Genomic DNA, 57,671 nt, shown 5'->3' with positions numbered 1-57,671 from the left:
GCATCGTGGAGTTCGACGAGGTCGACGAGTCGAACCTGCAGCGCCAGATCATCCACAGCCAGGCCGACATCGGCCGGTCCAAGGCCCAGTCCGCCAAGGACTCGGTCCTGGGCATCAACCCGTATGTGAATGTCGTCCTTCACGAAGAGCGGCTCGAAGCCGAGAACGTGATGGAGATCTTCGCCCAGTACGACCTGATCGTGGACGGCACGGACAACTTCGCCACCCGCTATCTCGTCAACGACGCCGCGGTGCTGCTGAACAAGCCGTACGTATGGGGTTCGATCTACCGCTTCGACGGACAGGCGTCCGTCTTCTGGTCGGAGCACGGTCCCTGCTACCGCTGCCTCTACCCGGAGCCGCCGCCCCCCGGCATGGTTCCGTCCTGCGCCGAGGGCGGCGTGCTGGGCGTGCTCTGCGCGTCCATCGGCTCCATCCAGGTCAACGAGGCCATCAAGCTGCTCGCCGGCATCGGTGACCCGCTGGTCGGCCGACTGATGATCTACGACGCCCTGGAGATGCAGTACCGCCAGGTCAAGGTCCGCAAGGACCCGGACTGCGCGGTCTGCGGCGAGAACCCGACCGTCACCGAGCTCATCGACTACGAGGCCTTCTGCGGCGTCGTGTCCGAGGAGGCCCAGGAGGCGGCGCTCGGCTCCACGATCACTCCGAAGCAGCTCAAGGAGTGGATCGACGCCGACGAGAAGATCGAGATCATCGACGTCCGCGAGCCGAACGAGTACGAGATCGTCTCGATCCCCGGTGCGAAGCTGATCCCGAAGAACGAGTTCCTGATGGGCAACGCCCTGCAGGACCTCCCGCAGGACAAGCGCATCGTCCTGCACTGCAAGACCGGTGTCCGCAGCGCCGAGGTCCTCGCGGTCCTCAAGTCGGCGGGCTTCGCCGACGCGGTGCATGTCGGCGGCGGCGTGATCGGCTGGGTCAACCAGATCGAGCCCGAGAAGCCGGTGTACTGAGCCGTTGTGCCGAGCCTCCGTGCGGGGGCTGAACGCTTCGAAGGGGCCGGTCCGCATTGCGCGGGCCGGCCCCTTCGCCCTGTCCGTCGACCTGTTCTACGAGCAGGTCCTGCCGTTCGCCGGAACCTTCCCGTCCAGGAAGTACGCGTCCACGGTCGACGTCACACACGCGCTCTCGCCGTAGGCGCCGTGTCCCTCGCCCTTGTTGGTGAGCATGATGCCGACGCCCTTGCCCAGCTCGTCCGCCATCTTCTGTGCACCCTCGTAGGGCGTCGCCGGGTCACCGGTCGTCCCGACGACCAGGATCGGACCGGCGCCCGGGGCACTCGCCTCCGGGGTGTCGTGCTCACCCTTCACCGGCCAGTCGGCACACCAGCCGGCCGTGTCCCACGCCAGGAACGGGCCGAAGACCGGGGACAGCTTCCGGAATTCGGGCAGCAGCGCCTTCGCGTCGCCCGCCGTCGGCCGGAGCTTGCTGTCCGCGCAGGAGATGGCGCGCTGCGAGTGGCTCTGGGTGTCGTAGTGCCCGTTCTCGTCACGGCCGTTGTACGAGTCGGCGAGCTGGAGGAGGAGATTGCCGGTGCCCTGGTTCTCGGCCTCGTCCAGCGCCTGCGTCAGAACGGGCCAACTGCTCTTGGAGTAGAGCGGCGTCACGATGCCGGTGATCGCCAGTGTCTCGTTGAGCGGGCGGCCCGAGCCGGTCGGCAGCGGCTTCCCGTCGATCCGCTCCAGCAGCCGGGCGATGCGCCGGGTGCCCGCCTTCGGGTCCTGGCCACGGTCCTTGAGGTAGTTCTCCAGCGCCCGCTGGAAGCCGGTCGCCTGGTTGCGGGCGTGCCCGATCGTGTCGGCGGTCGGGTCGACGACCGCGTCGAGGACCGTGCGTCCCACGTTCTTCGGGTAGAGATGCGCGTACGTACCGCCGAGCTCCGTACCGTACGAGATGCCGAAGTACGTGAGCTTCTTGTCGCCGAGCACCTCGCGGATCAGATCCATGTCCCGCGCGGCGTTCGTCGTACCGACGTACGGGAGGACCTTGCCCGAGCTGCGCTCGCAGCCGGCACCGAAGTCCGCGCCGTCCTTGATGAACGCCGCCTCCTCCGCCGCCGTGTCCGGAGTCAGATCGATCTCCCGGTTGGCGTCCTCCTGCTCCCGGTCGGTGCGGCACTTCACCCCGGAGCTCCCCGCGACCCCGCGCGGATCGAAACTCACCAGGTCGTAGCGGGTGTTGAGTTTCCCGTACGACCCGGCGGCGCGCGGCAGCATCGAGACGCCCGAGCCGCCAGGGCCGCCGAAGTTGAACAGCATCGAGCCGAGCCGACGGCCCTTGTCCCGGGCCTCCTTGCGGATCAGCGCGATCCCGATCGTGTCGCCTGCCGGTTCGGCGTAGTTCAACGGCACCTTGACCGTCGCGCATCTCCAGCCGGACGCCGGCGCGCTCTCGCCCCCGACTGCCTTGCAGCGGTTCCAGACCGGCCGCTGGGAGGTGAGGACCGTGGGCAGGGCGGGCAGCGCGCCCGGCTTCCCGTCCGAACCGTCGGACGCGGCCCCGGACGCCCCGGTGGACGAGGAGGCCGCACCGCGGCCCGCCTTGCCGTCCGCCTTCGCGTCCGTGCCCCCGTCACAACCCGCGAGCACTCCCGTCAGCAGCAGTGCGGCAGCGGCCAGCGCCCCGGCGCGAGCATGGTGAACCACCTGTACGTCCCTCCCCCTTGTGCCTGTGCGACGGCGCGCGACGCGTGCTACTTGTCGCCGCCGTCAGCCTCTAAGCGACAGACAGTACCGGCCACCGGAACCTTGCCGTCCAACAGATAGTCGCCCACGGCCTTCTGCACACAGGCGTCGCCGGTGTTGTACGCGCCGTGTCCCTGACCCTCGTACGTCAGCTCCACCCCGACACCCTTGCCCAGTGCGTCGACCATCGCCTTCGCGCCCTCGTACGGGGTCGCCGGGTCTCCGGTGTTGCCGATGACGAGGATGGGGGGCGCGCCGGGAGCGCTGACGTCCGGGGTGTCCCAGGCGCCCTTCGCCGGCCAGCCGGTGCATGCCAGCAGACCCCAGCCCAGATAGTCACCGAAGATCGGCGAGGCCTTCTGGAACGCCGGGAGCTTCGCCTTCGTCTCGTCGACGCTGAACCGCTGCTTGGAGTCGACGCAGTTGATGGCCGTGTTGGCGGCCGTGGAGTTGTCGTAACGACCGTCGTCGGCGCGGCCGTTCAGCGAGTCGGCGAGGGCCAGGAGCAGCGCGCCGTTGCCGCCGTCCGCCTCGTCGAGCCCCTCCTCCAGCAACGGCCAGGTCTGCCGTGAGTAGAGGGAGGCCGCGATCCCGGTGATGGCCTGGGACTGTGTCAGCTTCCGCGTGCCGAGCCCTGTGATCGGCGTCTTCTCCAACCGCTGGAGTAGTTCGGCGATCCACAGCTCGACCTCCTTCCCGGTGGAGCCGGGGAGCTTGCAGGCGGCGCCGCGTTTCACGCAGTCCTTGGCGAAGTTGTCCAGAGCCAGCTGGAAGCCCTGCGCCTGGCCGAGGGAGGACTGTTCGGTGTCCTCGGTGGGGTCGACGACCGCGTCGAGCACCATTCTGCCGACGCTCTTCGGGAACAAGTGGGCGTAGACGCCGCCCAGTTCGGTGCCGTAGGAGAAGCCGAGGTAGTGCAGCTTCTCGTCACCGAGCACCTGGTGCATCAGATTGATGTCGCGTGCGGCGTTGGTGGTGCCGACGTAGGGGAGTTCGGAACCGGAGTTCTTCTTGCATGACGCCACATACTTCTTCTGCTCGTTGACGTAGGCCTGCACCTCGGCGGCGTCGTCCGGGGTGAGGTCGCTCTCGAAGCGCGCGTCGAGCTGCTTGTCGTTCTCGCACTTCACGCCCTCGCTGCGGCCGACCCCGCGTGGATCGAAGCTCACCAGGTCGTAGCGGGCCCGGAGCTTGTCGTACGTGGTGCCGAACTGAGGCAGCGTGGCGACGCCGGAAGCGCCGGGTCCGCCGAAGTTGAGGATGAGTGAGCCGATTCGTTTGCTCTGGTCGATGGCCTTGGCGCGGATGAGCGCCAGTTCGATCGTGTCGCCGTCCGGCTTCGCGTAGTCGAGCGGGACCTTCATGGAGGAGCACTGCCAGGCGGTGTCACCGGGGAGCGGGGTGGGGGCGGCGCCGCCACCCTGTGCCGCGGATGGGGCGGGGCAGGGCTTCCACTCCAGTTTCTGGGAAGTCAGGTCGGCCGGCATCGACGTGTCGGCGGCGTTCGCCGCGTGCGGAGAGTTCCGGGTGCGGTCCGTGTCGGCCGCACCGTCGCCGCCGTCCGAACAGGCGGCGAGGGGTAGCAGAGCGGTCACGGTTGCGGCGAGGGCCGCGGCGCGCAGGGAAGGGGGGGTCCTCATTGCTCCATCGTGCGATGGGGTGCGGGACCGCGCGCGGGACGCCGGTCCAAGCGGGTGGCGGCAGCGTCCGCAGACCGGATCCGTGAGCCGGGACAGCCCCTAGAGAGCACCCTTTCGGGTGAGGTGATTGAAGCAGAGCCAGCCGGGAAGGACCGGCAGCCACAGCGTCATCAGCCGGAACAGCAGCACGGCAGGCGCCGCGACCTCCTTCGGCAGCCCGACCGCGATCAGCCCCAGCGTCAGCGCACCCTCGACCGCCCCCATGCCGCCGGGCGTCGGCGCCGCCGAACCCAGCGCGTTGCCGGCGAGGAAGACCACCGCGATGCTCGCGTAGCTGAGCTGCGGTACGTCGGGGCCGCTGAACGCCCGGATCGACGCATCCAGACACATCACGAACAGGCCGGTCAGCAGCAGCATGCCGCCGATGCCGGTGAGCAGCTTCTGCGGCCGCTGCACGACGTCCAGCATGCGCGGTACGACTCCGGCGAACAGCGACCGTACCCGCGTCACCACGAACTTCCGCAGGAACGGGATCGCGGTGACCACCAGCACCAGCACCGCGACGGTCAGCAGTCCGGCGATCACCGTCCTGGACGGGGTGAGCGACGACGGGGTCTTCTCGGTACCGGTCAGATAGCCGAAGGCGCCCAGCAGCAGCACATGGCAGCCGAGCCCGAACAGCTGCGAGGCGCCGACACTCGCGACGGCCAGCCCCGGGCGCACCCCGGAACGCTGCAGGAAGCGCGTGTTCAGCGCCACCCCACCGACCGCGGGCGGCGCGACGATCTTCACGAACGAGCCGGCCACCTGCGCCAGCACGGTCTTGCCGAACGGCACCCGCTCGGGGACGAACCCCAGCAGGCTCATCGCGGCCGCGATGTAACTCAGCGCCGAGAACCCGAGCGCCGCCGCCACCCAGCCCCACTCCGCCTGCTCGACGACCGCACCGAAGTCGGCCTCCGTGACCTGGGAGATCAGGAAGTACGCGGCGATGGCACCGGCGATGAAGCTGAGCAGGGTGCGCGGCTTGATCCGCTCCAGCCGAACCGGCTCGACGGGCGCCTGCGGTCGGATCAGCAGCACCTGACGGCGGATCTGGGTCAGCAGATCCTCCTCGCGGGCCTCGTCCAGCGCATCGTCTATCGCCCGCTTCTCGGCGCGCTTCTCCGCCTGCTTCTCATTACGGAGCGCCTTGCGGTCGGCGGGGACCGAGGGGGCCCCTTCCGCCTCCGAGACCTCGGACTCCTGGGCCTTGGCACGCTTGGCGGCGTCCGACGCCTCGAGCACCGCCTCCCGCTCGCGCTGCGACCGCTCCCGGGCGAGCCTGCGCAGCGCCGCCCGGGTGGAGCGGCTGAGCGCGATCGGCTGGAGCAGCGGCAGACAGTTGGCGACGGCGTCGGGACCGAGTACGTCGAGCGCGACCGCGACGGCCCGCTCGGCGCCCACCCGCAGACCGGTGGTGGTGAGCAGTTGGGCGATGTCCATCCGCAGCACCAGGTCACCGGCCGCGATCTCCCCGCCGCGCAGATCGGTGACGAACACCGTGCCGGAAGGCTCCACCAGGATGGCGTCGCCGGTGAGCCGGCGGTGCGCGATCCGCCGCGACTGGAGCGCCTTCACCTGCCGCCAGGCACCGCGCACCAGATCGTCGGTGATCTCCACGTCCTCGAGCGCGTCGAGGGAGCGTCCGCCGATGTGCTCGTAGACCAGCATCACGGCGTCGGGACCGAGCTCGGAGGTGGCGATCAGTTTGGGGGCGTTGGCCCCGGCGGCGATCGCCGCGTAGGCGAGAAGCGCCTCCTGCTCCAGGGCCTGGCGCAGCGACTGGATGGAGCGGCGCTGGGTGAAGGCCCGCAGGGTGAGTCTGCGCCATACCCGGTAGAAGAAGCCCTGGGCCTGCTGTTCCCGGTCGACGACCGTCACGTCCAGCGGTGGACCGTCCTCGAGGGAGACCAGATAGCGGCGTCCCCGGTCGCTCTGGTCGCCGGAGTCGCAGGCGTCGTCGGCGCGCATCGCGGTGACCGGGCGGAAGCCGACGTGGCGCAGACCGGCCATCAGATGCTGGCCGGTCGGCCGGACGTTCGGCGAGCCGACCGCGTACAGCGTGCCGTAGGCCACGGTCCAGCCGATCAGCACGGTCAGGATGATCGAGAACGGTGTCGTATAGCCGCCGACCAGCATGGCGAAGGCGTCGAGCAGCAGTACCACCCACAGCACGACCCGCCAGCGCGGCCGTCTCGCCATGCCGACCGCCGTCATGTAGGCGATGACCGGCGCGAGATAGCCGTGGACGGGATCGGTGAGCGCAGCACCGGGCTGCGGCTGGGTGAGGGCGTCCTGGATGGTGCCGGAGGCGGACTTGGCGACCCACAGGTCGGTGGCGAGCGTCACCCCGTGCGCGAGCACGGCGGCAAGGACCCCGTCCGCGATCCGCAGCCCGTCGCGTTTGATCAGTCGCTCGATGGCGAAGGCGACGGGTACGAGGAGCACGGCGATGCTGGAGACGAGACCGGCGATCTTGATCAGGACGTCGGGCGCCTGGTCCGTGCCCTTGTTGATGTCGTTCTCGAGACCGGTGGTCGTGCCGTGGGCGAACGCGGCGATGGAGAACAGGACGGCGATCGCCAGAACGCCGATGAGGACCCGCATGAGGTCGGAGGGGCGGTGCACACGCGCCGGGAGCAACGGTTCGTCCCCCGAGACACGGTCGGCCTCTTCGGCCGCGCGGACGGTGGAGAGGGTGGAGCCGACCAGATGGTGCGGGCGGGCCCGCAGAGCAGGCTCCTGGTCGCGCGCCTGCTTCCGCTCGCGCTCCGTCCCGGATGACGGCTTCTGCTCCGGTTCCGGCTTCTGCGCCGGCGCCTGAGCCCGGTCCTGGCCTTCGTCCGGGCGTGGCTCGGCATCAGAGGCGTCCGCCGCCTTCGGTGGCTGCACGCCCTGCTCCTTCGCCTCTGATTGGTCTTCGTGTTCTCGTATCACCGGTCACCGCCCGCATGATGGTGGCACGGCCTGGAGACAGAGGGGGGCATCAGGGTGCATTGCACGGTCGCGCGATGGGCAAGATACGCTCCTTTGCTCCTTCGTGCACACTCGGTGAGCGGGTGTGTACGCAGCGGTCGTTCGCGATCCGGGCCGGGCTGTCGGTGGCGTACGGCACCATGGGTCGGATGAGCGAACACCGGACGGGCGACGACGGAGCGAGGGACGAACGTGCGCCCGACGAGCTGCCCGAGTACGCGGAGCGCGTGCTCGATGTAGCCGACCTGATCCCACCCGGCCGTGTCATGACGTACGGGGACATCGCGGAATGGCTGGGCGAGGGCGGGCCGCGCCAGGTCGGCCGGGTCATGGCGCTGTACGGCGGTGCTGCGCCGTGGTGGCGTGTGGTGCGCTCCGACGGGGCGCTGCTGCCCGGCCACGAACTGCGGGCGCTGGACCACTACCGCGAGGAGAGCACCCCGCTGCGCGAGGCGTCGCGCAGCGCGGAGGGTCACATACCGCGCCTCGACATGAAGCGCGCACGGTGGGACGGCGTGACCGGTGGTCACGGCGGGGCCGAGGGCGTCGACGGAGAAGCTCACACCTGACAGCTTCCGCCATTCGATCCCACGACGGGAGCAGCCGGGACCGCAGGACGTGCGAGAAGTGCGGTGCGATCTGCTGCCCGACCTGCTCCGGGACTCACCGCGTACGTGTCCGGGCGGCCTGCGGTACGAGGCGGAACGTGACGATCGCCGCAACGAACTCGCCGCATCGGACCCCTTCGCTGGCGTAGCGTCGACAGTTCGCGGCGCGTACCCCCGCCCCCTCACCACCAGCACTCCCACCAGGACCGGCGATCCACGTGAGCTCCTCCTCCTTCACCCGGAACACTCCGGGCCGTCAGGCACGGCAGGGGGTTCCGCCACGCCCGCTCGGGCATAGGGGGACGACCACGGGCGCGTACCGACTGGTGCGAACCCGGCCGGGTTCCGTGGACCCCCCTCTCCTGGACGCGGCGCAGCAGGCGGTGGTTGATCACCCCGGCGGTCCGCTGCTGGTTCTCGCCGGGCCGGGCACCGGCAAGACCACCACGCTCGTCGAGGCGGTCGCCGCCCGCGTCGCCCGGGGCGGCGACCCGGCCCGCATCCTCGTGCTCACCTTCAGCCGCAAGGCCGCGGTGGAGCTGCGCGACCGGATGGCCGCCCGGCTGGGCGCCGCCCGCGGCCCGCAGGCCACCACGTTCCACTCCTTCTGTTACGCACTGGTCCGCGCCCACCAGGACGCCGATCTCTTCGCCGAGCCGCTGCGACTGCTCTCCGGACCGGAGCAGGACGTCACCGTCCGCGATCTGCTGGCCGGCCAGCTCGAACTGGAGCAGGAGGGCCTCGCGCACATCCGCTGGCCGGACGAGCTGCGGGCCTGCCTGACCACCCGAGGCTTCGCCGACGAGGTACGCGCGGTGCTCGCCCGGAGCCGCGAGCTGGGCCTGGGCCCGAACGCCCTCGCCGACTTCGCGCGCCGCACCGGCCGCCCGGACTGGGGTGCGGCCGCCGAATTCCTCGCCGAGTACCTGGACGTGCTGGACGCGCAGGGGGTACTGGACTACGCGGAGCTGGTCCACCGGGCGGTGCTCCTCGCCGAGCGCCCCGACGTGTCGGCGCTGCTGGCCGGCGAGTACGACGCGGTCTTCGTCGACGAGTACCAGGACACCGACCCGGCGCAGGTGCGGCTGCTCCACGCGCTGGCCGGCAACCGGGGTGGTGCGCCGGGGGCCGGCGGCGGACGGGACCTGATCGCGTTCGGCGACCCGGACCAGTCGATCTACGCCTTCCGGGGCGCCGATGTGAACGGCATCCTCGACTTCCCGGAGACGTTCCGGCGCACGGACGGCGCCCCGGCCCCGGTCGGCGTCCTCACCACCTCGCGTCGCTCCGGCGAACAGCTGCTGGCCGCCACCCGGCTGCTCACCCGCCGGATGCCGCTGACCCGCCTGCCGTCGGCGAAGGTCCGCGCCCACCGCGAGCTCGCCGCGGTACGCGAGGGCGGCCGGGTGGAGGCGTACACCTACCCGACCGCGTCGACCGAACTCGACAACATCGCCGACCTGCTGCGCCGCGCCCATCTGGAGGACGGCGTGCCGTGGAACGAGATGGCGGTGCTGGTACGCGCCGGCGGCCGCACGATCCCGGCGGTGCGCCGCGCACTCACCTCGGCGGGCGTGCCCCTGGAGGTCGACGGCGACGACCTCCCGCTGCGCCACGAACCGGCGGTGGCCCCGCTCCTCACGGCGCTGCGCACGGTCGCCACGGCGGCGCTGCACCGCACGACGACTGCGAAGCAGACACCGGGAGCGGACGCGGTCGCAGATCCCGCCCCGGACCTCGCCCCGGACCCCGCGCCGGATCCCACCCCGGATCCTGTCTCCGACGAGCCCCCTGCGCCCTGGCTCGACACCGAGACCGCTCTCAGCCTCCTCGCCTCGCCTCTCGGCTCGATGGACGCCGCCGATCTGCGCCGGCTCGGACGGGCGCTGCGCGACGAGGAGCGGGCCGCCGGGAATCGCGTACCGGCGCCCTCCGGGGAACTGCTGGCCCGCGCACTCGCCGAGCCCGAGCGCCTCGTCGCGCACGACCCCGCGTACGCCCGTGGTGCCCAGCGTCTCGGCACGCTCCTGCGCAAGGCCCGTGAACTCCTCGAAGGTGGCGGCACCGCCGAAGAGGCCCTGTGGGAGCTGTGGGCCGGTACCCCGTGGCCGGGACGGCTCGAGAGGGCCGCGCTGCGCGGCGGCGCCGGCGGCCGCAACGCCGACCGTGACCTCGACGCCGTCTGCGCGCTCTTCGACACCGCGGCCCGCGCCGAGGAACGCACCGGCGGCCGCGGCGCGCTCAACTTCCTCGAAGAGGTCGACGCCCAGGACATCGCGGCCGACACCCTCTCCAAGCGCGTCGTACGCCCCGACGCCGTACGCCTGATGACCGCGCACCGGTCGAAGGGGCTGGAGTGGCGGCTGGTCGTCGTCGCAGGGGTGCAGGAGGGCCTCTGGCCGGACCTGCGCCGCCGCGGTTCGCTCCTCGAGGCGGACCGGATCGGCCGCGACGGACTCGCCGAACCGCTCACCCCGGGCGCGCTGCTCGCCGAGGAACGCCGCCTCTTCTACGTCGCGGCGACCCGTGCCCGAGAACGCCTGATCGTCACCGCGGTGAAGGCCCCCGCCGACGACGGCGACCAGCCGTCCCGCTTCCTCGCCGAGCTGGGTGTCGAACCGCGCGACGTCACCGGCCGTCCCCGCCGCCCCCTCGCCGTCGCCGCGCTCGTCGCCGAGCTGCGCGCCACCACCGTCGACCCGGACGCCTCCGACGCCCTGCGCGACGAGGCGGCCCACCGGCTGGCCCGGCTGGCCGCACTAGCGGACGACGAGGGCCAGCCGCTCGTACCGTCGGCCCATCCGTACCGCTGGTGGGGCCTGTACGAACCGACCCGCTCGGCCGTCCCGCTCCGCGACCGGGAGCACCCCGTGGCGCTGTCCGGCAGCGCACTCGACCAGCTCGCCAACACCTGCGCCCTGCAGTGGTTCCTCGGCCGTGAGGTGAAGGCGGACGCCCCGGCGACGGCCGCGCAGGGCTTCGGTAACGTCGTGCACGTACTCGCCGACGAGGTCGCCTCCGGCCGTACCCCCGCCGATCTGGCGGTCCTGATGGAACGCCTCGACTCCGTCTGGGACGGGCTGGTCTTCGACGCCCCCTGGAAGTCGCAGCAGGAGAAGGAGCAGGCGCGGGTCGCCCTCGAACGCTTCCTTCGCTGGCACGTCATGGACCGCACCGGCCGCACCCCTGCCGCGAGCGAGCACGACTTCGACGTGACGCTCGAAGCGGGGGAGTACGAGGTACGGATCCGCGGCTCCATGGACCGCGTCGAACGGGACGCCGACGGCCGGGCGTACGTCGTCGACTTCAAGACCGGGAAGCAGGCGCCGACGAAGGACGAGGTGGCCCGTCACCCCCAGCTCGCCGTGTATCAGCTGGCCGTCCGGGAAGGGGCCGTCGACGAGATCTTCGACGGCCACCGTCCCGCCCCCGGTGGCGCCGAACTCGTACAGCTGAGGCAGCCCGCCCCCAAGAAGGAGGGCGGCGACACCCTGCCCAAGGTGCAGGCCCAGGAGCCGCCCACCACGGAGTGGGTCTCCGACCTGCTGGCCACGGCCGCGGGCCGCGTCCTGGACGAACGCTTCACCCCCACGACCGGCCAGCACTGCACCCACTGCACGTTCCGGGCGTCCTGCAGCGCGCAGCCGGAGGGCCGTCACATCCTGGAGTGACGCGGGTATCGGCTGTGGACGGTCAACGCTTGCGGGCCACGGTCACGTAGACGTTGATGTCGTGTCGCCTCGCCGATGCTCATGTACCGGGTCCGGCCGATGGCGTCGAGACCGGCCAGGTGCTCCGCGGAGGGCGCCGTTTCCGGTGCCTCGGCCGCGTCGGCCGCATCGTCCGGGCGCCAGTGGTGCGCGGGGACGATGCCGGGCTCCAGTTGCTCCAGGCCGTTCTCGGTCAGGAAGCGCTCGATGCCGGCACGCGAACGCAGCACGAAGGAGAACCCCCGCTCCCGGAACGTCTCCGCCACCTTGTTGATCGCCACCGGGTTCATGTCCTCGCTGAGGTGGCTCAGGACGAGATGGCTGCCGGAGGGCAGAGCGTCGAGCAGGTTCCGGACGATGTCGTACGCCTCGTCGTCCTCGATGAAGTGCAGTACGGCGGCGAGAACGAGGGCGACCGGCTTGTCGAGGTCGAGTGTCCGGCGTGCTTCCAGGAGGATCTTCGCCGGGTCGCGCAGGTCGGCTTCGACGTAGTCCGTCCTGCCGTCGGCGCTGCTGGTGAGCAGGGCCTGCGCATGGACCAGCACGACCGGGTCGTGGTCGACGTAGACGATCCGGGACTCCGGGGCGATGTCCTGGACGATCTGGTGCACGTTCTGCCGGGTCGGCAGTCCCGCCCCCACGTCCAGGAACTGCCGGATGCCCGCGCGCGTGGTGAGCTCGGTCACGGCCCGCCGTACGAAGTCCCGGTTGTGCCGGACGTCGAGGTGCCCCCGCGGATTGGCCGCCAGCGCCATGGCCGCGGCCTCCCGGTCGACGGGAAAGTTGTCCGTGCCGCCGAGGAAGACGTCATACACCCGGGCCGGATGCGCCTTCGTCGTATCGATGCGCCTCATGAGCCCGGCGGAGTCCGGCCCGAAGTCGGGAGCGGGTGCGTGGGTGCTCATATGACCCTCCTCGTAAGGTCGTTGATGCGATCACACACGATCGGGACCGGTCGGACCTCAACCTGGACCGGTCAGCGACCCCGGACGAGGCACTTCCCGGCCACCGCCCGGTCCGGTTCATCGCGCCGCACGCTGTCGGTCCGCCCGGTTAGCCTCTGTGGAGTGTCCTCACGTATCACCGATCCCGAGCAGCTCAAGGAGCTCCTCGGGATCCCCTTCACTCCGGAGCAGACGGCCTGCATCACCGCGCCGCCCGCCCCGCAGGTGATCGTGGCCGGAGCCGGGTCGGGGAAGACCACGGTGATGGCGGCGCGTGTGGTGTGGCTGGTCGGAACCGGGCAGGTCGCCCCCGAGCAGGTCCTCGGTCTCACGTTCACGAACAAGGCGGCGGGCGAGCTCTCCGAGCGCGTCCGCAAGGCCCTCGTCGCCGCCGGGGTCACCGATCCGGAGGTCATCGACCCGGACAACCCCCCGGGCGAGCCGAGCATCTCCACGTACCACGCCTTCGCCGGACGGCTCCTCACCGAGCACGGACTGCGGATAGGACTCGAACCCACCACCCGCCTCCTCGCCGACGCCACCCGCTACCAGCTGGCCGCCCGCGTACTGCGCGAGGCACCCGGCCCCTACCCGGCCCTGACCAGGTCGTTCCCCACCCTGGTCAGCGATCTGCTGGCCCTCGACGCCGAGCTCGCCGAGCATCTCGTCCGCCCCGAACAGCTCGCGGAGTACGACACCGAGCTCCTCCGTACGCTCGCATCGGCCCGGCTCACCAACGCCGAGCTGCGCAAGATCCCCGAGGCCGCCGAGGCCCGCCGCGAGCTCCTCTCGCTGACCCGGCGCTACCGGGACGCCAAGCGCAGCCGCGACCTCCTCGACTTCGGCGACCAGATCGCGCTCTCCGCCGAGCTCGCCCTCACCCGCCCCGAGGTCGGCGCGATCCTGCGCGACGAATATCGGGTGGTCCTGCTCGACGAGTACCAGGACACCTCCGTCGCCCAGCGGCTGCTGCTCTCCGCACTCTTCGGCAGCGGCCCCGACCGCACCGCCTCCGGGCACGCCGTCACCGCCGTCGGCGACCCCTGCCAGGCGATCTACGGCTGGCGCGGCGCCTCCGTCGCCAATCTCGACGACTTCCCGCGCCACTTCCCGCACGTCGACGGCACCCCCGCCACCCGGTACTCCCTCAGCGAGAACCGCCGCAGCGGCGGCCGCCTGCTGCATCTGGCCAACGGCCTCGCCGAGCCGCTGCGCGCCATGCACGAGGGCGTCGAGGCACTGCGCCCCGCCCCGGGCGCCGAGCGCGACGGCATCGTCCGCTGCGCCCTCCTGCGTACCCACAGCGAAGAGATCGACTGGCTCGCCGACTCGATCGCCCATCTCGTACGGACCGGGAAGGCACCCGGCGAGATCGCCGTCCTGTGCCGCACCGCCGGCGACTTCCCGGAGATCCAGGCCGCGCTCGTCGCCCGCGACATCCCGGTCGAGGTCGTCGGCCTCTCCGGGCTGCTGCACCTGCCCGAGGTCGCCGACCTCGTCGCGGTCTGTGAAGTCCTCCAGGACCCCGGCGCGAACGCCTCCCTGGTCCGGCTGCTCACCGGCCCCCGCTGGCGGATCGGCCCCCGCGACCTGGCCCTCCTCGGCCGCCGCGCCCGTCTCCTCGTCCACCACGCCGCCCACGCCGACGACGAGGACTTCGACCCCGACCGCCGGCTCGCCGAAGCCGTCGAAGGCATCGACCCGGCCGAAGTCATCTCGCTCGCCGACGCCCTCGACACGTTCCTCGATTCGAGCGGTACGGAGGACGACGGGCTGCCGTTCTCCACCGATGCCCGCATCCGCTTCGCCCGCCTCGCCACCGAACTGCGCGACCTGCGCCGCTCGCTGGCCGACCCCCTCATGGACGTCCTGCACCGCGTCCTCGCCACCACCGGCCTCGAAGTCGAACTCTCCGCTTCGCCGCAGGCCCTGGCCGCCCGCCGCCGGGAGACCCTCGCCAACTTCCTGGACGTGGCGGCCCGCTTCGCCGCCGTCGACAGCGAGGCCACGCTCCTGGCCTTCCTCGGCTTTCTGCGCACCGCCGTCCAGTACGAGAAGGGCCTGGACAACGCGCTGTCCGGCGGCGAGAACACCGTCAAGGTCCTCACCGCCCACAAGTCCAAGGGCCTGGAGTGGGACGTCGTCGCCGTGCCCGGCCTGGTCGCCGGCCAGTTCCCCAGCGGCCAGTCCCGCGACGCCTGGACCTCCCAGTCCAAGGTTCTCCCGCACGCTCTGCGCGGCGACGCGGCCACGCTCCCCGTCGTCCGCACCTGGGACGCCCAGGGGCTCAGGGACTTCAAAGCGGAGATGAAGGAGCACCAGCACACCGAGGAGCTCCGCCTCGGATATGTCACCTTCACCCGGCCGCGCACCCTGCTGCTCGGCTCCGGCCACTGGTGGGGCCCGTCCCAGAAGAAGCCGCGCGGCCCGTCCGACTTCCTGCAGGCGCTGTACGAGCACTGTGCGGCCGGACACGGAGAGATCGAGGCCTGGACGGACGAGCCGGCCGAGGACGAGGAGAACCCGGCCCTGGCGGCCACCGCGGCAGCCGACCACGCCTGGCCGCTCCCTCTGGACGACACGGCACTCGCCCGCCGCCGGGCGGCCGCGGACACGGTGCTGGCTCATCTGGAGAAGTCGGCGACGGCGGGGAGCGACTCGGTGCCGGGGGCGTATCCCGCCGCACCGGACGACGCGTTCCCGTTCCCGGACGACGACGCGTACGCCGACGAGGACCCGTACCCGGACGAGGACCCGTACCCGGACGAGGCCGCGGACTGGGAGGCCTGGTCGACCGAACCCCCCGCGGCCCGGGGGCCGGCCCCCGCACCACACGCCCCCGACCCCCACGTCCCCGCGGCCCGCACCCCCTCACGGCTCACCCCGGAGGAGTCCCGCACCCTCGCCTCCTGGGACCGGGACCTCGACGCCCTCGCCGGTGAGCTGCGTCGCGCCCGCGCCACCGTGCGCGAGGTCGTCGTGCCTGCCTCGCTCTCCGCCACGCAACTGCTGCGTCTCGCCGACGACCCCGACGGCTTCGCCCAGGAACTGGCCCGCCCCATGCCCCGCCCGCCCGCTCCGGCAGCCCGCCGCGGCACCCGGTTCCACGCCTGGGTGGAGGCCCGCTTCGAGGAGCTGCCGCTGCCCATGCTCGGCCCCGACGAGCTGCCCGGCGGCGACGAGAGCGACGCCGACATCGCGGACGAGCGCGACCTCGCGGCGCTCAAGGAGGCCTTCGAGCGCACTCCGTACGCCCACCGCACCCCGTACCGCGTCGAGACACCGTTCCGGATCACCCTCGCGGGCCGGGTGATCCGCGGCCGGATCGACGCCGTGTACCGCAACGAGGGCCCCGACGGGTACACGTACGAGATCGTGGACTGGAAGACGACCCGCAATGTGCCCAGCAGCCGGGAAGGCACCCGGGGCACCCCGTCGGCCGACCCGCTCCAGCTGGCCGTCTACCGGCTCGCCTGGGCCGAGCTGCACGACATACCGCTCGACTCCGTCACCACCACGTTCCTGTTCGTCCGCAGCGGGGAAGCCGTCCGTCCCGACCACCTGCCGGGCCGTGCCGAGCTGGAGCAGATCCTCCTGGACGAGCCACCTCCGACGGGCCGATAGGCTCAGGACCATGAGCGACACCCCGGACAGCGCCGTCCGTACGTACACCGAGCAGCACCGCACAGCCTTCCTCGACGACCTCGCCGAGTGGCTGCGGATCCCCTCCGTCTCCGCCCAGCCGGAACACGACGGAAACGTACGGCGCAGCGCCGAGTGGCTGTCCGCGAAGCTCAAGGAGACCGGCTTCCCGGTCACGGAGATCTGGGAGACCGCAGGTGCGCCCGCGGTCTTCGCCGAGTGGCCGTCCGACGACCCGGACGCTCCGACCGTCCTCGTCTACGGGCACCACGACGTGCAGCCAGCGGCCCGGGAGGACGGCTGGGACACCGATCCGTTCGAACCGGTGATCCGGGACGGCCGGATGTACGGGCGCGGCGCGGCCGACGACAAGGGCCAGGTGTTCTTCCACACCCTCGGCGTCCGGGCCCACCTCGCCACCACCGGCCGCACCACCCCCGCCGTGCACCTCAAGCTCCTCGTCGAGGGCGAGGAGGAGTCCGGCTCCCCGCACTTCCGCACCCTGGTCGAGGAGCAGGCGGCGCGTCTCGGCGCGGACGCCGTGATCGTCTCCGACACCGGCATGTGGGACGAGACGACCCCGACGGTCTGCACGGGCATGCGCGGCCTCGCCGAGTGCGAGATCGAGCTGTACGGCCCCGAGCAGGACATCCACTCCGGATCGTTCGGCGGCGCCGTCCCCAATCCGGCGACCGCCGTGGCCCGCCTCGTCGCCGCACTGCACGACGCGGACGGACGGGTCGCGATCCCCGGCTTCTACGACGGCGTGACGGACCTCACCGACACCGAGCGCGCCCTCTTCGCCGAGCTCCCCTTCGACGAGGAAACCTGGCTGCGCACCGCCAAGTCACAGGCGACGACGGGTGAGGCCGGCTACTCCACGCTGGAACGCATCTGGGCCCGCCCCACCGCCGAGGTCAACGGCATCGGCGGCGGCTACCAGGGCGCCGGAAGCAAGACCATCATTCCGTCCTCCGCCCTCGTGAAGATCAGCTTCCGGCTGGTAGCCGGCCAGGACCCCGACCACGTCCAGCAGGCCGTCCGCGCGTGGGCCGAGGCACGGTTCCCGGCCGGCATCCGCCACCGGATCACCTTCGCCCCCGCCACCCGCCCCTGCCTGACCCCGCTGGACCACCCCGCCCTGCAGGCCGTGGCCCGAGCCATGGGACGGGCCTTCGGGCAGAAGATCCTCTTCACCCGCGAAGGAGGCTCGGGACCCGCCGCCGACCTGCAGGACGTGCTCGGCGCACCGGTCCTCTTCCTGGGCATCTCCGTACCGTCCGACGGCTGGCACGCCCCCAACGAGAAGGTCGAACTCGACCTCCTGCTCAAGGGCGTGGAGACCACCGCCCACCTGTGGGGCGAGCTGGCGGCCGCACTCCGCTGAATCCTCTGAACACCCGAACCGTCCCGGGGGAGTAGGAAGCACCTGTGAGCACCTTCGACAACGCCACGACAGACCGGCCCATCGGTCTCACCGCACCCAGCGGCATCGACCGCGCCGCGCACCACCGCCTCGACGAGGCATGGCTCTCCGCCGCCTGGAGCCACCCGACCACCCGCGTCTTCGTGGTCTCGGGCGGGCAGGTGCTGATCGACGACACGGCCGACGGCGGTACGGAGATCGTCATGACCCCGGCCTTCGAGGCCCCGGTCACCGAGACCCACCGCTACTTCCTCGGCACCGACGAGGACGGCGTCAGCTACTTCGCGCTCCAGAAGGACTCCCTGCCCGGCCGTATGGACCAGCCGGCCCGCCCGGCCGGGCTGCGTGAGGCCGGACTGCTGCTCGGCCCCCGCGACGCGGGGCTGATGGTGCACGCGGTGGCGCTGGAGAACTGGCAGCGGCTGCACCGCTTCTGCTCCCGCTGCGGCGAACGTACGGTCATCGCGGCGGCCGGCCACATCCGTCGCTGCCCGGCCTGCGGCGCCGAGCACTACCCACGCACCGACCCCGCGGTGATCATGCTGGTCACGGACGACCAGGACCGTGCTCTGCTGGGCCGTCAGGTGCACTGGCCGGAAGGCCGCTTCTCGACGCTCGCGGGCTTCGTCGAGCCGGGGGAGTCGATCGAGCAGTCCGTGGCCCGCGAGGTGTTCGAGGAGGCGGGCATCACGGTCGGCGAGGTCGAGTACATCGCCAGCCAGCCCTGGCCGTTCCCGTCGAGCCTGATGCTCGGTTTCATGGCCCGAGCCACGTCGTCGGAGATCAATGTGGACGGCGAGGAGATCGAGGAGGCCCGCTGGTTCTCCCGCGAGGACCTGACGGCGGCCTTCGAGTCGGGCGAGGTCCTGCCGCCGTTCGGCATCTCGATCGCGGCACGTCTGATCGAACTCTGGTACGGCAAGCCGCTCCCGAGGCCGGGCAGCGCCGGCTGACGCGCGCTGATCGGCATGCGACCGAGCGTGTGCGGCCCGGTCGCACCTTCAGGACCGCGGCGGTTTCTCCCCCGACGAGACGATCGCGCACCAACCTGGCCCCGGGCCGTGACCGGCGCTGAGGTGGAGCACCACCGGGGAGCGGTCCGACGGAACTCTCGACAACCGTCGATGCCATGCGCCTGGACGACACACCGTGATCCTCGCGATCCTCGTGACACCCAGGAGCGAAACGTGGCCCGACCTCAGACAGCCCGTCCGATGGACGGCACCGTCCTTGCCCGCAGGATCATCGAAACCGGCTCGGCGACGGCAGCGGATCTCCGGCTGCGTACCGGGACGGCACCCTGCCTGGCGACGGCGCTGGTCGGGGAGGACCCGGCCTCGTGACCTACGTCCGGATGAAGCGCCGCCGGTGCGAGAGCGCGGGCATCGAGTCGCGGCACGAGGCCCTTCCCGCCACCTCCACCACACAGGATGTGGTCGACGCGGTCACCGCGCTGTCGGACGACCCGGGCGTCCACGGCATCCTGGTCCAGCACCCTGTGGGACCGCACATCGACGAACGCGCCGAGTTCGAAGCGATCGAACCGGCCAAGGACGTCGACGGGGTCACCATGCACTCGTTCGCGACGATGAGTTTCGGCCTGCCGGGCTTCGTCTCCTGAACGCCCGGCGGAATCATGCGCCTGCTGGACGAGTACGACGTCGACCTCGCGGGAAAGCGGGCGGACGTCGTGGGGCGCAGCGCCTTCCTCGGCAGGCCCGCAGGGATGCTTCTGCTCGGCCGGGACGCCACCGTGACGTACTGCCACTCACGCACCGGCCGACCTCTCGTCGATCGTGCGGGAGGCGCACGTCCTGCCGGCCGCGGTCGGCAAGCCGCGCTTCATCGCCGGTGCGGACATCAAGCCGGGTGCCGTGGTGATCGACGCCGGCTGCAACGAGGCGATGTCGGCGACGTCGACTTCGAGACAGCTGCCGAGCGGGCGCGGCTGATCACCCCGGTCCCGGGCGGTGTCGGACCGATGACCATCGCGGTCCCTCTCGAGCAGACGGTCGCGGCGGCGGCCCGGCAGCTCGGCGTCGTGACCCGAAGCCCGGCTTCCGGGTACGCGAACGCCCGCCGTCCTCCGGGACAACCGGAAGGCAGCGGGCGTTCACGTAGGCGCCTGGCGCCGGCTCTTCGTGCGGGCTCGTCGCCCTGACCACTCGCGTCGGCGAAAGGAGCGCAAGCTCGCGTGACTCAGACGCCGATCTTCTGCTTCACCTGGGCCAGCGAGGGGTTCGTCAGCGTCGAACCGTCCGAGAAGAGCACGGTCGGAACGGTCTGGTTGCCCCCGTTGGCCTTCTCGACGAAGGCCGCGGACTCCGGGTCCTGCTCGATGTTGATCTCGTTGTACGTGATGCCCTCGCGGTCCATCTGGCCCTTGAGCCGACGGCAGTAACCGCACCACGTGGTGCTGTACATCGTCACAGTGCCCGGCATGTTTTCCCGCTCCTCTGTCTCGTTCGTCTCGTCACGTTGCGTTGCCGCGTCTAGCGGAAAAGCTGGAAAGGTGCCCCCCGCAGGGAGTGGAACGTACGTGACCTGGCCGCCATTCCCGCAGGCGCCCCCGCATTAGTACGACGGATGTCGCTCCCCTGTGGACAACTTCCGCGTCCGCCTCTCCCGACCTGGCAGCATGGCGGGGTGACATCAGCAACGCATTCCTCTCTCTTCCCCCGGGTCCCCGAGTCGGCGGACGCCGTGCTCGACGGGCTGGACCCCGAGCAGCGCGAGGTCGCCCTGGCCCTGCACGGCCCGGTGTGCGTGCTGGCCGGAGCCGGTACGGGCAAGACGCGCGCGATCACGCACCGCATCGCGTACGGGGTGCGTGCCGGGATACTTCAGCCGACGAGTGTGCTGGCTGTCACGTTCACCAACCGGGCAGCGGGCGAGATGCGGGGCAGGCTGCGCCAGCTCGGCGCGGCCGGGGTGCAGGCGCGGACGTTCCACTCCGCCGCCCTGCGTCAGCTCCAGTACTTCTGGCCGAAGGCGGTCGGCGGTGATCTGCCGCGGCTGGTGGAGCGCAAGGTCCAGCTGGTCGCCGAAGCCGCCGCCCGCTGCCGCATCCGGCTCGACCGCAACGAGCTGCGGGACGTCACCAGCGAGATCGAGTGGGCGAAGGTCACCCAGACCGTGCCCGCCGACTACCCGGCCGTGGTCGCCAAGACCCAGCGGGACGCCCCGCGCGATCCGGCCGAGATCTCCCAGATCTACGCGATGTACGAGCAGCTGAAGCGCGACCGCTCGGTGATCGACTTCGAGGATGTGCTGCTCCTCACCGTGGCGATCCTTCAGGACCGCCATGACATCGCGGACCATGTCCGTCGCCAGTACCAGCACTTCGTGGTCGACGAGTACCAGGACGTCAGCCCGCTCCAGCAGCGACTCCTCGACCTCTGGCTCGGCGACCGGGACAACCTGTGCGTCGTCGGGGACGCCGGCCAGACGATCTACTCGTTCACCGGGGCCACCCCCGACCACCTGCTGAACTTCCGCTCCCGCCACCCGAACGCGACCGTGGTCAAGCTGGTTCGGGACTACCGCTCCACGCCCCAGGTCGTCCATCTCGCCAACGGCGTGCTCGGCCAGGCCCGCGGCCGCGCCGCGGAGCACCGGCTCGAACTGGTCTCGCAGCGCGAGCCGGGGCCGGAGCCGGCCTATACGGAGTACGCGGACGAGCCCGCCGAGGCCGAGGGCACCGCGCGCCGGATCCGCGATCTGATCGCCGCGGGCGTCCCGGCCGGTGAGATCGCCGTGCTCTACCGGGTCAACTCCCAGTCCGAGGTCTACGAGCAGGCCCTGTCCGACGCGGGCGTGCCGTACCAGCTGAGGGGAGCGGAGCGCTTCTTCGAGCGCGCGGAGGTACGGGAGGCGGGCGTCGCCCTGCGCGGCGCCGCCCGCGCCGGGGGTAACGACTCGTTGCTCGACGACGCGGAGGGGCTGCCCTCGCAGGTGCGGGCGGTCCTCTCCACCAAGGGCTGGACCACTGAGCCGCCCGCCGGCTCCGGGGCGGTGCGCGACCGTTGGGAGTCCCTGGCCGCCCTGGTCCGGCTGGCCGAGGACTTCGAACAGGCCAAGCCGGGGGCGACGCTCTCCGACCTGGTGGCGGAGCTGGACGAGCGGGCGGCCGCCCAGCACGCCCCCACCGTCCAGGGAGTCACGCTGGCGTCACTGCACTCGGCGAAGGGCCTGGAGTGGGACGCCGTGTTCCTGGTCGGGCTGACCGAGGGCATGATGCCGATCACGTACGCCAAGACCGACGAGCAGATCGAGGAGGAGCGCCGACTGCTGTACGTCGGCGTGACTCGGGCACGCTTCCATCTCTCGTTGTCCTGGTCGCTGTCCCGGTCGCCCGGCAGCCGCGGCGGACGGCGCCCGAGCCGCTTCCTCAACGGGCTGCGCCCCGGCTCGGCGGCGCTCGGCGGCCGCGGCGCGGCCGGCACCGGAGGCATCGGCGGGGGAGGCATCGAGCGGCCGGCGGTGGCCAAGCGCAGGCGCCGTGGCCCTGCCCTGTGCCGGGTCTGCGGCAAGACCCTCACCGACGCGGGTGAGATGAAACTGATGCGCTGTGAGGACTGCCCCTCCGACATGGACGAGGGGCTGTACGAGCGACTGCGCGACTGGCGTGCGGAACAAGCCAAGGAGATCGGCCAGCCGGCCTACTGCGTGTTCACCGACAAGACGCTGATGGCGATCGCGGAGTCGGTCCCGGCCGGCGACGGTGAACTGGCCAGAATCCCCGGGGTCGGTGTCCGGAAGTTGGACCGGTTCGGTGCCGCGGTGCTGGCCATATGTGCAGGTCAGGACCCAGACGACGGGCTCGGAGGAGCTGACGAGGAGGTGTGAGAAAAACTCGTCGAAAAAATAGTTTGCGCCTGCCCCAGTCATCACCATAGGTTCTTAACCACGGGAACAGCGACTTCTCTGAAGCCCTCACCCCGTGCTGTACTTATCCGAATACGCAGGACCGGCGAGACCGGTCCCCCCGAGACGCCGAGAGGAGGCGATTGTCGTGATCAGCATCATCGAGACCAACAAAATGACCGATCCGTCGGTCGTCTCCGCCTGCTCGCTCGGCCTCGCCTGCTCTTCGGAATCTTCGCTGCGTGGCACCGGTCTGTCCGGCATTTCCGCCGCCGGCCCGCTGTCCCTGGCGAGCCTCCCCGTGCGGGAGCGCAATGAGCGACCGACCCAGGCACCGACGGCAGCAGTAGCGAAGGGACAGGCCAAGGCGGCCTATGCCTTTGCGGCAGTCGGTGCCGGAGCCGAGCAGCAGACGACGCACCACCACAAGATGTGGGCCTTCCGTGGGCCTGAACCCTGGAGTGATCCAGCCTGATGGACCATCAGGCCGGCGCCTTCAGGGCCGCGGAACCCCACTCGGGATCCGCGGCCCTTTTGTTTTGTCCAAACGGACGACACAGCGAGAAGGGGCCTCGGGACAAGCAGCACCCGGTACCAGCAGCCACCCGGCCGACCGGCCGGAACGACCAGACGAGGACACCACCACCGTGCAACTCGAAGCGCACGCCCCGTCCGTACCGCCTTCCGAAACGATCCCCCCGCCCGGCCTCACGGAGGACTCCACCTTGATCCCCCTCACTGCGCTCACCGCGCTCGACGACGCCATCGAGAACCTCGGCGTGCCCGTCCCCTGCCGTTCCTACGACCCGGAGGTCTTCTTCGCCGAGTCGCCGGCCGATGTCGAGTACGCCAAGTCCCTCTGCCGCACCTGCCCGCTCGTCGAGGCCTGCCTCGCCGGCGCCAAGGAGCGCCGCGAGCCGTGGGGTGTCTGGGGTGGCGAGCTCTTCATCCAGGGCGTCGTCGTCGCTCGCAAGCGGCCGCGTGGCCGTCCGCGCAAGAACCCGGTCGCGGCGTGATCGCCGGACTGGGGGTCACGGCCCCCAAACCCATGAAGCGCATCGGAACCATCGACCGTCCCCGAACCCACGATCCCCGAAATCAGGCACCAATGTCCGTCCCCACGAATGAGCCCGTCGGCTCCGCAACACCGAACGTCACAAGCATCGGCGCGAACGACTCGCGTCAGAACAGGACCCGCGAAATGCAACTCATCCCAGAAGCTCTGGCTCGTGCGCATATGCACGACCGCCTGAGGGAGGCCGATGCGGAGCGCCAGGCCGTGCGCCTGGTCTCCGCCCGGCGGATGCAGCGCCGGGCGGAGCGCGCTTCGATGCGTGCCCGCCGCGCGCTGGCCATGGCGGTCATGCACTAGTCAGGCCGAAAAACCGCTTCACCCGCAGCCGGACAGCCGCTCTGCCCGGCAGCGATCAGCACCTTTTGTCAGTACCCCTTCCGCGGGGCCGGTCCGGACGGACCGGCCCCGCGGTCGTGCTGTGTGGTGACGTGCCGCGCGACGGGGACGGAGTTATCGTCACGAGGTGAACGAGGAGACTCATCACCCCGCACAACCGGGCGGCCGTGTCGTGGTGTGCGCCCGGTGCGACACCGCCGCCGACAGCGAGTACGCGCCGCCGACCTGGGTCTGTTCCGTGGAGAACGGCAGACGCCAGTATTTCTGCGACAACTGCGCCCGCAGCCATATCAGGGCGATCGAAGGCCGCCTCGACTCGCCCTGGTGGTGACAGGCCGGCCCCGTCCGGTCCCGGGGCCTACGCCTCGGCTGCCGCGTCGCCCACCCGCTGCTCCTGCTCCGGCAGGTCCGCGATCGACAGGTCCTCGACGGGCAGGTCCTCGACGGGCAGGTCCTCGATCGGCAGGAACCCAGGGACCCAGGACTCCAGTTCGTCCCTCAGCCGCACCGTCGCACCCAGTTGGCACAGCACCCCGATCGTGCTCAGCGTCACCCGGTGTATGAGCAGATAGGCGGGCGGCAGGTTCAGCTGCTTGCCCAGCTGATGGGCGGGGGAGCGGAGATCCGCTATCCGAGCCGCCTGATTGCGCATCCAGCTCCGGGTGAAGGTGAACTCCTCCACCTGCGCCGGCTCGATGATCGGCAGCAGATAGTCGAGTACCGCATTCGGGTCGAGGTCGATCGACTCCTTGACGAAGCCTTCCTCGCGCAGCAGCTCGTACACCGCTTCCGCGTCACCCGCCAGGGTGAGTCGCAACGAGTCCCCGATGGGCTGCGGCAGACCGCCCGGCAACCGGTCCACCGTGCCGAAGTCCAGCACCCCGAGCCGCCACTGTCCGGCCCCGCCTTCCTTCGTGTCCGCAGGCAGCAGCCGGAAGTTGCCCGGATGCGGGTCCGCGTGCAGCAGACCCGTGCGCGCCGGACCCGAGAACAGGAAGCGGGCCAGCAACTGGCCCGCTCGGTCCCGCTGCTCCTGCGTGCCGTCCGTGATCACCTCGGAGAGCGGTACACCGTCGATCCACTCCGTCACCAGCACCTGGTCCGACTGGTGCACCACATCGGGGATCACCACATCGGGATCGTCCGCGAACTCCTCGGCGTGCTCGCGCTGGGAGCGTGCCTCCAGTTCGTAGTCCAGCTCCTCCGACACACGGTCGCGGAGCTCGGCGATGAGCGGCTTGATGTCCATCCCGGGAATCAGCGGGCCGAGTAGCCGGGCGAAGCGACTGAGTTGGGTGAGATCCGAGAGAAGGGCCTCCCCGGCGCCCGGGTACTGCACCTTCACCGCGACCTCGCGGCCGTCGTGCCAGACCGCCTGGTGCACCTGCCCGATCGAGGCGGCGGCCGACGGCTTGTCCTCGAATTCGAGAAACAGCTCCCGCCAGTCCTCGCCGAGCCGCTCCTCCAGTACCGCGTGGACGGTGCGCGTCGGCATGGGGGGCGCGGCTTCCTGCAGTTTGGTGAGCGCCGCCCGGTACGGCCCGGCAACCTCCTCGGGGAGCGCCGACTCGAAGACGGAGAGGGCCTGACCGAGTTTCATGGCACCCCCCTTCAGCTCCCCCAGGGTCTTGAACAGCTGGTCCGCCGTCCTTTGCTGGAGCTCACGGGCCACTATCTCCGCGGACCTGCCGCCGATCCGCTTGCCCAGACCCCACGTGGCCCGGCCGGCAAAGCCGAGTGGCAGCGCGGCCAACTTGGCGGTACGGGTGACCGCTTTCCGGGGTAGATCAGACATACGCCCCTCCAAATCCCAGACTGCCGCGCCGCGTGCGGCGGTTACCCGGCCATTGTGTCCTGCGTCGTGCCGAGCCCAGAGGTGCGCTCCCCCACAGTGTGCCCACCCGCCCCGCAGGAACAGTCGAGGTGCGCCCCGACCTGCTCCGACCGCCAGTCCAACAGCGGCAGAGCAGCCTCCCACCTGGCCCCTGTGCTGGCAGGCAGTTCGCCGTCCAGAAAGGCCAGCGCATGGGCCGCGGCGAGACCGGCCACCGCTGTCGCGAGCCCCAGGTCGCACGCCTGCACCGCATGGCGTCGCCCGGACCGCCACTGCGCCAGCATCCTCGGCCACTGCGGATCCCGGTCCGTGCGGGTCAGCGCCAGGCATCCCGCGCAGGCCGTACCGCCGGGCAGGACCAAGGGGCCGACCACACCGGTGGCCTCGATCACCCCGGCATAGAGATGTGGAATGCCCGACGCGATCCACGGTTCGGCGGCCCGGGGGTCGGGGGCGTACACCGCAAGACCGTCCCGAGGGGCGACCACGACCAACGACAGCCCAGGACCACCACTCGCAGACGGGCCACCCGCTGACGTGTCACCCGCCGCGGCGTCTGCCGTCCCCGTCGACCGCGGGGTGGAGCCGACGGCCGAGCGACGGACCAACTGCCGGGCCGCGGTGTCCCTGCGCTCTCCGACAGCCCCTGCCGGAAGCCCGCACGGCGCGATGTCCGAGGGTTCGGTGACCCCGCCGTCCAGGACCTCGACCCGGCCCACTCCGGACCCGGACAGCACCGCGGCGATCGCCGCACCGACCCGGCCGGCGCCTCTCACCTGGACCCGCATCGCACGGCGGGCTGCGAGTCTGCGCATCCCGCCGCCCGGTTCGGGGTGGATGACCGAGAGTGACGCGAGGTCGGGGCGCTGCCGTTCCAGGACGTCGGCCCTGTTCCGTAATGCTGCGGCTTCCGGGCCGCCGGCCCGTACATCGTCGATCAGTCCCGCGCTCGCCAAGCGCCGCACCAGTGTGTCCACTTGATGGTCCGCCAGATCCAGCTTCCGTGCCTCTTCGCGCAGCAGCGGGAGGCCGCGCGTTCCGTCGAGCAGTTCCAGGAAACTTCCGGTGGCGATATCCACCGGGCCGAGCTTCACCGCGTGAGCGCGTGTCACCCCGAATTGCACGGTGTCCCTGTCGCGCCAGGCGCGGCGCAGTGCGGGCTTCAACATCGGATGCATGGTTTCCCCGGTCTCTGTCCGTCGTGCCGGCCGGCGTCGGTGCGGTCCGTGCGCGATCTCTGCGCGATCTCTGTGATCGCTCTGCGGTCGCTCCGCGATCTCTGTGCGCGAGGCGTGGCCGGAGCTTCGCGAGATCCGTTGCCAGAATGCGGGCAGGCGTCGAAACGTGCAGAAAGTTGTCCACAGGTGGGGGCATTAGTCGTTCAAATGGTGCATGCCGTGGAGTGGATCAAGCGTCAACCGCCCCGGGGGCGGGACTTCCCGTACTGACAGCGGGTAACGTCGTGGCGTGCCCGCCGACCCGTCACCCGGCTTCGCCGGCGAGACCTCCGCGCGCAGCGCCGGACATTATCAGCGCAGCGCGGCCAGCCATCCGCCCCGCGTCTCGGCGACGAGCGCGGTCGAGGTCCGCAGGAGCAGCCGCCGCAGCAGAACGGTCTCCGCGTACCGGGAGGGCGACCGCACCATCGTGCTGATCCCCGCCAGGATGTCGGAGGCGGAGGAGCAGCGCTGGGTGAGCGTGATGCTCGACAAACTCGCGGCCCAGGAGAGCAAGCGCATCCTCGGTGACAGCGAACTCGCCGAGCGTGCCGAGCGGTTGTCCGACCTGTATTTCGACGGCCGGGCCAGACCTGTGTCGGTGCGGTGGGTGACCAACCAGAACACCCGATGGGGGTCCTGCACACCGGCGGAGGGCAGCATCCGTCTGTCGCACCGGTTGCAGGGCATGCCGGAGTACGTCGTCGACTACGTGCTCGTCCACGAGCTCGCGCATCTCCTGGTCCCCGGTCATGGTCCGCGGTTCTGGCGGCTGCTGGAGGCGTACCCGCGGACCGAGCGGGCTCGCGGCTATCTCGAAGGAGTGGTGGCGGCCGACCGGTTGCCGCATCTGCCGGCCGCCCGAAGCGAGTGACCTTCGGTGATTGTGTACCGGGTGTGTACCGACTCAGCTCAATGTCGGAGTTTGCGGCTAGCCTGGCGCGACGCATTTACATTCGGGATGGGGGACGGTCGTTACGCATGGCAAGGGAATTTCAACGCGGCCACAAGGCCAAGATCAGCGATCTCACGCCGGGGACGGACCTGTACGTAGGTGTGCAGATCTCCGGCCCGGGACTGACCTTTGACATCAGCTGCTTCGGCCTCGATGCCAATGAGCAGCTCTCCGACGACCGGTATTTCATCTTCTTCAACCAGCCGAAGTCGCCCGAGGAGTCCATTCAGCTCCTTGGTGCCCAGGCCGGTGACACCGAGTCGTTCCGCGTCACGCTGGACCGTATTCCGGCGAACATCCACAAGCTGTCGTTCACCGCGACCATCGACGGCGCGGGACAGATGTCGCAGGTCGGTCCGGGGTACATCCGCATCGTCGCGGGTGGCGAGGAAGTCGTCAGGTACGCCTTCACCGGCTCCGAGTTCACCACCGAGCGTGCGGTGATGCTGGGCGACTTCTATCTGAAGGACGTCTGGCGGTTCGCGGCCGTCGGCCAGGGATTCGACGGTGGCCTCGACGCGCTGCTGAAGAACTTCGGCGGTGAGGTCGCCGAGGAGGCGCCCGCCGCGCCGCAACAGCAGACAGCGGCCCCGTCGTTCGCCCCGCCCCCGCAGGCGACCGCCCCGGCCCCGTCCTTCGGCGCTCCGGCTGCCCCGCAGGCCCCCCAAGTCCCGCAGCCCGCCCCTTCCTTCGGGGCCCCGGCGGCGCAGGCTCCGGCCCCCACCCCGCAGCAGCAGATGCATGCAGCGCCGACGATCGCGGCGCCGATGCCGCCGATGGGTGGCACCGTACCGCCGCCCGCGCCGGCCCCGGCTCCGTACGGGCAGCCGGGCCAGCCGCCCCAGCAGCCGCAGTTCGGACAGGTCCCGGGCCAGCCCGTACCCGCCGCCCCCTACGGGCAGCAGGCTCCGCCTCAGTACGGGCAGCAGCCCCCCGGCATGCCCCAGGGCGTACCGCAAGGGGTGCCGCAGGCCGGTGCCGGCCTGCAGGCCGCGCTCCAGCCGTACAAGGAGACGGCCACCGGCCAGCGTTGGACCCCGCAGAACCAGCAGCTCATGCGGGTCGACCTCACCATGGGCGGTACGCCGGTGCTCGCCCGACAGGGCTCCATGGTGATGTACCAGGGCAAGGTCGACTTCAGCTACAAGGGCGCCGGTTTCGCCGGCCGCATCGTCGGCAACGCCACCGGCCAGGAGATGCAGCTGATGCGCTGTACCGGCCGGGGGCAGGTCTTCCTCGCCGAGGACGGCTCCCATCTGCACGCCATCGAGCTCCAGGGCGACGGCATCTGTGTCTCGGCGGAGAGCGTTCTCGCCTTCGACGAGTCGCTGCAGCACGAGGTCCGCAGGATCGAGGGCCACGGCATCCCCGGTGGTGCCCTGTTCACCATGCAGTTCCAGGGCACCGGGACGGTCATCGTCAAGACCCACGGCGTACCCGTCGTCCTGCCGGTCACACCGACCACGTTCGCCGACTGCAACGCCATCGTGGCCTGGTCGTCGGCGTCCCAGGTGATCATCTCCAGCCAGGTCCGGCTGCGCCGCAACGCGTACCCCGGGCACAGCGGGGAGACCGTGAACCTCCAGTTCCGGGGAGCCCCCGGCAACTTCATCGTCGTCCAGCCCTACGAGGTCTGAGGGAGCCCGTCATGAACCAGCAACTCGCGGGCTTCGCCCCGACCCCCGTCACGGCCCGGATGGAGAACCACGGCCGCACGATGCTCAAGGTCGCCATGGCCACCGGCCAGGACCTCTTCGCCCGTACCGGCTCGATGGTGTCGTACGAGGGCTTCATCCAGTACGAACCGAATCCGCCCGCCGTCCGTCAGATCGCCTCCCAGTGGATCACCGGCGAGGGCGCACCCCTGATGAAGTGCGCCGGTGACGGGCTGCTCTACCTCGCCGACTACGGCGCCGATGTGGTCGTCATCAATCTCAACAACGACTCCCTCTCGGTCAACGGCACCAACGTCCTGGCGTTCGACGGCCACCTCACCTGGGGCGTCGAGCGGGTCAAGGGGCTGGCCAAGTTCGCCGGCCAGGGCCTGTGGAACGTCTGCATCGCCGGCACCGGCTGGGTCGCCATCACCTCGCGCGGCACGCCGATCGTCGTGGACTGCGGACGCGGCGACGACGAGACCTACGTCGACCCGGACGCCCTCGTGGCGTGGTCCCCGAACCTCAAGGTGAAGGGCAAGCGCAGCTTCAAGGCCTCCTCGCTCATCGGGCGCGGAAGCGGCGAGGCGTACCAGATGGCGTTCTCCGGTCAGGGCATCGTCGTCGTCCAGCCGAGCGAGGACAGTACGGACCGCCTGCGGATCCGGAACTGAGGGGGAGGGAGAACACACCATGCAGAGTCCGCTTTTCAGCTACACGGAACAGCAGTCCCAGGAGCGGTACACCGTGCAGAACCCGCAGCTCCTGCGGGTCTCGCTGACCGGTCGCGACGACGTCCTCGCCCGCAAGGGCGCCATGGTCGCCTATCAGGGGCTGATGGAGTTCGACGGCGAGTACCAGTCGCACGGGCAGCGCCGGGCCCGCGCGAGCACCGGTGAGGGCCTCGACCTGATGCGCTGCTCCGGGCAGGGCACCGTCTACCTCGCAAACCTGGCGCAGTACGTCCATGTCGTGGACGTGGACCATGACGGCATGACGGTGGACAGCGCCTACGTCCTGGCGCTCGACTCGTCGCTGCACACCGAGGTCATCGCCGTGGACAGCCAGTACGGCATCTCGGGCACCGGCAAGTACCAGCTCAACATCTCCGGCACCGGCAAGGTCGCGCTGATGACCTCCGGCCAGCCGCTGATGATGCAGGTCACGCCCGACAAGTACGTCAACGTCGACGCCGATGCGATCGTCGCCTGGTCCAGCTCGCTGCGGGTGCAGATGCAGGCCCAGACGCACTCCTCCGGGGTCTGGCGGCGGCGTGGCAACACCGGCGAGGGCTGGGAGCTGAGCTTCCTCGGACAGGGCTTCGCCCTGGTCCAGCCCAGCGAGGTACTGCCCCCGCAGAGCGCCCAGATCGGCCAGGGGCTGCGCGCCCAGTACGGCATGGGCCAGCAGGGAGCGCACGCCCAGAACCAGAACAACGCCTGGAACTGAACCGCACCGCGCGGACACGGACAAGGGGCGACCTCCTGGGAGGCCGCCCCTTGTCCGCTGCGGTCCGTTACGGCTGCCGGCCGTCCTCCAGAGCCGCGCGTGCGCGCGCGACCAGGCGTACGACCGAGGCGTCGGCCACCTCGGCCACCTCGTCGTACGCGAACCAGTGCAGATCGAGCGACTCGTCGCTGATCTGCTCCGTGGCGCCCGACGGAGCCAGTGCCGCGTACTGCACATCCAGATGCCAGTGGCAGGGCGCCGGGATCGCATGCCGGTCCAGCGCCACCGGACCTCCCGACAGCAGCGTCAGACCGCTGATGCCGGATTCCTCGGTGGCTTCACGCAGCGCCGCGGCAGCCAGCGTGTCGTCCTCGGGCTCGCAGTGCCCGCCCATCTGCAGCCACATCTGCAGCTTCCGGTGCAGCGTCAGCAGAACCCGGCCGCGCTCCGGATCGACGACCAGCGCGCTGGCTGTCAGATGCCCGGCCCCGCAGGCCTTCCACATACCGTCCGGGTGCCGCGACAGATGGTCCAGATAGACCTGGCGCAGCTGCTCCTGGTCGGGGTCGGCCGAAGACTCGTACGTCTTCAGCACGAGTACCGCGTCGTCGTACAGGCTCACTGTTCGGTCTCGTCCTTGCCGTCGTTGCCGCCCTTGCCGTCCGCGTCGCCCCGGTCACCGGCGTCGCTCCGGTCGTCCGCGGGCGTCTGGCTACCCTTCGCGGCGTCGCCGAGCATCTTGTCCAGCTCGGAGAAGTCCAGGTGCTCGTGGTGCACGAACCCGTCCGGGTCGTCCAGGTCACCGGCGGTCGGCAGCATGTCCGGGTGCGCCCAGAGCGCGTCGCGACCGTCGAGACCGCGCGCGTCCGTGAGCGACGCCCACAGGCGCGAGGCGTCCCGCAGCCGCCGCGGTCGCAGCTGGAGGCCGATCAGTGTGGCGAAGGTCTGTTCGGCGGGACCGCCGGAGGCGCGCCGCCTGCGCATCGTCTCGCGCAGTGCGTCGGCCGACGTCAGCCGGGCCTTCGCGGCCTCGTGCACCACCGCGTCGACCCAGCCCTCGACCAGGGCCAGCGCCGTCTCCAGCCGGGCCAGCGCGGCCTTCTGCTCCGGCGTGTCCTCCGGTTGGAACATGCCTTGCTGAAGGGCGTCCTGCAGCTGCTCGGGCTGCGACGGGTCGAACTGGCCGACCACGTCCTCCAGCTTGCTGGTGTCGACCTTGATGCCGCGCGCGTACCCCTCGACCGCGCCGAAAAGGTGCGAGCGCAGCCACGGCACATGAGCGAAGAGCCGCTGGTGGGCGGCCTCACGCAGGGCGAGATACAGCCGCACCTCGTCCTGCGGCACGCTCAGGTCCTTGCCGAATCGCTCGACGTTCAGCGGAAGCAGCGCGGCCTTTCCGGCCGGGCCCAGCGGAAGTCCGATATCGGTCGAACCGACGACCTCGCCCGCCAGCACGCCCACGGCCTGCCCGATCTGCTGGCCGAACATCGCGCCGCCCATCGACCGCATCATGCCGATCAGCGGGCCGGCCATCGCCTGCATCTCCTCGGGGAGCACATCGCCCATGGCGAGGCCGACGCGCTCAGCCACCGGGTCGACCAGCTTCTGCCAGGCGGGGAGGGACGCCTCGACCCACTCCGCACGGCTCCACGCCACGGTCGAGACGGAACCGGACGGCATCGACGTCACCCCGTCCAGCCAGAGATCGGCCAGCCGCAGGGCCTCGTCGACCGCGGCCCGCTCCGACGGACCGACGCTCGCGTCCTTCGTGCCGTCCGGGGTGCCCTGGGCGACCGTCTGGCGGGCGATCTGCTTGGCCATGTCCCAGTTCACGGGACCGCCCTCGTAGCTCAGCATCTGGCCGAGCTGCTGGAAGGCGGCTCCCAGGTCGTTCGGGTTCATCGTGCCGAACATCGCCGCGAACGGGTTGTCCCCGCCCGCGCCCGGCCCGAAGCCGAACGGGTTCGCAGGCCCGCCCGAACCCTGCCCACCTCCGGCGGGGTCCTTCTTCTTGCCCTCGTCGCCGTCTTCCGGCTCCTCCGGCGGAAGGCCGAATCCGAATGGGGTGTCACTCACGGGTTTCCTCGGCTCGTAGGGCCGCCGGCTCGAACCGACGGCGACTGCCCGACATCACCATCCAGCGTAGACACCAAGCCCGCTCGGGGCCTCAGTGCTCCGCCGACTCCCGGCCTGCGGCAGGATGGACGCCACCTGGTACGTACGCGTCATTCGGGTACGTACTGAAGACAACCGCTGGAGACGCCCGGTGAGTTCCCCAGATCCTCAGGTTCGCGCAGCGCGAAACCTGGCCGACCTTTCGCCCGAGAGCAAACCGTCGAAGAGCCGCTCCAAGAGCCGCGGCCCCGTCGTCGCGGTCACCGGTGCCGCGACCGGCGTCGGTGAGCTGCTCACCGCACGCCTCGCGGCTTCCGAGGAGATCAAGCAGGTCATCGCCATCGACGAGCGCCGCGGCGAGGTCTCCGAGGCGATCTGGCACATCCTCGACGTACGCGACCCCGCCATCGCCGAGAAGCTGCGCGGCGCGGACGTCGTCGTCCATCTGGCACTCGATCTCGACCTCGAGACCGACCCCGCCGCCCGTACCGCGTACAACGTCCGCGGCACCCAGACCGTGCTGACGGCCGCCGCGGCCGTCGGGGTCCACCGGGTCGTGCTCTGCACCTCGGCGATGGTCTACGGGGCGCTTCCCGACAATGACATCCCGCTCGCCGAGGACGCCGAACTGCGTGCCACGGCGGAGGCCACCGGCGTCGGCGACCTCCTGGAGATCGAACGGCTCGGGCGCCGCGCACCCCGAGCCCATCCCGGCCTCAATGTGACCGTGGTCCGCCCCACCGTCCTGGTCGGTGGTACGGACACGGCGCTGACCCGCTACTTCGAGTCGCCGCGCCTCCTGGTCGTCGCCGGATCGCGCCCCACCTGGCAGTTCTGCCACGTCGACGACCTGGTCACGGCACTGGAGTACGCCGCGCTGGAGAAGATCGACGGAGAGTTCGCGGTCGGCTGCGACGGCTGGCTGGAACAGCAGGAGGTCGAGGAGCTCAGTGGCGTCCGCCGGATGGAGCTGCCCTCCGCGGTCGCCCTCGGCGCCGCCGCCCGGCTGCACCGGATCGGCCTCACCCCGTCCCCGGCGGGTGACCTCGCGTACACGATGCACCCCTGGGTGGTCAGTGTCAGCCGTCTGCACGACGCCGGCTGGCGTCCCGGGTGGACCAACGAGGAGGTGCTCGCCGCTCTCCTCGAAGAGGTCGAGGGCCGCCACACCGTCGCGGGGCGCAGGCTCGGCCGCAAGGACGCCACCGCGGCCGGCGCCGCCGGTGCGACCGTGGCGCTGCTCGGCACCGCCGCCCTGGTCCGCCGCGCCCGCAAGGCCCGCCGCCGCATCTGAGACGTGTCCGGCCGCGGTACGGCGGGCAGGACCGGGCCGGGGCGCCCCGGGGCTGTAGAAGGCTCCAAGGCGGCCGGCGGCCCGCCGGTGGAAAGCGCTATTCCGCGATGTCGGTGCCGTGCGGCACCATGGGCCCCATGGCATCCACCCATGACCACCCCGGCGAGCAGGCGGCGCAGGACCCGATCCGGCTGCTGGAGATCCGGGACACGCCGCTGTCCGTCGACGAGATCTTCCGCGCCGCCGGGGACGACGCCGCGGGGGGCACAGCGCTCTTCGTCGGCACGGTGCGCAATCACGACGGCGGTCAGGACGTCGGCGCGCTCGGCTACTCCTGCCATCCGTCGGCGCAGGACGAGATGCGCCGGGTGGCCGAGAAGGTCGTCGCCGAGTTCCCGGTCCGGGCACTGGCCGCTGTCCACCGAGTGGGTGAACTGGAGGTCGGAGACCTGGCCGTCGTCGTCGCCGTCTCCTGCCCGCACCGTGCGGAGGCATTCGCGGCGTGCCGCAAGCTCATCGACGACCTCAAGCACGAGGTTCCGATCTGGAAGCACCAGCGGTTCTCGGACGGTACGGAGGAATGGGTGGGCGCCTGCTGAGCGCAAACCGGACCGGCTACATCGGCCCCGATTTGCGTAACCGCACCCCTGCCCTGAGCGTTGGATCTGCAGAGGACTAATCTGCTCATCGGTCAGTTGCGGTCGCTCATGGCGTGGGGAGGTAGTGATGGCAGCACTCGCCTGGTTGCTGATTCCGCTTTTCGCTGCTTTCGGTGCTGCGATATGGGGAAGCTGGGCCGCCCGTAATCGCACGACCGGTGATGTCACCGAACTCGCCGGATATGCCCGGTTCCGTGAAGCGATGGAAAGATCCGACTCCGGTTCCGACGCCGCCTGACGCGGCACCGAACGTACGCAGTCGCCAATCCGGATCCCGGCGCCGACTGCCCCGCCACCCGGCACAGCACGACGCCCGGCCCTCCGCCCGTACGGACCGGCCCCGGCGGTGCACTGACAGACCCTTCCCGTACTGTCGTTCCATGCCACGCCGCACCGCGACGATGCTCGCCTCCACGCTGATCCTCATCGCGCTGCTCTGCGCAGGCGTGCTGATCCCAGTGCCGTATTCGGAGATGTCTCCCGGGCCGACGGTGAACACGCTCGGTAAGGTCGCCGGCGATCCGGTCCTGCAGATCTCCGGGCATCGGACGTACAAGACGTCCGGCAACCTCAACATGACGACGGTCAGGGTCACCGGCGCCGACTACAACATGAACCTCGTCGAGGCCGTCTACGGCTGGCTGGCCCACGACAGCGTGGTCGTTCCGCACGACACGCTGTACCCGGGGGGCAAGACCGAGGAGCAGTCGACCCAGGAGAACGCCGAGGAGTTCAGCCAGTCCCAGGAGAGCGCCAAGGTCGCCGCCCTGACCGAGCTGGGCATCCCGGTGACGTCGCGCGTCGTGGTCTCCACGGTGATCAAGGACAGCCCCGCGCAGGGCAAGCTGCACGCCGGTGATGTGATCAAGGCGGTCGACGGCACGGCGGTCGAGCAGCCCGAGGACGTCGCGAAGTTCGTCACCAAGCACAAGCCGGGGGAGAACGTCACCTTCACGGTGATCCCGGCCAAGACGGCGGCGGCGGCCGAGAAGGCCGGCAAGCAGCCCGAGGGCACCGAGAAGATCATCATCACGACGAAGAAGGCGCCCAAGGAGAACCGGGCGATCGTCGGAATCCAGGCCGGGACGGACCACACGTTCCCGTTCGAGATCGACATCAAGCTCGCCGACGTCGGCGGCCCGAGCGCGGGGCTGATGTTCTCCCTCGGCATCGTCGACAAGCTCACGCCCGGTCAGCTGACCGGCGGCAAGTTCATCGCGGGCACCGGCACCATCGACGACCAGGGCAAGGTCGGCCCGATCGGCGGCATCAACATGAAGCTGGTCGGCGCGCGCAACGCGGGCGCCAGGTACTTCCTGACGCCGGGCGACAACTGCAAGGCCGCCGCCTCCGACACCCCCGGCGGGCTCACCCTGGTCAAGGTGAAGACGATCGACGACGCGAAGAAGTCGCTGGAGAAGATCCGCGTCGGCGACACGGCCGGCCTGCCGAGCTGCTCGGCAGGCTGACCGCGCCGCCCCTGACCGCAGCGGGCGGTTCCGCCCGCTGCGGTCAGGACTCGAACGTGGCGGCCAGCGCCTCGGCGAGCCCCGGCACCAGGCCGGCGCCGGTCAGCACCTCGGTCGGGGAGTCCTTCTCCCGGAGCCGTACGGCTGACTCCCGCGCACCGTTGCGCAGGACGGCCACGGTCATCCGCACCTCCTGCCGGTCGGGGTGCTTGGCGACCCACTTGGTCAGCTGGGCGTCGCTGAGCCCCTCCGGTACGGAGGACTCGGCGGACGGCGGCAGCATCAGGCGCTCCACCGTCATGGCGCAGCCCGCGACCGCGTCGGGCCAGGCGATCGTGGCGAGGAACTCGTCCAGCGCCTTTCCGGGGGGAAGCTCCTCCTGCTCGATGGGGGTGAGTGCGGCGGTCGTGGAATCGGAGCTGTCGAGACCGAGCTGGGCGGCGAGGCCGGGCTCCTGGACGCGCAGCTTGGCGGTGTCGACGAGCGCGAAGAGCCGGGCCGGCTGGTCCCAGCCGAGGCCGGAGGCGTACTCGTCGATTTCGAGCACGGCGACAGTCAGGGGGCTCGCGGCCATCGGGGGGCCTGAGGGGGAAACGTTGGACATGCTCGACATCCTCCCTCGTTCTGCCCCGGGAACGGGAACTAGGTAAAGCCTCAGTAAGTTGCATAGGTGGGCTCTACGATCGCTGGGCCTGCTTCACACGACCGCGAACTTCGAGGGGCGCACGTTGGCTTTCCAGATGCCGGACCGCGGCGGGGGCCCGACCGGGCCACGGATCAGAGTCGGCCGCCCGTCCCGGCGCGCCCGTACCCTGCTCATGACACTGGGCGTCCTGGCGATTCTCGCCATGGTGTTCGTCATGTTCTCCGGGTTCTGGACGGACTGGCTCTGGTACCGGTCGGTCGCGTATTCGTCCGTCTTCACCACCACCCTGTGGACCAAGATCGGGCTGTTCCTCGTCTTCGGACTGCTGATGGCGATCGCCGTCGGCGTGAACATCTGGCTCGCGCACCGGCTCCGGCCGCCGCTGAGCGCGATGTCGCTGGAGCAGCAGAGCCTGGACCGCTACCGGATGAGTCTCGCCCCGTACAAGAGGTGGGTGCTGCTGGCGATCACCGCGCTCGTCGGGCTGATCGCCGGAGCGTCCGCCTCGGGCCAGTGGCGTACGTGGCTGATGTACGTGAACGGCGTGTCGTTCGGGCAGAAGGACCCCCAGTTCCACCTGGACGTGTCCTTCTACGCCTTCGACCTGCCGTGGTACCGCTTCCTGCTGGGCTTCGGCTTCGCGGCCACGGTGCTCTCGCTGATCGCCGCCGCCCTGACCCACTACCTGTACGGCGGGCTCCGCATCACCAGCCCCGGCGCGCGGGCGACCGGCGCGGCCACCGGCCACCTGTCGGTGCTGCTCGGCGTCTTCGTCTCGCTGAAGGCCGTGGCGTACTGGCTCGACCGGTACGGCCTCGCCGTGAAGTCCAGTGACTTCAAGGCGACGGACAACTGGACGGGCCTGCGGTACGTCGACGCCAACGCGTACCTGCCGGCGAAGACGATCCTGTTCTGCATCGCCGCGATCTGCGCCGTGCTGTTCTTCGCGACTCTGTGGCGCCGCACCTGGCAGCTCCCGGTGATCGGGTTCGGCCTGATGGTGCTCTCGGCGATCCTGATCGGCGGGCTGTACCCGGCGATCGTGCAGAAGTTCCAGGTCCAGCCCAACGAGCAGGCCAAGGAAGCCCCGTTCATCCGCAAGAACATCGAGGCGACGCGGGACGCGTACGACATCGATGACGCGCAGGTGGACGACTACACGGGCAAGAGCACCACGACCGACGACGCGAAGCTGCGTGCCAGCGCGGACGAAGCGGCGAGCTACCGGGTGATGGACCCCAACGTCGTCTCCCCGGCCTTCCAGCAGCTCCAGCAGAAGAGGAACTACTACCAGTTCCCCAAGACGCTGGACGTCGACCGCTACAAGGACGCCGCCGGCAAGGACCAGGACACGGTCATCGGTCTGCGCGAGCTCAATCTGGACGGCATCCCCAAGCGCAACTGGATCAACGACCACTTCACGTACACCCACGGCTACGGCGCCATCGCCGCCCGGGGCACCACGACGGGCAAGAACCCGAAGGGCTCCCCGGACTTCACCGAGTCCGGTCTGCCGACCACAGGCGAGCTCGGCACGTACGAGCAGCAGATCTACTACGGCGAGAAGACCGAGCAGTACTCCATCGTCGGCGGGCCCCAGAAGGAGCTCGACTACGAGGAGGACGGCGAGAGGACCACCAGCTACAAGGGCAACAGCGGGGTCAGTCTCGGCAGCGCGTTCAACCGCGCCGCGTACGCGGTGTCGTTCAGCGAGCCGCAGATCCTCTACTCGGGGGCCATCGGCAACGGCTCGCGGATTCTGTACAACCGCACGCCGAAGGAGCGCGTCGAGGCGGTCGCCCCGTGGCTGACCATCGACGGCGACGCCTATCCGGCCGTGGTGAACCACCGCATCCAGTGGGTCGTCGACGCGTACACCACCACCAACGGGTACCCGTACGCCTCGCGTACGACGCTCGGGGACACCACGGCCGACTCGCTCACCACCAACCAGCGTGCGGTCGTCGCCCAGCAGAACCAGGTCAACTACATCCGCAACTCGGTGAAGGCCACCGTCGACGCGTACGACGGCAAGGTCAAGCTGTACGAGTGGGACACCGAGGACCCGGTCCTCAAGACCTGGCGCAAGGCGTTCCCCGGGACGGTGGAGCCGCGGTCCGACATCCCCAAGGACCTGATGGACCACCTGCGGTACCCGCAGGACCTGTTCAAGGTCCAGCGCGAGCTGCTCACCCGCTACCACGTCACCAACCCCGCACAGTTCTACAGCGGCAGTGACGCGTGGCAGGTCCCGGACGACCCGACCAACAAGGAGTCCGGCGCCGTCCCGCCGTACTACCTGAGCATAAAGATGCCGGACCAGACGGCCCAGAAGTTCTCGCTGACCACCACCTTCACTCCGAAGGGGCGGCCCGACCTCGGGGCGTTCATGGCAGTGGATGCGGATGCGGCCAGCAAGGACTACGGCACGATAAGGCTGTTGAGAGTCACCACGACGGTGAAGGGACCCGGCCAGGTACAGAGCGAGCTCAACGGCAACGACGACGTCGCCGAGTTCGTGAGAAACCTCAAGGGCACCGACTCCGACATCGAGTACGGCAACCTGCTGACCGTGCCGCTCGACGGCGGCTTCCTGTACGTCGAGCCGGTGTACACGCGCGGTGGCACGCAGAACTATCCGCTGCTGCGCAAGGTCGCCGCGTCGTACGGTTCGAAGACCGTCTTCGAGAACAGCCTCGGGGAGGCGCTCAACGCGGTCTTCGGAGTGGAGGAGACCGGCACCAGCCAGCCGCCGGCGGAGACCACCCGGCCACCGGGCACGAAGCCGCCGGCCACCGGTGACGCCGCGCTGAAGCAGGCGATCGCGGATGCGCAGAGGGCTTACACCGAAGGCGAGGCAGCCCTGAAGAAGCAGGACTGGAGCGCCTACGGCAAGGCCCAGGCGGATCTGGAGGACGCGCTGCGGCGTGCGGCTGCGGCTCAGCCCAAGACGGAGAAGAGCGGCTGAGCGGCGGCCGGTAGAAACGGGTAAGGCACCACCTTCGCGTCGTGGTACGGTTTGAACACAACGACGCGGGGTGGAGCAGCTCGGTAGCTCGCTGGGCTCATAACCCAGAGGTCGCAGGTTCAAATCCTGTCCCCGCTACTGAAAGACGAAGGCCCGGATCCTTTCGAGGATCCGGGCCTTCGTCGTGTCGCGGAGACTTTCTCGCGCGAAGGGTCTGAAGTGCGGTTCGCGGGGCACGTGTTGGCTCCGAACGTGTTTGACTTATCTCTCTGTGGGCATGTCGACAAAACGCTGAAGTGACCTCACTGGCCGCGATATACGAGGTGTACGCGGGTTGCAGGTGGTGGGACGATGGTATTTATGGGGGACAGGGCAACTCTGTTGGAGACAGGGCGGTTTGTGCAGCGGCGCGTCCATGAGATGGAAAACATGGCAGATGCGGCTTTTGCTGCCCATGTCACGGATGACGCCGAGGCTGTCCGGGCTGTCCAGGTCTTCGAGAACGATGGGACCGCCGGGGATCCGGAACCGTCACGCAACGCCGAGAGCACCGAGGGCATCGAGAGCACCGAGAGCACGGAGACCGCCGAGAGCGAGGTACGGCACCGTCGCGCCGCCGACGCCGGAGACACCGCGTCGATGAGCGTCCTCGGTGCGCTTCTGCTGCGCCGAGGCGACCTCAACGGCGCCGAACCCTATCTGCGTGCGGCCACCGCCGACGGCGACCGGGCCGCCGCCAACAACCTGGGTGTCCTCCTCCACCAGCGCGGCTATGCCGACGAGGCGGCCGGCTGGTGGCGTATCGCCGCCGTCGCCGGTTCCGCCGCCGCGGCCCACGCGCTGGGACGCCACTACCGCGAGCGTGGCGACGAGCCGGGCGCCGAGTACTGGCTGCGCCAGTCCGCCGAGCAGGGCCACGCGCTGGGCGCGTACGCCCTCGCCGACCTGCTGGAACACCGCAGCGACGTCGGCGCCGAGCGCTGGCTGCGCGCCGCCGCCGAGCAGGGGCACCGAGAGGCCGCGTACCGCCTGGCGCGGACCCTGGAGAGCAAGGCCGCCGACGACCCGCACGACGCGTTCGGCCGCCCGGCGGCGGACGCCGGGCTGGGGACGGGCCTGCCTGCGCGCAGCGCGGCCGCCGACGACACCGGAACCGGGACCGGTGTGTGCAAGGCGGGCCGCGCGGACGGGCGCAAGGACGACGGACCGGTGGCGGGCCCCGCCGCCGGGCGCATCGGCGAGGCCGAGCAGTGGTACCGGCAGGCCGCAGCGCGCGGTCACCGACGTGCCGCGCTGCACCTCGGCGCCATTCTGGAGCAGCGCGGTGAGCTCAAGGAGGCCGGCCGCTGGTACCTCACCTCCGCCAAGAGCGGCGAGGCCCGGGCAGCCTGTGCGCTCGGCTTCCTGCTGCGCGACGCGGGGGACGAGGAGAGCGCGGCCGTGTGGTGGCTGCGCGCCGCCCAGGAGGGCGACGGCAACGCGGCCAATGCCCTGGGCGCCCTGCACGCCGCCCGTGGCGAGCAGCAGACCGCCGAGCGCTGGTACCGCGCCGCCATGGACGCGGGCGACGTCAACGGCGCGTACAACCTGGGGCTGCTCTGCGCCGCCCAGGACCGTACACCGCAGGCCGAGCAGTGGTACCGACGTGCCGCCTACGCCGGCCACCGCGAGGCCGCCAACGCCCTGGCCGTGCTGCTGCTCCAGGCGGGCGACGCGACCGGTGCGCAGCCCTGGTTCTCCAAGGCCGCCGAGGCGGGCAGCGTCGACGCCGCCTTCAACCTCGGCATTCTGCACGCCGGGCGCGACGAGGACCGGGTGGCTCTGACCTGGTACGAGAGGGCTGCGGCCGCCGGGCACACCGAGGCCGCGCTGCAGGTCGGCATGGCCCTGCTGCACCACGGTGAGGAGCAGGAGGCCGAACGCCATCTGCGCTGCGCCGCGGGCGGCGGCAGCGCCGAGGCGGCCTTCCGGCTGGCCGGCGTGCTGGACTCGCGCCAGCCGCCGCCGGGACCGCCCGGGCTCGGTGAGCCGATGCCGGAGAAGACCGAGTGCGAGGCCTGGTACGAGCGGGCCGCCGAGCAGGGGCACCGCCGCGCCCAGGTGCGGGTCGGCATGCTCGCCGCCTCCCGCGGTGACCTGGAGAGCGCCGCGCGCTGGTACCGCGAGGCCGCCGAGTCGGGCAGCCGCAACGGTGCCTTCAACCTGGGGCTGCTCCTCGCCCGTGAGGGCAGCGAGCGTGAGGCCGCCCTGTGGTGGAGCCGCGCAGCGAACGACGGCCACGGCCGGGCCGCGCTGCGGCTGGCCCTGCTCGCCGCCCGCCGCGGCGAGCTCACCGAGGGGCAGCGCTGGTGCGCGCGTGCGGTCGAGCTGGGCCCGGCGGAGGTCGCCGAGCGGGCCGCCAGGCTCCGTGAGGCCCTGCACCAGGAGCTGACCGCATAGCGGTGTGCGGGGGTGCGGCACGGGCGTCGCGGGGGCGGCGGGCCCCCGCGACACCGCGCTTCCCGCAGTCGGCAGGAACAGATTTGCGCTGGTCCAGGGCGTCACGTAATGTTGTGTTCACGACGCGGGGTGGAGCAGCTCGGTAGCTCGCTGGGCTCATAACCCAGAGGTCGCAGGTTCAAATCCTGTCCCCGCTACTGAAGACAGAAGGCCGGATCCTTTCGAGGATCCGGCCTTCTGTGCATGCCGCCTTCTGCGCATGCCGTTCGGGCGCCGCGTCAGAGCCTGTGGCCCACCGCCTCCCCGTACATCGCCCGGTCGACGGCCTTCTCCTCCGGTACCGGCGGCTTCCCCTCCGAGACGCCCGCGTCGCTGTACGCCTGCTGCAGCCGGTCCGTCGTGCCCTTCCGGATCTCCCAGTCCATCCGCATGGACGGCGTCGACCGCAGCGTCGCCTCGTCGATCTTCATCAGCTTCGCAAGCTCCGTCACGAAGGCGGGATCGGACTTGTAGTCCCCGGCGAAATAGGTGTTCACCGTCCGGATGTAGGCGCGGAGAAAGGCGACACCCGCATCCGGGTCCTCGGTCAGCAGCGTCGGGCCGAAGAGCAGACCGCCGAGCGGTTCGCCGACCGGCTGGCCGCCCAGGAACGCGTACCGCTTGTCGCCGTCCACCTTGCGCCAGACCGGGTCGAGCAGCCAGGCGGAGTCCACGCCGCCGTTCTGCAGGGCGGTCAGTACGTCCGCGGAGCCGAGCTGCTGGAAACTGATCTTGTCGAGGCCGCCGCCGTGTTTCTGCAGCGAGGTGTCCATCGGATACGCGATGACCGAGCCCTTGCCGATCATCGTGCCCATCCTGCGGCCCGCCATGTCGACGTGTTCGGCGCTCTCGCCCTCCTTGAGGCGCACCCAGAGGCCGCTCTTGGAGGTGGGATCGGGGGAGAAGTTCCCTGCCACCCACTTGATGTCGAAGCCGCCGTTGATGCCGTTCATCACGGCCGCCTCGGGGGCTGCCCACTGGGCGTCGACATCGCCCTTGGCGAGCAGTGGCAAGGCGTCCGGGGTGGGAAGAACCTTCAGTTCGACGTCCAGGCCCTCCTTGGTGAACTCGCCCTTCGCCACGGCGACCTGGAGCGGGGCGACGTACTCCGCACTGAGTGTGCCGGTGGCGACGGTGATCTTCCGTTTCTTCGCCAGCGGTCGAGGGGCGGGCGCGCCCTTGTCGCAGCGGGCCGGTGTGCGGTCGGCCGCCAGATCGGCCGGGTCGGTCCAGCTGCCGGCGCCGCAGCCGGCGACGGGCTTGACGGTGCGCGGCGCGACATCGGCGCCGCCACTGCCGGAATCGTTCTTGGCGCAGCCCGCCGCGGCGAGCAGCGATGTCGTGACGAGCGCCAGCGTGCAGATGAGAGGGGTACGTGTGCGCACAGTGCCTCCGTACGAAGAACTCGGTGGAGCCGATGGGGTGCCGTTCACGACTGGTTGCGGCCGCGGTCGCGCGGCGCCCACGGGGTGAGCAGCCGTCCGGCGATCCGCACCACTTCGGAGAAGACGACGCCGAGGACCGCCACGCAGACGATGCCGACGAACATCACGTCGTTCCGGAACAGTGCCCGGGAGTCGAAGATCAGATGGCCGAGCCCGTCGGCCGCCGCGATCTGCTCGGACGCCACGATGACCAGGACGGCCACGCCCGCCGCGATCCGCGCGCCGACCAGCACCGCGGGCAGCGAGGCGGGCAGCAGCACGTGCCGGAACATCTGCCAGGGCGAGGCGCCGAAGACCTGACCGGCGTCGCGGTGACCGATCGGGACGGCGAGGACGGCCGCCATCGTGGAGATCCAGACGAAGAAGAAGACCGTGGCGGCGACCAGAGCGATCTGCGGCCCTTCGCCGAGGCCGAACATGTTGAGGAAGACCGGCAGCAGGGCCAGCTTCGGTACGACGTACAGGGCGTCGAGCAACGGCTCCAGCGCCGCGCGTACGAGCGAGAGCGACCCCATCAGCAGGCCGAGCGCGTACCCGGCGACGGTCCCGATCGCATAGCCGCCGAGGACCCGCTTGAGCGTGGCCCACACATCCGGCCACAGATCGCCGTCGGCCGCCCGGTCCCAGCCGTCCGCAAGGATGGTGGACGGGGCAGGGTAGACGCGGTCGTCGATCCAGGACCGGGCGGCGGCCAGCTGCCAGAGCAGGACGAGAACCAGCGGCACGGCGACGGCGAGCGCCAGCTCCAGGGCGCGGCGCCTGCGATGGGTGCGTACGGGATGCAGCTCCCGCGGGCCCGGCCTGCGCACCAGGACGGTTCCACCCTCCTGGGGTGTTTCCTTCACAGCGGTGCTCATGCCGGGATCACCTCCTTGCGGACCTCGCCGCGCAGCAGTTCCCACAACTCGCTCTTCAGCGCGGTGAATTCGGGTGCCGAACGGACGTCGCCGGTGCGCGGACGGGCGAACGGCGGCCGGCGTTCGGCAATGATCCGGCCCGGCCTGGCGGACATCACCAGTACCCGGTCACCGAGGACGATCGCCTCTTCCAGGCTGTGGGTGATGAAGAGCGTGGTGGTACGGGTGGTCTGGGTGAGGTCGAGCAGCTCGTCCTGGAGGATCGTCCGCAGTTGGGCGTCGAGCGCCGCGAACGGCTCGTCCATCAGCAGGATTTCGGGTTCGACGGCGAGGGCGCGGGCGATCGCGACGCGTTGCCGCATCCCGCCTGAGAGAGCAGCTGGATAGGCGCCGGCGAACTCGGAGAGCCCCATCCGGGCGAGCCAGTCACGTGCCCTGGCATCGGCCTGCTTGCGCGGTACGCGCTGGACGTCGAGGCCGAACCGGACATTGGCGAGAACGGTCTTCCAGTCGTAGATGCCGTAGTCCTGGAAGATCATGGCGGCCGGGCGGGGCGATGCCGTGCGGATGGACAGCTCGCCGGTGCTGGGACGGAGCAGCCCGGCGGCGATCCGCAGCAGGGTGGACTTGCCGCAGCCGGAGGGGCCGACGATGCAGGTGAACTCGCCGGGCGCGATGTCGAGATCGACGGGGCCGAGGGCGGTGAGCGCCTTGGCGCCGCGCCCGAACGTGCGGGTGAGCGCCTGGGCCCGGAGCGTGGGGGCGGTGGGTGTGGGCGGTGGGGTGAGTGACGGTGTGGTCGGGTGCGGATCTCCCACGGTCTCTCCTCGCACGGTCGAGGTGTGGATCCGCCGCGGGGCGGACGCGATCGCCGCCGACAATATGACGGTCCGTCAGATTCAGGAAGGGGGTGCGCGTGGAGTGGATGGCTGCGGCCACCGCCGGGGCTGCGGCTTCAGTGGCCTACCTGGCTGTCGCCGTCCGGTCGCATCCGGTGAGGGAGGGGCGTGCGGCCGGCCGCACGCCCCTCCGGCAGGTGCTCCGGCAGGTGCTGCGGGTGTCCGCCGAAATGGTTCCGCACCCGGAACGGCCGGTGAGGTGCGCAGGCCCGGTCCCGGGTGGGTGGAATGCGGAAGGGCCCGGTGCGGGTGTCACTCGCACCGGGCCCTTCGTCTTGTCTCAGGCCGCCGCGGCGCAGTTCGGGCAGATGCCCCGGTATGTCACCTCGACATCGGAGACCGTGAAACCGAACCGCTCGTCCGTCGGCAGGTCCGCCAGTGGGTCGCCCGCCGGGTGTACGTCGCGGATGGCGCCGCACCGGGCGCAGACCAGGTGCTGGTGGGGGCGGTGCGCGTTCGGGTCGTAGCGCTTCGCGCGGTGATCGGTGGCCACCTCGATGACCTCGCCGAGCGACACCATCTCGCCGAGAGTGTTGTACACGGTGGCGCGGGAGATCTCCGGCAGCTTGGCGACGGCCCGGGCGTGGACCTCGTCGGCCGTCAGGTGCACATGGTCCCCGTCGAGGACCTCGGCGACGACACGCCGCTGCGCGGTCATGCGCCAGCCGCGTCCGCGGAGTCGTTCCAACAGGTCACTCATACGAGCAAGCCTAACAGCGAGGCGGCCCTGGTTCCGAACGGGTGTGATTTTGGACCTCTAGTTGACTTGGACTTAGTCCAATGTAGGATCAAGACCGATAACGCAGGGGGCAGGCTGTGCGGACATCAGGACATGACGGATGTGCAGGAATGACGCAGGAGGCGCACGTGACGCAGGGACCGCTCACCACGGAGGCCGGCGCGCCGGTCGCCGACAACCAGAACAGTCAGACCGCAGGCGTCGGCGGGCCGGTCCTGGTGCAGGACCAGTCACTGCTGGAGAAGCTGGCGCACTTCAACCGTGAGCGCATTCCGGAGCGGATCGTGCACGCCCGCGGCGCGGGTGCGTACGGCACCTTCACGCTGACCCGCGACGTCTCGCAGTGGACGCGTGCCAAGTTCCTCTCCGAGGTCGGCAAGCAGACGGAGACGTTCCTGCGCTTCTCCACCGTCGCGGGCAGCCTCGGCTCCGCCGACGCGGTGCGCGACCCGCGTGGCTTCGCGCTGAAGTTCTACACCGAAGAGGGCAACTACGACCTCGTCGGCAACAACACCCCGGTGTTCTTCATCAAGGACGCCATCAAGTTCCCGGACTTCATCCACACCCAGAAGCGCGATCCGTACACCGGCTCGCAGGAGGCGGACAACGTCTGGGACTTCTGGGGCCTGTCGCCCGAGTCCACCCATCAGGTGACCTGGCTCTTCGGTGACCGCGGCATCCCGGCCACGCTGCGTCACATGAACGGGTACGGCTCGCACACGTACCAGTGGAACAACGAGGCCGGCGAGGTCTTCTGGGTCAAGTACCACTTCAAGACCGACCAGGGCATCAAGAACCTCACACAGGCCGAGGCCAACAAGCTCGCCGGCGAGGACCCGGACAGCCACCAGCGCGATCTGCGCGAGGCGATCGAGCGCGGCGACTTCCCGTCCTGGACGTTGCAGGTCCAGATCATGCCCGCGTCCGAGGCGGCCACGTACCGCTTCAACCCGTTCGACCTCACCAAGGTGTGGCCGCACGAGGACTACCCGCCGATCGAGATCGGGAAGCTGGAGCTCAACCGCAACCCCGAGAACATCTTCGCGGAGACCGAGCAGTCGATCTTCAGCCCCGCGCACTTCGTGCCGGGTATCGGCCCGTCCCCGGACAAGATGCTCCAGGGCCGCCTCTTCGCCTACGGCGACGCCCACCGCTACCGCGTCGGGATCAACGCCGACCACCTGCCCGTGAACCGTCCGCACGCCACCGAGGCGCGGACGAACAGCCGGGACGGCCACCTGTACGACGGCCGCCACAAGGGTGCGAAGAACTACGAGCCCAACAGCTTCGGCGGTCCGGTCCAGACCGACCGTCCGCTGTGGGAGCCCACCTCCGTCACCGGTGAGACCGGTACGCACGAGGCCCCGCGCCACGCCGAGGACGACGACTTCGTACAGGCCGGGACCCTGTACCGGCTCCTCTCCGAGGACGAGAAGGCCCGGCTGATCGACAACCTCGCCGGGTTCATCGCCAAGGTCTCGCGCGACGACATCGCCGAGCGCGCGATCAACAACTTCCGCCAGGCGGACGGCGACTTCGGCAAGCGGCTGGAGGCCGCGGTCCAGGCCCTTCGCGGCTAGTACGGACGGCTGCCGGTGCCGGTGGGCCGCCACCCTCATCGTCGAGGGGGGTGGCCCACCGGCCGTACGTGCGCAGGGGCGTCAGCCGACCAGTTCCACCGGGTGGCGCCTGGTGGGCGCCCAGCAGCGGATGATGTCGCGGACGGAGACGATACCGACGGGCCCGTGGTCGTCCAGCACGATCAGATGCCGGAAGCCGCCGTGCGTCATGGCCTCCGCGGCTTCCTCCAGGGTCCAGCCGGGCGCGGCGAAGACCACATCGGTGGTGGTGTGGGTGGACGCGGTCTCGGAGTCGGGGTTCTGGCCGGCGCCGACCGCGTTGAGGATGTCGCGCTCGGTGAGGATGCCGAGTCCGCTGGTGTCCCGGTCGAGGACGACGGCTGCGCCGATGCGGCGGGCCGACATCAGCTGGGCCGCCTGGCGGAGCGTGTGGGTGGGGCCGATGGTGAGGACCATCGTGCTCATGGCGTCACGGACGAGCATGAAGGGAGCCACCTCCTTCGTGAAGCGACCACGTGAGCCGATTCACAAGTTCACAAGTGGGGGGACTCTTAGCGTTGCATCCTTGGGGGACTCCAACAAGGGGTGCGTGGAGATCATTCGAGGGGCGTGCGGAAATGGCCCGCACGCCCCTCGGGAGCCCGTACGCCTCGTAGCGGCGCCGGATCAGTAGCGCTGGTTCAGATATCCCAGCAGCTCGTGGTGGAGCAGCCCGTTCGAGGCTGCCGCGTTCCCGCCGCCCGGACCGGGCACCCCGTCCAGGCTGGTGAACCGGCCACCCGCCTCCTGGACGATGATCGCGTTCGCCGCCATGTCCCAGAGCGAGAGCTCCGGCTCCGCGCAGATGTCCACGGAACCCTCGGCGACCATCATGTACGGCCAGAAGTCCCCGTACCCGCGCGTACGCCAGCAGGCCCGGGTCAGATCCATGAACCCGTCGAGCCGGCCCTGCTCCTCCCAGCCGGTCATCGAGGCGTACGCGAACGAGGCGTCCGGGATCCGCTCGACCTTCGAGACGTGCAGCCGGGTCGCGGAGGTGAGGCTACGGCCGGAGAACGCCCCCGCACCCTTCGCCGCCCACCAGCGGCGGCCCAGCGCAGGGGCCGACACCACGCCCACCACCGGCTGGAAGCCGTTCTCGCCCGCCTCCATCAGCGAGATCAGCGTCGCCCAGACCGGCACACCGCGCACGTAGTTCTTGGTGCCGTCGATCGGGTCGATGACCCAACGGCGCGGGCCGGTGCCCTCGATCCCGAACTCCTCGCCGAGGATCGCGTCGCGCGGGCGAGCCCGATGGAGGTGACCGCGGATCAGCTCCTCGGCGGCCTTGTCGGCCTCGCTCACCGGCGTCATGTCCGGCTTGGTCTCGACCTTGAGGTCGAGAGCCTTGAACCGGTCCATCGTCGTCGCGTCGGCGGCGTCCGCCAGCACATGGGCGAGGCGCAGATCATCGTGGTAATCGGGCATGTCGTCACAGTATCGACCGCAGGTGAACAGAGCCACAGGACCCTGTGGGTGCGTGAACTCTTGACAGTGCGGGAGTGCGCGTCAACTCTGAATCGCAGACCCCTGGCGTGGGAGGCGACGATGCCTGCAGCGCGAGAAGCATTGCTGGACGCCGCCCTCTCGGCGCTCAGCACTCTGCCCTGGGCGACGGTGCGGATGGTCGACGTCGCGTCCGCCGCAGGAGTCTCCCGGCAGACCCTCTACAACGAGTTCGGGAGCAAGGACGGCCTGGCCCGGGCTCTCGTCCGGCGCGCTGCCGACGGCTACCTCGCCGGTGTCGAGCGGGCCTTGCAATCGCCCGGCGGCACGGAGGACAGACTGGCCGCGACCGCCGCCTGGACGGTCCGGGCCGCTCGTACGAACACTCTGGTCAGAGCGTTGCTCACGGGTTGCTGGGGCGAGCGGTTACCCCGCCCCGCCCGTCTCTCGGGGCCGCCCTCCTCGCCCGTACCGGCGCAGCGGCGGGCCGATGCCGGGCCACCGACCCCGGGCGAGCTCCTCGTCCTGGTGCGCGACCGCGCGGTGGCCGCCCTGGACGGGGGGCGCCCGCCGCACGACCTGGCGGCGCTGGCCGTGACCTGCGAGATCGCGTTGCGCCTCGCGCTGTCGTACGCGGTTGCCGCGTCCTCCGTCCCCACGGACGCCGCGCCGCTGGTGCGCGAGGTGGTGGACCGGTGGCCCGCCGGGTGACGGGCGGGCCACCGGTGGCACGCTACTTCTTCAGCCAGCCGACCTTGGTGTAGTCGACGGAGGCCAGGCCCTCGGCGCCGTAGTTCGCCAGGTTTTTGCGGACGGCGACGATCTGCGGGCGCTGATAGAGCTCGATGGAGTGACCGAGCTTCCAGATCTCGACGTCCGCCTCGTTGTAGAGCTTGGCCGCCGCGGCCCGGTCGGTGGTCTGTGCGGCCTTCGACAGCAGTTCGTCGATCTTCGGGGAGCCGACCGAACCGAAGTTCTGGAAGAGGTTCTTGCCCTTCGGCTGCCGGTACACCGGGTACGACATGGTCAGATACACCTGGTCGACGTTGCGGAAGCTGACCAGGTCGAAGTTTCCGGTGTTGACGAACTTGTTGAAGAAGTCGTTCGCCGGGACCTTTTTGATGTTCACCTTCACGCCGATGACACCCAGCTGCTGCTGCACGAGCTCCGCCTGGTCCGTCTGGGCCGAGGTGCCGCCCGCGCTCAGGGCGTAGTCGAGCGTGAGCTGCTTGCCGCCCTTGGTGCGCGGCTTGCCCTCGCCGGCGTCCTTCCAGCCGGCCTCGTCGAGGAGTTTCTTCGCCTTCTCGACGTCGTACTCACCGTATGCCCCTGCGTTGGCCTGGTAGCCCACCTGGTTGGGCATGAAGAAGTGGTTGTCCAGCGGCTTCAGTTCGAAGGAGAGGTCCTTGCTGAAGCTGGCGTTGATGCCCTTGCGGTCGATCGCCGCCTGCAGGGCGTTGCGCACCTTCACGTCCTTCAGCGGTCCCCGGCCGCCGTTCAAGGTGATGTGCACCTCGTCCCAGCGGGCGCCGCGCCGGATCTCCGTGCCCGGCGCGTCGACCAGGCGCTTGTAGTCCTCCGGGAGGAGCGCGGTGGCCGAGTCCGTCTCCTTGTTGAGATAGGCGTCGGTCATCGCGGAGAAATCCAGCACCCGGTAGATCACCGAGTCCAGCTTGGGCTTGTTGCCCCACCACTTGGGGTCCGGAACGGCTGTGATGGTCTGCGCCGTCTTGTCGTACTCACCGATCTTGAAGGCGTTGCCCGAGACCGGGACCTTCTCCGACCAGCCCTTGTTGAACTTCTCCGGGGTGTCGATGTAGGCGGCCGGGTAGAGCGGGTCGAAGAGCCGCTGCCAGTCGGCGTACGGCTCGGTGAAGGTGACCTTCACGCCGTGGGCGTCCTTGCCCTGCTCGACCTTGGATATCTGGTCGTATCCCGAGGTGTCGGCCGCCTCGTACGCCTCGTCCGAGCCGTTCAGGGCCTTCCACTGGGCCTCGAAGTCCCTCCAGCTCAGCGGCTTGCCGTCGGACCACTTGGCCTTCGGGTTCAGCTGGTACTCCACCACTTGCGGGCTGTCGGAGACGACCTTCGCCGAGGCCAGGAAGTTCGGATTGGCATGGATGGCGCCCTTGGCGTCCGAGTCGAAAAGGTCCGGCAGGACGAGCGCGCTGATCTCCATGGCATCGCCCTGCGAGCCGTCAACGGTGTTGTAGTTGTACTGGGTGATCCACTGGGTGATCGGCACCTTGACCGATCCGCCCTGCCTGAGGTCGCTGAGCGGGTGGGCGTTGATGTCCTGGCCGTCGGCCTTGGGCGCCGCCTGCTTCTTCGGTGCCTTGCCGTCCGCGCCGGAGGAGTCGCAGCCGGTCACCGCCAAGGCGGCCGACAGGGCTGCGGCGATGGCGATCACGGTGGTTCTGCGCATCGGTTTCCATTCCTCCGGTTCGGGCGCGGTCCGATCGGGACCGCAGGCTGCGGCGACCGTAAGTCGATCTTCGGGCTGGTGGGAGGGCAGCCGGGGTGGTTTCATGGTTTCTTTGCATGTCCGCAACAAAACACCGTCAAGCTGGGGCGGTGGGCAGACCTGCGCCGAAGGAGCCGGCCGTGGGCGCGATCCGGCCAGCCGGCTCCTGCACGACCCTTGTGACCGCCCTTGTGGAGGACCAACACCTGTGGCCGCCTTTCTGGCCAAGCGACTCGGCTACTACGCCGTGCTGTTGCTGGCCGCCGTCTGCCTGTCCTACCTCCTCGCCTCCCTGGCGCTCGACCCGCGCGCGTACTACGAGGGGCGCCAGCCGCCGCTCTCGCCCAGGTCCGTCGACCATCACCTGACCGCTCTCGGGGTCAATGACCACGAGCCGCTGCTCACCCGGTTCGGACAGTGGGCCGGGCGCGCGGTCCGCGGCGATCTGGGGCGGACCATCGACGGGACCTCGGTGGGTGCGGAGTTCGGGCGACGGATCGGGGTCAGCCTTCGGCTGCTTCTGCTCGGCACCGTCCTCGGGACCGTCGTCGGCGTGCTCGTCGGCGCCTGGACCGCCGTACGCCAGTACCGGCTCTCCGACCGACTGGTCACTCTCGCCTCGTTCGTCCTGCTCTCCACCCCCGTCTTCCTCCTCGCGGTGCTCCTGAAGATCGGCGCGATCTGGTTCAACCAGAAGACCGGCACCGAGGCCATCCAGTTCACCGGCGAGAAGAGCCCCGGCGTGGACTCCGGGTTCTGGACCGTGCTGAAGGACAGGTCGGTGCATCTGCTGCTGCCGACCGTCTCCATCGCCCTCGGCACCATTGCGAGTTACAGCCGCTACCAGCGCTCCACCATGCTCGACGTCCTGGGCTCCGACTATCTGCGCACCGCGCAGGCCAAGGGACTCACCCGCCCCGCCGCGCTGCTCAAGCACGGGCTGCGCACGGCGCTCATCCCCATGTCGACCTACTTCAGTTACGGCTTCCTGGCGCTGTTCACCGGTGCCACCTTCACCGAGACGATCTTCGGCTGGCACGGCATGGGCGAGTGGTTCGTCGCCTCCGTCGGCAAGAACGACGTCAACTCGGTGGTCGCCGTCAATGTGTTCGCCGCCGTGATGGTCCTGTTGTCCGGCTTCCTCGCGGATCTCCTGCACGCCGCGCTCGACCCGCGTATCCGGAACGCCTCAACCTGAACAGCCGGAGGAGTACGACTGCCATGACCGCCGTCATCGAGACCGCCGCCGACGCGGCGGCCGGAGGAGCCGAGCCGCTGCGGCCGGTCGGCCGCGCCGCAGTGGTGCTGCGCCGCTTCGTGAGCAACCGCGGTGCACTCGCCGGAGGGACGATCCTTCTGCTGCTCTTCCTGCTCGCCTTCGTCGGACCGCTGATCAGCGACTGGGACTACAGCCACATCGATTACGCCTCGCTGCGCGAGGGCCCGGGCGCAAGGCACTGGTGGGGGACCAACCGTATCGGGCAGGACGTCTTCGCGCAGACCGTCCGCGGACTCCAGAAGTCGCTGCTGATCGGGCTGCTGGTGGCATTCTTCTCGACCGTGCTCGCCTCGCTGGTCGGCGCCTGCGCCGGGTACTTCGGGGGCTGGCCGGACCGGATCCTGATGTTCGGCGTCGATCTGCTGCTGGTCTTCCCGGCGTTCCTGATCATCGCGATCATCTCGCCGAGGCTGCGCGGCGGCGGCTGGTTCGCCTTCGTCGGGCTGCTCGCCGTTTTCGGCTGGATGATCACCGCTCGGGTGGTGCGGTCCATGACGCTCTCCCTCAAGGAGCGCGAATTCGTGCGGGCCGCACGGTACATGGGCGTCGGGCCGTTCCGGGTGATCTGGCGGCACATCCTGCCGAACGTCGCCTCCTTCCTGATCATCGACGCGACCATCGCGGTCGGCGGCGCGGTGATGAGCGAGACCGCGCTGTCGTACTTCGGCTTCGGCGTGCAGGCGCCCGATGTCTCGCTCGGCACGCTCATCGCCTCGACGACCGGCGCCGCGGTGACCTACCCATGGATGTTCTTCTTCCCCGCGGGGCTGCTCATCGTCTTCGTCCTCGCGGTGAACCTGGTGGGCGACGGACTGCGCGACGCCCTCGATCCGACGAGCGGGCGCAGCCGTTCAACGGCTCGGACGGCTGTTCAGAGCGAGGAGACCGACCGATGAGTACGACGACTGACGGACAGGCACACGTGGTGCTGGACGTCTCCGGTCTCGCTGTCGACTTCGACGGGGCGCCCGCCGTGCGGGGCGTCGACTTCACACTGCGCCGGGGCGAAGTGCTCGGCCTGGTGGGGGAGTCCGGGTCGGGGAAGTCCGCCACCGCACTGGCCGTGCTCGGGCTGCTGCCGGCCAATGCGCGGGTACGGGGATCGGTCCGGATCGCCGGGAGCGGAGCCGCGGGCGAGGACGGGACCGAACTCGTCGGCGCCACCGACCGGGTGCTCTCCTCCGTGCGCGGCAGCCGTATCGGCATGATCTTCCAGGACCCGCTCTCCGCCTTCACCCCGGTCTACCGGATCGGCGACCAGATCGCAGAGGCCATACGTACCCACCGCGACGTCTCCCGCGAGCGCGCCCGTGCGGAAGCTGTCGACCTGCTCGACCTCGTGGGCATTCCCGAGCCGGCCACCAGGGCGCAGGGGTTCCCGCACGAGTTCTCCGGCGGGATGCGGCAGCGCGCCATGATCGCGATGGCCGTCGCCAACGACCCGGATGTGATCATCGCCGATGAGCCGACCACGGCCCTCGACGTCACCGTCCAGGCCCAGGTCCTGGACGTGCTGCGCACCGCGCAGCGCGAGACGGGTGCCGCGCTGCTGCTGGTCAGCCATGACCTCGGAGTGATCGCGGGAGCGGCGGACCGGGTCGCGGTGATGTACGCAGGCCGGGTCGTCGAGACCGCAGCGGCGGCCGAACTCTTCCGGCGGCCCCGGATGCCGTACACGCTCGGCCTGATCGGTGCCGTACCGCGGATCGACGGCCCTTCGGACGTGCTCGTCCCGATCCCGGGCGCACCGCCCTCGGCCGGCCGGCTGCCGTCGGGCTGCGCCTTCGCCCCCCGCTGCCCGCTGGCCGAGGAACGCTGCACGGCGCGAGAGCCCGCGCTCGCGGCCGCGGACACGGCCGACGAAAGTCATCTCGCCGCCTGCGTACGGGCCGACGAGATCGCCGAACGGGGCCTCACCCCGGCGGAGGTCTTCCCCGTCCCGTCCGTTCCCGAACGTGCCGCCTCCCCCGGCGGTCAGGTGCTGCGCGTCACCGGGCTCACCAAGACGTTCCCCGTCCTCAAGGGGACCGCGTTCAAACGGCGTGTCGGCTCCATCCACGCGGTCGACGGCGTGGACCTCTCCATCCGGGGCGGTGAGACGCTCGCGCTCGTCGGGGAGTCCGGATCCGGCAAGTCCACCACCCTCTTCGAACTGCTGAACCTCGTCCGCCCCGAAGGCGGGGACATCGAGCTCTTCGGACGGTCCCTCGACGGACTGTCCAAGGCCGACCGCAAGGCGCTGCGCGGCCGGGTCCAGATCGTCTTCCAGGACCCGATGGCCAGCCTCGACCCGCGGATGCCGGTCGGCGACATCGTCGCCGAGCCGCTGCGCACCCAGGGAGCGGACCGCGCCACCGTGGCCCGGCGGATCCCCGAACTGCTCACCCAGGTCGGACTCGAACCGGCGCACGCCACCCGCTTCCCGCACGAGTTCTCCGGTGGGCAGCGGCAGCGCATCGGGATCGCCCGCGCGCTCTCCGTCGAACCGGACCTGCTCGTGCTCGACGAACCGGTGTCCGCGCTCGACGTGTCCGTACAGGCCGGGGTGCTCAACCTGCTCCAGCGGCTCAAGGCCGAGCTGGGACTCGCATACCTCTTCGTCTCGCACGATCTCTCGGTGGTGCGGCACATCGCGGACCGGGTGAGCGTCGTCTACCTCGGCCGTACGGTCGAGACAGGCACCGCCGAGGAGGTCTTCGAGCGGGCCCGCCATCCGTACACACAGGCGCTGCTGTCGGCCGTGCCCCTGCCCGACCCGGAGCGCGAGCGCCGCCGCACCCGCATTCTGCTGGCCGGGGATCCGCCGAGCCCGACGCGGCGGTACGAGGGCTGCCGGTTCCGGTCGCGCTGCCCGGTGTACGCGGAACTGGGCGGGGAGGACAGGGAACGCTGCGAGCGCGACGTACCGGTCGGGGAGGCGGCCGGGCACAGTGCCGCCTGTCACTTCCCCGGACGCCCCCTGGCGGTCAGTGGGACGAGCCCGACAGCTGGAGTCCGATCACGCCCAGGATCACCAGGGAGATCGAGACCAGCTTGAGCGTGGAGACCACGTCGTCGAGGAAGACCATGCCGTAGATCGCGGTGCCCGCCGCGCCGATGCCCGTCCACACGGCGTAGGCGGGCCCCACGTCGAGCTTCTTCAGGGACAGGGTCAGCAGACCGAAGCTGCCGAGCGCGAAGATGCAGAAGGCGATGGTCGGCCAGAGCCGGGTGAAGCCGTGCGACAGTTTCAGACAGACAGCGAAGCCGGTCTCCAGAAGCCCCGCGACCACGACCAGCAGCCACGCCATCGTCGGTGCCCTCCCACGTCGGTGACTGCCCTGTCCCGCTGCGTGCGATTATGCACTTACCGGTAGCAGCAGATCGCAAACGTGCCGGGATCAGTCGCCTTCGCGTCGCTCCCGGGTGGCCAGCAGCCGGTGCAGCGAGTCCAGCCGCGCCGGATCGGCGTGCCCGGCCACCACCCAGGCGCTCAGAGCGCATTCCGGTTGGACGGCGTCGTGGGTGCAGCCGCGAGGGCAGTCCTCGGTGCCGGGCTCCAGGTCGGGGAAGGCGTGGATGACCCGGGAAGGGTCGATGTGGTTCAGCCCGAAGGAGCGCACGCCGGGAGTGTCGACCACCCAGCCTCGCCCGTCCGGCAGAGGCAGCGCCAGGGCCGACGTGGTGGTGTGCCGGCCGCGGCCGGTGACCGCGTTGACGACACCCGTCGTGCGCCGCCGGTCCTTCGGCACCAGGGCGTTGACCAGCGTGGTCTTCCCGACGCCGGAGTGCCCCACGAACGCCGTGACCCGGTCGTTCAGCTGCTCGCGCACCCGGTCCGCCGCGTCGCCGTTCTCCAGTTCCTCTCGGCTGGTGACGATGTAGGGGACACCCAGCGGGGTGTACGCCTCCAGGAGCGTGTCCGCGGACGCCAGGTCCGACTTGGTGAGGACCAGGAGCGGGCTGAGCCCGCCGTCGTACGCCGCCACCAGACAGCGGTCGATCATCCGCGGACGCGGTTCCGGATCGGCCAGCGCGGTGACGATCGCCAGCTGGTCGGCGTTGGCGACGACCACCCGCTCGTACGGATCGTCGTCGTCCGCCGTCCGTCGCAGCACCGAGCGGCGCTCACCGATGCGGACGATGCGGGCCAGGGTGTCCTTGTCGCCCGACAGATCACCGACGAGGGAGACGGTGTCGCCCACCACCGCGGCCTTGCGGCCGAGTTCGCG

Annotated in this window: 44 protein-coding genes, 2 tRNA genes and 2 pseudogenes (2 of these 48 cut by a window edge); 29 read left to right on the top strand and 19 right to left on the bottom strand. The window is 70.3% G+C overall.

Going from position 1 to position 57,671, the window contains the following annotated elements:
* Nucleotides 1-977, top strand: partial view of an adenylyltransferase/sulfurtransferase MoeZ gene (gene moeZ / locus OG963_RS17695; RefSeq protein WP_093772733.1) — the 3' portion only. It extends 202 nt beyond the left edge of the window; the window shows 977 of its 1,179 coding nt (coding positions 203-1,179); the start codon falls outside the window, past its left edge; it ends in the stop codon at nt 975-977.
* Nucleotides 978-1,073: 96 nt separating this feature from the next.
* On the opposite strand, the gene OG963_RS17690 is transcribed toward moeZ, so the two are convergent.
* The 3 genes from OG963_RS17690 to OG963_RS17680 all read right to left on the bottom strand — a co-directional run bounded on the left by OG963_RS17690 (nt 1,074) and on the right by OG963_RS17680 (nt 7,282).
* Nucleotides 1,074-2,669 carry an alpha/beta hydrolase gene (locus OG963_RS17690; RefSeq protein ID WP_371799229.1) on the bottom strand — a complete coding sequence of 532 codons (1,596 nt, stop codon included), beginning with the start codon at nt 2,667-2,669 and terminating at the stop codon, nt 1,074-1,076.
* Between the two features lie 47 nt (nt 2,670-2,716).
* Nucleotides 2,717-4,348 carry an alpha/beta hydrolase gene (locus OG963_RS17685; RefSeq protein ID WP_371799228.1) on the bottom strand — a complete coding sequence of 544 codons (1,632 nt, stop codon included), beginning with the start codon at nt 4,346-4,348 and terminating at the stop codon, nt 2,717-2,719.
* 99 nt (nt 4,349-4,447) lie between these two features.
* The gene (locus tag OG963_RS17680; RefSeq protein WP_093772727.1) at nt 4,448-7,282 is read right to left on the bottom strand and encodes a lysylphosphatidylglycerol synthase domain-containing protein; all 2,835 of its coding nucleotides are present in this window, start codon (nt 7,280-7,282) and stop codon (nt 4,448-4,450) included.
* A 233-nt stretch (nt 7,283-7,515) separates the two neighbouring features.
* On the opposite strand from OG963_RS17680, the gene OG963_RS17675 reads away from it, so the two are divergent.
* Both OG963_RS17675 and OG963_RS17670 read left to right on the top strand, forming a co-directional pair.
* Nucleotides 7,516-7,935, top strand: a complete 420-nt coding sequence (locus tag OG963_RS17675; RefSeq protein WP_030915490.1) for an MGMT family protein — start codon at nt 7,516-7,518, stop codon at nt 7,933-7,935.
* 257 nt (nt 7,936-8,192) lie between these two features.
* A complete protein-coding gene (locus OG963_RS17670; protein ID WP_093929424.1) occupies nt 8,193-11,645 on the top strand; it encodes an ATP-dependent DNA helicase in 3,453 nt (1,150 codons plus the stop codon).
* Between the two features lie 22 nt (nt 11,646-11,667).
* Here OG963_RS17670 and OG963_RS17665 read toward each other — a convergent pair.
* Nucleotides 11,668-12,589, bottom strand: a pseudogene (locus tag OG963_RS17665) (SAM-dependent methyltransferase).
* A 162-nt stretch (nt 12,590-12,751) separates the two neighbouring features.
* On the opposite strand from OG963_RS17665, the gene OG963_RS17660 reads away from it, so the two are divergent.
* The 4 genes and pseudogenes from OG963_RS17660 to OG963_RS17645 form a co-directional block, all read left to right on the top strand.
* Nucleotides 12,752-16,252: a UvrD-helicase domain-containing protein gene (locus OG963_RS17660; protein WP_371799227.1), complete on the top strand. Its 3,501-nt coding sequence runs from the start codon at nt 12,752-12,754 to the stop codon at nt 16,250-16,252.
* A 10-nt stretch (nt 16,253-16,262) separates the two neighbouring features.
* Complete coding sequence (locus OG963_RS17655) at nt 16,263-17,657, top strand: dipeptidase (RefSeq protein WP_371799226.1); 1,395 nt, start codon at nt 16,263-16,265, stop codon at nt 17,655-17,657.
* Nucleotides 17,658-17,701: 44 nt separating this feature from the next.
* A complete protein-coding gene (nudC, locus tag OG963_RS17650; protein WP_030915503.1) occupies nt 17,702-18,649 on the top strand; it encodes an NAD(+) diphosphatase in 948 nt (315 codons plus the stop codon).
* 261 nt (nt 18,650-18,910) lie between these two features.
* Nucleotides 18,911-19,737 (top strand): annotated as a pseudogene (locus OG963_RS17645) (bifunctional 5,10-methylenetetrahydrofolate dehydrogenase/5,10-methenyltetrahydrofolate cyclohydrolase); the annotation flags it as partial.
* Nucleotides 19,738-19,895: 158 nt separating this feature from the next.
* Here OG963_RS17645 and OG963_RS17640 read toward each other — a convergent pair.
* Complete coding sequence (locus OG963_RS17640; protein ID WP_030915506.1) at nt 19,896-20,138, bottom strand: mycoredoxin; 243 nt, start codon at nt 20,136-20,138, stop codon at nt 19,896-19,898.
* A gap of 204 nt (nt 20,139-20,342) precedes the next feature.
* Between OG963_RS17640 and OG963_RS17635 the strand changes: the two genes are divergently transcribed.
* The 5 genes from OG963_RS17635 (at nt 20,343) to OG963_RS17615 (ending at nt 24,304) form a co-directional block, all read left to right on the top strand.
* A complete protein-coding gene (locus tag OG963_RS17635) occupies nt 20,343-22,544 on the top strand; it encodes an ATP-dependent DNA helicase UvrD2 (RefSeq protein WP_093929420.1) in 2,202 nt (733 codons plus the stop codon).
* Nucleotides 22,545-22,710: 166 nt separating this feature from the next.
* Nucleotides 22,711-23,037: a hypothetical protein gene (locus tag OG963_RS17630; protein WP_093929419.1), complete on the top strand. Its 327-nt coding sequence runs from the start codon at nt 22,711-22,713 to the stop codon at nt 23,035-23,037.
* Between the two features lie 172 nt (nt 23,038-23,209).
* A complete protein-coding gene (locus tag OG963_RS17625) occupies nt 23,210-23,578 on the top strand; it encodes a WhiB family transcriptional regulator (RefSeq protein WP_030915514.1) in 369 nt (122 codons plus the stop codon).
* Between the two features lie 32 nt (nt 23,579-23,610).
* Nucleotides 23,611-23,934 carry a hypothetical protein gene (locus OG963_RS17620; RefSeq protein ID WP_030915517.1) on the top strand — a complete coding sequence of 108 codons (324 nt, stop codon included), beginning with the start codon at nt 23,611-23,613 and terminating at the stop codon, nt 23,932-23,934.
* A 166-nt stretch (nt 23,935-24,100) separates the two neighbouring features.
* A complete protein-coding gene (locus tag OG963_RS17615; protein WP_093772710.1) occupies nt 24,101-24,304 on the top strand; it encodes a hypothetical protein in 204 nt (67 codons plus the stop codon).
* Between the two features lie 27 nt (nt 24,305-24,331).
* Here the strand turns inward: OG963_RS17615 and OG963_RS17610 are convergent, their stop codons facing one another.
* Together OG963_RS17610 and OG963_RS17605 are read right to left on the bottom strand one after the other, a co-directional pair.
* On the bottom strand, nt 24,332-25,768 hold the full coding sequence (locus OG963_RS17610; RefSeq protein ID WP_371799225.1) for an ABC1 kinase family protein: 1,437 nt from the start codon (nt 25,766-25,768) through the stop codon (nt 24,332-24,334).
* Nucleotides 25,769-25,809: 41 nt separating this feature from the next.
* Nucleotides 25,810-26,985, bottom strand: coding sequence for a ThiF family adenylyltransferase (locus tag OG963_RS17605; RefSeq protein ID WP_093772706.1), 1,176 nt, complete (start codon nt 26,983-26,985; stop codon nt 25,810-25,812).
* Between the two features lie 289 nt (nt 26,986-27,274).
* Here OG963_RS17605 and OG963_RS17600 point away from each other — a divergent pair, with 289 nt between their 5' ends.
* From OG963_RS17600 to OG963_RS17585, 4 genes are all read left to right on the top strand, one after another.
* Nucleotides 27,275-27,898 carry a M48 family metallopeptidase gene (locus OG963_RS17600; protein ID WP_371799224.1) on the top strand — a complete coding sequence of 208 codons (624 nt, stop codon included), beginning with the start codon at nt 27,275-27,277 and terminating at the stop codon, nt 27,896-27,898.
* A 107-nt stretch (nt 27,899-28,005) separates the two neighbouring features.
* Complete coding sequence (locus OG963_RS17595; RefSeq protein ID WP_093772704.1) at nt 28,006-29,616, top strand: TerD family protein; 1,611 nt, start codon at nt 28,006-28,008, stop codon at nt 29,614-29,616.
* Between the two features lie 11 nt (nt 29,617-29,627).
* Nucleotides 29,628-30,308 carry an AIM24 family protein gene (locus OG963_RS17590; RefSeq protein WP_030915534.1) on the top strand — a complete coding sequence of 227 codons (681 nt, stop codon included), beginning with the start codon at nt 29,628-29,630 and terminating at the stop codon, nt 30,306-30,308.
* A 19-nt stretch (nt 30,309-30,327) separates the two neighbouring features.
* On the top strand, nt 30,328-31,083 hold the full coding sequence (locus tag OG963_RS17585) for an AIM24 family protein (protein ID WP_030915538.1): 756 nt from the start codon (nt 30,328-30,330) through the stop codon (nt 31,081-31,083).
* A 67-nt stretch (nt 31,084-31,150) separates the two neighbouring features.
* Here the strand turns inward: OG963_RS17585 and OG963_RS17580 are convergent, their stop codons facing one another.
* Nucleotides 31,151-31,705 (bottom strand): NUDIX hydrolase, encoded by a 555-nt coding sequence (locus OG963_RS17580; protein WP_371799223.1) that lies wholly within the window; start codon nt 31,703-31,705, stop codon nt 31,151-31,153.
* On the bottom strand, nt 31,702-33,159 hold the full coding sequence (locus tag OG963_RS17575; RefSeq protein WP_093772700.1) for a zinc-dependent metalloprotease: 1,458 nt from the start codon (nt 33,157-33,159) through the stop codon (nt 31,702-31,704). The genes OG963_RS17580 and OG963_RS17575 overlap by 4 nt, the downstream gene beginning before the upstream one ends.
* A 190-nt stretch (nt 33,160-33,349) precedes the next feature.
* On the opposite strand from OG963_RS17575, the gene OG963_RS17570 reads away from it, so the two are divergent.
* The 4 genes from OG963_RS17570 to OG963_RS17555 all read left to right on the top strand — a co-directional run bounded on the left by OG963_RS17570 (nt 33,350) and on the right by OG963_RS17555 (nt 36,620).
* A complete protein-coding gene (locus tag OG963_RS17570; protein ID WP_030915547.1) occupies nt 33,350-34,492 on the top strand; it encodes an SDR family oxidoreductase in 1,143 nt (380 codons plus the stop codon).
* A gap of 137 nt (nt 34,493-34,629) precedes the next feature.
* On the top strand, nt 34,630-35,091 hold the full coding sequence (locus OG963_RS17565) for a molybdenum cofactor biosynthesis protein MoaE (protein WP_030915550.1): 462 nt from the start codon (nt 34,630-34,632) through the stop codon (nt 35,089-35,091).
* A 127-nt stretch (nt 35,092-35,218) separates the two neighbouring features.
* The gene (locus OG963_RS17560; RefSeq protein WP_176902138.1) at nt 35,219-35,389 is read left to right on the top strand and encodes a hypothetical protein; all 171 of its coding nucleotides are present in this window, start codon (nt 35,219-35,221) and stop codon (nt 35,387-35,389) included.
* Nucleotides 35,390-35,531: 142 nt separating this feature from the next.
* Complete coding sequence (locus OG963_RS17555; RefSeq protein ID WP_030915552.1) at nt 35,532-36,620, top strand: PDZ domain-containing protein; 1,089 nt, start codon at nt 35,532-35,534, stop codon at nt 36,618-36,620.
* 43 nt (nt 36,621-36,663) lie between these two features.
* Here OG963_RS17555 and OG963_RS17550 read toward each other — a convergent pair whose 3' ends face one another.
* Nucleotides 36,664-37,233: a PPA1309 family protein gene (locus OG963_RS17550; RefSeq protein ID WP_256223421.1), complete on the bottom strand. Its 570-nt coding sequence runs from the start codon at nt 37,231-37,233 to the stop codon at nt 36,664-36,666.
* Between the two features lie 127 nt (nt 37,234-37,360).
* On the opposite strand from OG963_RS17550, the gene OG963_RS17545 reads away from it, so the two are divergent.
* From OG963_RS17545 to OG963_RS17530, 4 genes are all read left to right on the top strand, one after another.
* The gene (locus OG963_RS17545) at nt 37,361-40,234 is read left to right on the top strand and encodes a UPF0182 family protein (protein WP_093772694.1); all 2,874 of its coding nucleotides are present in this window, start codon (nt 37,361-37,363) and stop codon (nt 40,232-40,234) included.
* A gap of 64 nt (nt 40,235-40,298) precedes the next feature.
* Nucleotides 40,299-40,372: transfer RNA gene (locus OG963_RS17540), tRNA-Met, on the top strand.
* Nucleotides 40,373-40,585: 213 nt separating this feature from the next.
* On the top strand, nt 40,586-42,673 hold the full coding sequence (locus tag OG963_RS17535) for a sel1 repeat family protein (RefSeq protein ID WP_371799222.1): 2,088 nt from the start codon (nt 40,586-40,588) through the stop codon (nt 42,671-42,673).
* A 123-nt stretch (nt 42,674-42,796) separates the two neighbouring features.
* Nucleotides 42,797-42,870, top strand: a tRNA-Met gene (locus OG963_RS17530).
* An 81-nt stretch (nt 42,871-42,951) separates the two neighbouring features.
* Here OG963_RS17530 and OG963_RS17525 read toward each other — a convergent pair.
* From OG963_RS17525 to OG963_RS17510, 4 genes are all read right to left on the bottom strand, one after another.
* Complete coding sequence (locus OG963_RS17525; RefSeq protein ID WP_319328837.1) at nt 42,952-44,097, bottom strand: ABC transporter substrate-binding protein; 1,146 nt, start codon at nt 44,095-44,097, stop codon at nt 42,952-42,954.
* 44 nt (nt 44,098-44,141) lie between these two features.
* On the bottom strand, nt 44,142-45,014 hold the full coding sequence (locus OG963_RS17520) for an ABC transporter permease (protein WP_093772690.1): 873 nt from the start codon (nt 45,012-45,014) through the stop codon (nt 44,142-44,144).
* A complete protein-coding gene (locus tag OG963_RS17515; RefSeq protein WP_093772688.1) occupies nt 45,011-45,832 on the bottom strand; it encodes an ABC transporter ATP-binding protein in 822 nt (273 codons plus the stop codon). Before OG963_RS17515 ends, OG963_RS17520 begins: the two co-directional genes overlap by 4 nt.
* Before the next feature lie 361 nt (nt 45,833-46,193).
* Nucleotides 46,194-46,613: a Fur family transcriptional regulator gene (locus OG963_RS17510; RefSeq protein ID WP_093772686.1), complete on the bottom strand. Its 420-nt coding sequence runs from the start codon at nt 46,611-46,613 to the stop codon at nt 46,194-46,196.
* A 149-nt stretch (nt 46,614-46,762) separates the two neighbouring features.
* Here OG963_RS17510 and OG963_RS17505 point away from each other — a divergent pair, with 149 nt between their 5' ends.
* A complete protein-coding gene (locus tag OG963_RS17505) occupies nt 46,763-48,232 on the top strand; it encodes a catalase (protein WP_371799221.1) in 1,470 nt (489 codons plus the stop codon).
* Nucleotides 48,233-48,313: 81 nt separating this feature from the next.
* Here the strand turns inward: OG963_RS17505 and OG963_RS17500 are convergent, their stop codons facing one another.
* Nucleotides 48,314-48,715 (bottom strand): cyclic nucleotide-binding/CBS domain-containing protein, encoded by a 402-nt coding sequence (locus OG963_RS17500; RefSeq protein WP_030915577.1) that lies wholly within the window; start codon nt 48,713-48,715, stop codon nt 48,314-48,316.
* 183 nt (nt 48,716-48,898) lie between these two features.
* Entirely contained in the window at nt 48,899-49,699 is an 801-nt protein-coding gene (gene hisN, locus OG963_RS17495) for a histidinol-phosphatase (protein WP_030915581.1), read from the bottom strand.
* Between the two features lie 120 nt (nt 49,700-49,819).
* Between hisN and OG963_RS17490 the strand changes: the two genes are divergently transcribed.
* Entirely contained in the window at nt 49,820-50,428 is a 609-nt protein-coding gene (locus OG963_RS17490) for a TetR/AcrR family transcriptional regulator (RefSeq protein WP_093772682.1), read from the top strand.
* 22 nt (nt 50,429-50,450) lie between these two features.
* Here the strand turns inward: OG963_RS17490 and OG963_RS17485 are convergent, their stop codons facing one another.
* A complete protein-coding gene (locus OG963_RS17485; RefSeq protein ID WP_093772680.1) occupies nt 50,451-52,142 on the bottom strand; it encodes an ABC transporter family substrate-binding protein in 1,692 nt (563 codons plus the stop codon).
* A 247-nt stretch (nt 52,143-52,389) separates the two neighbouring features.
* Between OG963_RS17485 and OG963_RS17480 the strand changes: the two genes are divergently transcribed.
* From OG963_RS17480 to OG963_RS17470, 3 genes are read left to right on the top strand one after another with little or no spacing between them, the layout of a single operon-like run.
* Complete coding sequence (locus OG963_RS17480; RefSeq protein WP_093929414.1) at nt 52,390-53,379, top strand: ABC transporter permease; 990 nt, start codon at nt 52,390-52,392, stop codon at nt 53,377-53,379.
* A 23-nt stretch (nt 53,380-53,402) separates the two neighbouring features.
* Nucleotides 53,403-54,356: an ABC transporter permease gene (locus OG963_RS17475; protein ID WP_319738766.1), complete on the top strand. Its 954-nt coding sequence runs from the start codon at nt 53,403-53,405 to the stop codon at nt 54,354-54,356.
* Nucleotides 54,353-56,497, top strand: a complete 2,145-nt coding sequence (locus OG963_RS17470) for an ABC transporter ATP-binding protein (RefSeq protein WP_093772674.1) — start codon at nt 54,353-54,355, stop codon at nt 56,495-56,497. Before OG963_RS17475 ends, OG963_RS17470 begins: the two co-directional genes overlap by 4 nt.
* Here OG963_RS17470 and OG963_RS17465 read toward each other — a convergent pair.
* The gene (locus OG963_RS17465; RefSeq protein WP_030915586.1) at nt 56,427-56,750 is read right to left on the bottom strand and encodes a multidrug efflux SMR transporter; all 324 of its coding nucleotides are present in this window, start codon (nt 56,748-56,750) and stop codon (nt 56,427-56,429) included. The genes OG963_RS17470 and OG963_RS17465 overlap by 71 nt on opposite strands.
* 90 nt (nt 56,751-56,840) lie before the next feature.
* Nucleotides 56,841-57,671 carry the 3' portion of a ribosome small subunit-dependent GTPase A gene (rsgA, locus tag OG963_RS17460; RefSeq protein WP_093772672.1) on the bottom strand. The gene runs 186 nt beyond the window's last position, so 831 of the gene's 1,017 nt are visible here — the last part of the coding sequence; its start codon lies beyond the right edge, outside the window; its stop codon occupies nt 56,841-56,843.

The organism is Streptomyces sp. NBC_01707 (assembly GCF_041438805.1).
Taxonomy (GTDB): domain Bacteria; phylum Actinomycetota; class Actinomycetes; order Streptomycetales; family Streptomycetaceae; genus Streptomyces.
The sequence above is the reverse complement of the archived record's forward strand: the minus strand, read 5'-3'. Positions and strand labels throughout refer to the sequence as shown.

Coding starts and splice junctions, on each gene's coding strand:
- hisN (WP_030915581.1), bottom strand. CDS start 49,699: ATGCCCGATTACCACGATGATCTGCGCCTCGCCCATGTGCTGGCGGAC.
- OG963_RS17550 (WP_256223421.1), bottom strand. CDS start 37,233: ATGTCGAGCATGTCCAACGTTTCCCCCTCAGGCCCCCCGATGGCCGCG.
- OG963_RS17555 (WP_030915552.1), top strand. CDS start 35,532: ATGCCACGCCGCACCGCGACGATGCTCGCCTCCACGCTGATCCTCATC.
- OG963_RS17465 (WP_030915586.1), bottom strand. CDS start 56,750: ATGGCGTGGCTGCTGGTCGTGGTCGCGGGGCTTCTGGAGACCGGCTTC.
- OG963_RS17545 (WP_093772694.1), top strand. CDS start 37,361: ATGCCGGACCGCGGCGGGGGCCCGACCGGGCCACGGATCAGAGTCGGC.
- OG963_RS17505 (WP_371799221.1), top strand. CDS start 46,763: ATGACGCAGGAGGCGCACGTGACGCAGGGACCGCTCACCACGGAGGCC.
- OG963_RS17565 (WP_030915550.1), top strand. CDS start 34,630: ATGGCATCCACCCATGACCACCCCGGCGAGCAGGCGGCGCAGGACCCG.
- OG963_RS17685 (WP_371799228.1), bottom strand. CDS start 4,348: ATGAGGACCCCCCCTTCCCTGCGCGCCGCGGCCCTCGCCGCAACCGTG.
- OG963_RS17560 (WP_176902138.1), top strand. CDS start 35,219: ATGGCAGCACTCGCCTGGTTGCTGATTCCGCTTTTCGCTGCTTTCGGT.
- OG963_RS17510 (WP_093772686.1), bottom strand. CDS start 46,613: ATGAGTGACCTGTTGGAACGACTCCGCGGACGCGGCTGGCGCATGACC.
- OG963_RS17500 (WP_030915577.1), bottom strand. CDS start 48,715: ATGCTCGTCCGTGACGCCATGAGCACGATGGTCCTCACCATCGGCCCC.
- OG963_RS17675 (WP_030915490.1), top strand. CDS start 7,516: ATGAGCGAACACCGGACGGGCGACGACGGAGCGAGGGACGAACGTGCG.
- OG963_RS17620 (WP_030915517.1), top strand. CDS start 23,611: ATGAAGCGCATCGGAACCATCGACCGTCCCCGAACCCACGATCCCCGA.
- OG963_RS17655 (WP_371799226.1), top strand. CDS start 16,263: ATGAGCGACACCCCGGACAGCGCCGTCCGTACGTACACCGAGCAGCAC.
- OG963_RS17595 (WP_093772704.1), top strand. CDS start 28,006: ATGGCAAGGGAATTTCAACGCGGCCACAAGGCCAAGATCAGCGATCTC.
- OG963_RS17485 (WP_093772680.1), bottom strand. CDS start 52,142: ATGCGCAGAACCACCGTGATCGCCATCGCCGCAGCCCTGTCGGCCGCC.
- OG963_RS17585 (WP_030915538.1), top strand. CDS start 30,328: ATGCAGAGTCCGCTTTTCAGCTACACGGAACAGCAGTCCCAGGAGCGG.
- OG963_RS17605 (WP_093772706.1), bottom strand. CDS start 26,985: ATGCATCCGATGTTGAAGCCCGCACTGCGCCGCGCCTGGCGCGACAGG.
- OG963_RS17535 (WP_371799222.1), top strand. CDS start 40,586: ATGGTATTTATGGGGGACAGGGCAACTCTGTTGGAGACAGGGCGGTTT.
- OG963_RS17490 (WP_093772682.1), top strand. CDS start 49,820: ATGCCTGCAGCGCGAGAAGCATTGCTGGACGCCGCCCTCTCGGCGCTC.
- OG963_RS17470 (WP_093772674.1), top strand. CDS start 54,353: ATGAGTACGACGACTGACGGACAGGCACACGTGGTGCTGGACGTCTCC.
- OG963_RS17475 (WP_319738766.1), top strand. CDS start 53,403: ATGACCGCCGTCATCGAGACCGCCGCCGACGCGGCGGCCGGAGGAGCC.
- OG963_RS17520 (WP_093772690.1), bottom strand. CDS start 45,014: ATGAGCACCGCTGTGAAGGAAACACCCCAGGAGGGTGGAACCGTCCTG.
- OG963_RS17610 (WP_371799225.1), bottom strand. CDS start 25,768: ATGTCTGATCTACCCCGGAAAGCGGTCACCCGTACCGCCAAGTTGGCC.
- OG963_RS17640 (WP_030915506.1), bottom strand. CDS start 20,138: ATGCCGGGCACTGTGACGATGTACAGCACCACGTGGTGCGGTTACTGC.
- OG963_RS17590 (WP_030915534.1), top strand. CDS start 29,628: ATGAACCAGCAACTCGCGGGCTTCGCCCCGACCCCCGTCACGGCCCGG.